This window comes from Kribbella jiaozuonensis, from assembly GCF_005233875.1.
Lineage (GTDB): Bacteria > Actinomycetota > Actinomycetes > Propionibacteriales > Kribbellaceae > Kribbella > Kribbella jiaozuonensis.
The window spans coordinates 732,860-789,206 of sequence record NZ_SZPZ01000003.1; the positions used below are offsets into that span (position 1 = coordinate 732,860).

Here is a 56,347-nt window from a genome sequence, read left to right on the forward strand (position 1 = left end):
TCCTTGGACGACGAGCCGCCGCCGCTCCCGCCGCCGCCACCACAGGCGGCCAGCGCGGCGGCAAGCGCCGTACCGCCCGTCACCTGGAGGAAGTTTCGCCGACTCAACAGGGACTGATCCATGTCCGGACCTCCAGGCAGGGAAATCGATTTCTCGAAGGTTCCCGGCAGCATAGCCCCGGCTGTCCAAACCGTGTCAAGACTCGGGCGCCGGGAAACTCAGGGGGAAACCTTCACCGCTTTGCGCACCCTGTGTAAGCCCGCGATTACGCGGAATTTCCGGTCCGATCGGGGCGGGTGTCATGGGTTCACCCATGACATTTGTCAGCGGTCCGATCGCTGGCATCGGCTTGCCCGGCCGACGGACGATGCGAATACCCCCCAATTAATGCTGGCCTCCGCCCCGGCCATCAGGGTTTTGTGAGCGGAGGCCTGCCCAACTCGAGGAGTCCAGTTGAGGCAACGGATTCTCGTGTCCGCCCTGGGCGTCGGCGCACTGGCCGTCGCAGGTCTGACCGTCCAAGCACTGTCCGCATCGGGCGCCGACGCGGCGACCCCCTACACCGCCGGGAAGCACGCCGCCCGGGTGTGCTCGACCGCCAAGGCGAAGCACACCGCAAGCTGCGACGCGGTGAAACTCGTGAACCCGGACGGGTTCGCGCCGGCAGCCAGCGCGCCGCCGTCGACCGGCCTGACCCCAACCGGTCTGCGGGACGCGTACAAGCTCAACGGCCTCAGCGCCGGCGGCCGCACGGTCGCCATCGTCGACGCCTACGGCTACCCGAACCTGGAGCGCGACCTCGGCGTCTACCGCTCGCAGTTCGGCCTGTCCGCCTGCACCAAGGCGAACGGCTGCCTGAAGATCATCAACCAGACCGGCGGTACGTCGCTGCCGACGTTCAACGTGGGCTGGGCCGGCGAGCAGGCGCTCGACGTCGACGCGGTGTCGGCCGCGGCGCCGGACGCGAAGATCGTCGTCGTACAGGCCAACTCGGCCAGCTTCGCCGACCTCGGTACTGCGGTCCAGACCGCAGCCAAGCAGGCCGGTGTGGTCGCGATCTCGAACAGTTACGGCGGCGGCGACGCCTCCGACTCCAGCTATGGCAAGTACTACAACCACCCGGGTATCGCAGTCACCGCCTCCACCGGTGACGACGGCTACCAGGGCGGCAGCTACCCGGCGTCCTCGTCGTACACGACGGCTGTCGGCGGTACGTCGTTGGTTGCCGCGAGCAACTCTCGGGGCTGGAGCGAGTCGGTGTGGAGCGGTGCGGGCTCGGGCTGCTCGACGTACAACACCGCACTGCCGGGTGCAGCGTCGTTCAGCACCGGCTGCTCGAAGCGGGCGATGGCGGACGTCTCCGCCGCGGCCGACCCGGGCAAGGGCGGTATGGCGATCTACTACCCGACGAGCAAGACCGCGTCGACCTGGGCGCAGTTCGGCGGGACCAGTGAGGCGGCTCCGATCATCGCCGCGGTCTACGCGCTGTCCGGCAACACCAGCGGCTACGCGAACTCGTTCCCGTACGCCCACCCGGGCTCGCTGTTCGACGTGACCAGCGGCAGCAACGGTTCGTGCCCGACGACACAGTGGTGCAACGCCCGTACCGGTTGGGACGGCCCGACCGGCCTCGGTACGCCGAACGGCGCCGGCGCTTTCTGAGCGGTTGTAACACTCTGGGTGACCGGACAATGGCTGCGTGCAACCATTGTCCGGTCGCTTTTAGTACTGTTCCGAGCACGAAGGACAACCCTCAACTCCACGACATTCCGGGGATTTCTCTTCCCCGGAGCCCTCGGCAGGCTTAAGGTCAGCCCCCGGGACGGGTCGTGGAGGGCGACCCGCTAATTCGAACTCCATGGAGATTTGCTGTGACAACATCACGCAGAGGGCGGGGGCTCCTGGCAGTCTCAGCCGTCTCCGCGGCCGCCGTCGTGCTGGCCATGACCGCCGGTGGCGCGGACGCCGCGCAGAAGCCGGGCGGCGCCGACGCCAAGAAGCCTGCCCAGGCCGACAAGCAGACGTCGGGCAAGGAGCGCAAGGGCAACTACGACGCCCGGACGCCGAACGCCAAGACCACCTACGCCCGCTCCGCCAAGGTGCAGGGCAAGGAGACGGCCGCGGCGAAGAAGTTCCGCGACTCGCTCGGCACCCAGGGCGTCGTCCAGGTCGACCCGAACACCGGCACCCCGGCGCAGGTCACCAAGCTGAACGGCTTCCTGACCGGCAAGAGCGGCAAGAAGGCCACCGACGTCGCGCTCGGGTACGTGAAGGCCCACCCTGAGATCTTCAAGCTCTCCGACGCGGACCTCGGCACGCTGAAGCTGCGCAAGGACTACGTCGACGATCTCGGTACCCACCACATCTTCTGGACCCAGGTGGTCGACGGTGTCGAGGTCTTCGGCAACGGCCTGAAGGCCAACGTCACCAAGAACGGCCAGCTGATCTCCGTGATGGGTTCGCCCGTCTCCGGTCTCACCGCGGCCGCGCAGGCGCGCTCCGCCGAGGCCGCGCCGAAGGTCTCCGCGGCCGACGCCCGCAGCACCGCGATCAAGGACGTCGGCGGTACGGCGAAGTCCGCGACCGCGACCACGTCCGGTGTGAACACCAAGTGGAGCAACGGCGACACCGCCAAGCAGGTGTGGTTCCACACCGCCGACGGGCTGCAGAAGGGCTGGCTGACCTACACCAACTCCGGTGGCCAGAACATCTACAGCCACGTCGTCGACGCCCAGACCGGCGCCACGCTCTACCGCAAGGACCTGGTCAGCGAGGGCAACGGCGACGCGCTGGTGCAGGACTACTACCCGGGCGCGGCCAAGGGCGGTACGCAGCGCACCGAGAACCTGATCTACAACAAGTGGCTGCCGAAGAACGCGAAGACCCTCCTCGACGGTACGTCGGTCGCCGCGTTCGCCGACGTGAACGACGACAACACGCCGAACCCGGGCGAGACCGTCAAGGTGCCGGGCACCAAGACCGGCTCGGAGTACAAGCTGACGACGTTCCAGAACGCCTCGTCGTTCTGCTCGGCCGCGTTCATCTGCACCTGGGACCCGGCGAAGCCGGACTCCTGGAAGACCAACATGAACCAGGACGTCACCAACGCGTTCTACCTGGCCAGCAACTACCACGACTGGCTGGCGAAGCCGCCGATCAGCTTCACCCCGGCGGCCGGTTCGTTCGACGCCGCGGGCGGCGACCCGGTCATGCTGAACGCGCTGGACGGTGCCGCCACCGCCGCGAACGGCGGCCCGGACGCCAACCACATCGACAACGCGAACATGTCCACCCCGCCGGACGGCCAGTCGCCGACCATGCAGATGTACCTGTGGCACTTCCCGGGTACGACGGATGCGCAGGAGGGCTACGTCCCGTCCAGCGGCGCGAACGACGCCAGCATCCTGTACCACGAGTACACCCACGGTCTGTCGAACCGCCTGGTCGTCGACGCCACCGGCAACTCGACGCTGAACAGCATCCAGGCCGGCTCGATGGGTGAGGCGTGGAGCGACTTCTACGCGATGGACTACCTGGTCTCGCACGGCCTGGAGAAGGACACCACCGCTCCGGGTGAGGTCCTCGAGGGCCGGTACGTCTCGCACGGCGAGCTGTTCCGGACCCAGGCGATCGACTGCCGCGTGAAGGCGGTCAGCGCGAACTGCATCCAGCCCGACGGTTCGAAGGGCGGCTACACGTACGCCGACTTCCCGACCATCGGTGGTTCGCCCGAGGTCCACGCCTCCGGCGAGGTCTGGGCGCAGACCCTCTGGGACCTGCGTGAGCGCTTCGGCCGTAGCTACGCGATGAGCATCATCACCCGCGCGATGGAGCTGTCGCCGGCCGACCCGACGATGCTCGACATGCGTAACGCGATCGTCCAGGCCGACCTGGTCGCCAGCGGCGGCAAGAACGCCGACATCATCTGGACCGTCTTCGCCAACCGCGGCATGGGCTGGTACGCCGGTGTCGTCGACGGCGGCGACGCGTTCCCGGCCGAGGACTTCCACAAGCCGCCGACGGGTGCGACCACGACCCTGACCGGCACGGTGAAGGACAAGGACACCGGTGCTCCGGTGGCCGGCGCGCTGGTCTACGTCGGCGGCCACTCCTCCGGGTACGCCGGTGACTACGCCGGTACGACCGATGCCAACGGCAACTACTCGATCACCGGTGTCGCACCGGGTACGTACCCGAAGCTCGTGATGTCCGCTCCGGGGTACGAACTGCTGGTCCAGCCGGCCACGGTCAAGGCCGGCGCCAAGGCGAACTTCACCCCGCGTCGCAACTGGGCCGCCTCCTCCGGCGGTGGCACGGTGACCGACTTCAACGGTCCGGACTTCACGCCGCAGTGTGGCCCGGCGTTCGCCATCGACAACGCCCAGGGCACCGGCTGGGGCAGCACGACCGGCGACGACAACGGCACGCCGACCAACAAGATGGTCGAGAAGCACATCGACATCAAGCTGCCGTCGAAGGTCAACGTCAGCGGCTTCAACATCGACCCGTCCAACACCTGTGGTGACCCGGGCAGCTCTTCGACCGGTGGCTACCGGGTGGAGACCTCGGCCGACGGCACCACCTGGGCAGTCGCGGCGTCCGGCACCTTCGACGCCACGAACCGGGGCAAATACAACCTGGTCGCCCCGACCGGCAACGCAACCGGCATCCAGTACGTCCGGTTCGTGATGACCAGCCCGCAGGTCCCGGACTTCGAAACGAACTGCCCGGCCGGCGCCTTCGGCGGCTGCCAGTTCACCGACATGACCGAAATCCAGGTCTTCGGCAAGAAGTAAAGCTCTAGAGCTGAACGAAGGGCCGGCCGAGCATCTTGCTCGGCCGGCCTTTCTGTTGTCTGCCCCGCGCGCTTGCCTGCCCCCGCACGCTCCGCAGGCGCTGCCTTCGTCGCTGCGCTTCTCAGCGCACCCACTCCGCGCGCCCCCACCCACCCCCCCGCTCATCGCGGTGCATCCCCTTCCGGCTACCGCCGGTTCTTCCGGCTACCGCCGGACCGTGCGCGCTGCCGCGCGAGTGACTACAGCGGGGTCAGCGGCGACCGCATCCGTCGAGTCGAGCCTGACGCGGTGCTACGCACGGCTCCTCCGTCGCCGCGCTACGCGCCGCTCCCATCCGGAATAGGTCGCAGGCCGCAGATCTGATTCGTACCTACTGCTCGGAGCACATGCCGTGAGGAGCGCAGCGACGAAGGAAGCATCTGCGTAGCACGCGAGGGCTGGATGCGTTTACAGCTTGATGCTGTTCAGGCCGACGGCGGTGGTTAGGGCGCGGTCTCTCAGGCCTGGTGGGAGTTTCGGGAGGATCGCGCCGAGGGTGCGGGCTTCGGCGATGGCGTATCGGCGGCGTGGACGGCGGGACTCGACTGCGCGGACGATGACCTCCGCAACCTTCTCCACCGGGCCCGGTTTGAAGCGGCCCATTGCCTTTTCGTAGGCGGCCAAGTGCGCCTGATACAACCCGACCCGGTCGCGATCGGCCTGCTGCATCGCGGCGTCCGCGGCCGCGCCCGCTCGCGCGAAGATCTCGGTCTCGGTCGTGCCCGGCTCGATCACCACCACCGGGATCTTCCAGGCGGCCAGTTCCAACCGCAGCGCGTTCGACAGCGCCTCGAGCCCAGCCTTGCTCGCGGACAGCGCGCCCAGCAAAGGCATCGCAACGCGTCCTGTAGCCGCACTCACATTCACGATCCGCCCATGGCCAGCACGCACCAACGGCAGAAACTCTCGTACTACGGACGCCGGGCCCAGCGTGTTCACCTCGAGCTGGCGGCGCCACTCGTCGGCGGGGACCAGCTCCAGCGGCCCTTGCACGATCACGCCCGCGTTGTTGATCACCGCCCACAGACCGTCCACCTCACCCGCGACCCGCTTGGCCGCCGCGGCGACGCTCTCCGGGTCGGCTACATCCAACGGCACCATCCGCACACCCGGTTCGAACTCGGCTGGTCCGCGCGCTCCGGCATACACGGTGAAACCCCGGCTCCGCAGCAGCCGGACCGTCGCCGTACCGATGCCGCCGGTTGATCCGGTGACGAGAACCGCCCGTGTCTCAGTCATATGAACTCCTCGGAGATGTTCTCTAGGACATGTCCCTAGGGACATATCTGAGCATGCACATGTCCGTGGGGACATGTCAAGATGGCTGGACAACGAAGGAGGGTGGACATGTCACTGCGGCACGGGTTGCTCGGACTGCTCGCCGAAGGGCCGGCGAGTGGGTACGACCTGGCCGGACGGTTCACCGAGGTGCTCGGCTCGATCTGGCCGGCGCAGCACCCGAAGATCTACGCCGAGCTGAACAAGCTCGCGGCCGAGGGCCTGGTCGAGGTCGAGAGCGAGGGGCCGCGGCGGCGGAAGGCGTACCGGATCACCGATGCGGGCGTGGCGGAGGTGAAGCGCTGGCTGACCGAGGTCGACGTCGACCACACGATGCGGCTGCAGCCGCTGCTGCGCTCACTGTTCTTCTGGATGATGGAGACCGACGAGCTGCAGAGGCATCTGGAGGCGGAGGCCAGCTACTACCGCGAGCTCGCTGAGCAGTACCGCGACTATGCCGCCCGGAAGGATCGCGGGGAGTTCGGCTACAGCGAGCAGACGCAGTCGATGCGCGTGACCATCGAAGCCGGGGTCCGCCTGTACTCCGCCCTCGCCGACTGGGCCGAGTGGGCGCAAACCGTTCCGCCTGCCAAGCAGTCGAAGCAGCATGGCGAGGGCACGGGTAGGAGCGGCACGTAGCTTGCCAACGGACGGACTCGGGCGTACCTGCGCGAGCCGAGCTCCCAGTCGGCGGAGGAGCTGGGGCCGCACGGCGGCGGGGGAGCTGGGGCCGCACGGCGGCGGGGGAGCTGGGGCCGCACGGCGGCGGGGGAGCTGGGGCCGCACGGCGGCGGGGGAGCCGCGGGCCGGATCCGCGCGACGGGTGCGGTCCTGCCTGACCCCGGTGTGGTCACACGCGCGGCAGCGCGCACGGTCCGGCGGTAGCCGGAAGAACCGGCGGTAGCCGGAAGGGGATGCACCGCGATGAGCGGGGGGTGGGTGGGTGCGCGCGGAGTGGGTGCGCTGAGGAGCGGAGCGACGAAGGAAGCGCCTGCGGAGCGTGCGGGGGATGCCCACATACCATCACGCTCGTCCCGGATCGTGGACAACGGATAGTAAGTGTAGTGAGTTAGTCTAGTTTCGAGCGCGTGGATGCTGTCGCGTATCGGTGGCCGGCTCGCCTAGGTGGTCGGCGGGGCGGCTACCGAGCCGCGTTCTATCAGGGTTGGCGTGAGGGTGGTGCGGCGGACTCGGCGGTTGGTGTCAACAGCCGACGTGACGCGGGTGACGACGTGGGTGACCAGGTCGTCGAGGGGCCAGTGGAACGTCGACAGGGGTGGCGTGAGCAGCTGGGACAGCGGCTGGTCGTCGTAGCCGAGCAGGGACAGGTCGTCGGGGATGCGGAGGCCGAGCTCGCGGCTGGCGGCGTACACGCCGAAGGCCATCGAGTCGGCGAGCGCGAGGATGCCGGTCGGGCGGTTTGCGGTGGTCAGCAGCGTGCGGGCGACGTCGGTCGCGCCGGCCAGGTCGTGCGGGCATTGCAGCAGACGGATCTCCAGCCCGAGGTCGGCCGCCACCCGCTGGGCGATCTCCTCGGCGGGCCGCTCGACCTCGAAGCGCCGGGTCGGGCTCAGTACGGCGACGTTGCGGTGACCCGCATCGGCGAGCCGGCGCAGCGCCGTACTCACGCCGGTTTCGTTGTCGAAGATCACCTCGGACTTGGCCTTCGCGCCGGGCAGGGCGTCGCCGATCGCGATCACCGGCGCCTGCTTGGCGATCTCGGCCCAGGCCTTGGCGGCCGGGTCGATCGGGATCACCACGATCGCGTCGGCGCGGTGGTCGACCAGGTGCTGGGCGAGCTCGAGCTGCCGGTCCGCGTCGCCGGCCGAGTCGATGATCCAGGCGTTCCGGTCCGGGGCGAGGAGCTCGCGGCCGAGCGCGGCTGCGACGCGCTGCTGCCAGAGGTCCTCGAGGGATGCGCAGAGTACGCCGATCGAGCCGCTCCGGCCCGAGGCGAGCGCGCGGGCGACCGGATCAGCCTGGTACCCGAGGCGGTCGGCCGCGTCCTGGACCCGCTGCCGGGTCTCGGGCGTGCCGTGCAGACCGCGCAGCGCGTACGACACAGCGGCCATCGAGAGCCCGGTCTCGGCGGCAATGTCCTTGAGGGTTGGCCTCCGGCCGGTTCCGGACATGCCCACGACCCTAGCCGCAGCCGTGGACAAAAACTTGACAAGCACGGCATTGAAGCGCTTCACTCTAACCATCCTGAAGCGCTTCAATCTGATCAAACCCCAGTGAGGAGGAGCCGATGATCGACGTCCACCAGCACCTGTGGCCGGAAGCGTTCGTCGACCGGCTCCGGGCGCGCCGCGAGCCGCCGTACCTCGACGGCTGGACGCTGCACACCGCGACCGAGGCGCCGTACGACGTGGATCCCGCGGCGCACGAGATCGGCAAGCGGGTGGCGCTGGAACAGGACGCCGGTACGACGCTCGCCGTCGTCTCGCTGTCGAGTCCGCTCGGTATCGAGGAACTCGGCGACGCGGAGCTGCTGGCCGCCTGGCATGAAGGCGCCGCGCTCTTCCCGCAACCGTTCAGGTCCTGGGCGTCTGTCGATCTCCTCGAGCCTGACGTCGACGAGCTGAAAGCCCTTCTGAACAAGGGATTCCTCGGTCTGCAGCTGCCCGCGCACGTGCTCGGCTCGCCGTCGTCCTGGGAAGCGCTGGGCGAGTTGCTGGAGACCGCCGAGCGGTTGAACAAGCCGATCCTCGTACACCCCGGCTCGGCCCGATCCAATGAAGCACAGTGCTGGTGGGCGCCTGTCGTCGACTACACCAGTCAGCTGCAAGCGGCCTGGTGGGCGTGGCACGCGTTCGGCGGACGGCGTACGTACCCGGGCCTGCGGTTGTGTTTCGCCGCCGCGGCTGGTCTCGCGCCGGTGCACCACGAGCGGCTGGCTGCTCGCGGCGGGCGGCTCGGCACCATCGATCCCAATCTGTACGTCGACACCTCGAGCTACGGCCCGCAGGGGATCGACGCGGTCGCCCGGATCCTCGGCATCGACCAGGTCGTGCACGGCACCGACCGGCCGTACGCCGGAACCACCGACCTCCGCCAGGGCGACGCCGCGACCGCGGTGATCCGCCACGACAATCCACACCGGATGCTGTTCGGCGCCGGTGCTTCTACTCCTGAGAGGGGAGTGCAGTGACTGCCCAGCCGATCGACGTACCGAACGTCCCAGCTCGCCAGGCCAGCCGGCTCGTGGAGCTCAACAACTGTCTGTCGCTGGATGACCTTCCAGGCCGGGATCTCAACCCCGACGAGCTGTCGGAGCTGGCCGCGTCGATTGCCGCGCAGCCGCACCTGTGGGAGGACCAGGTCGCGTACTCCGACGAGGAGCGCGTCTTCGCGTCCCTGCACCGTGACGCGAACGTCGACGTCTGGCTGATCTGCTGGACCCCTGTGAACGACACCGGCTGGCACGACCACGACATCTCGTCCGGCGCGGTCGCGGTTGCTCGCGGCAAGCTCGTCGAACACAACCTCGCGATCGGCGTCGAGTCGATCGAGACCGAGGTCGAGGCCGGCGATGTGTACGGCTTCGGCCCGGACCACATCCACCGCCTGACCGGTCTCGACAAGGGCAGCGTCACCGTCCACGCGTACAGCCCGCCGCTGTGGCGCATGGGCCAGTACTCGGTGAAGGAAGGCGTACTCCGCCGGGTCTCGGTCTCGTACGCCGACGAGCTCCGCCCGATCGACTGAGGTGAACCGGGGCATCCCGGGGCAGATCGATCTGCCCCGGGATCTGGCCTGCCTGGGGGCGGGTTCTGTGCTCAGACTCGGGTGTCATGACGATGCACTTGGAGCTCGAAGAGCACTACAGCGAGCGGTACGACGAAGCGAGCCGGCTGGGGTCGACCGTCAAAGGGCGGTTGGAGCTGGCGCGGGTCCAGGATCTGCTCAACAGGTACCTGCCGGCGCCTCCCGCGGCGGTTGCGGATATCGGTGGCGGGCCCGGGGTTCACGCGGGCTGGTTGAAACATCGCGGGTACGACGTCGAGCTGCTCGATCCGGTCGAGCGGCACGTGCGGCAGGCGACCGAGGCCGGGATCAGCGCAGTACAAGGGGATGCGCGGGAGCTGCCGTGGGAGGACGAGGAGTTCGACGCGGCGTTCGTGGCCGGGCCGATGTATCACCTGCGGGAGCCGGAGGAGCGGCAGCTCGCGCTGCGTGAGGCGATCCGGGTGACGAAGCTCGGTGGGTTCGTCGCGGTGGTCGCGATCAACCGGGCGGCGAATCTGATCGGGTCTACGCTGGCCAACACATTGATCCAGCGGCAGGCGGTGGTGACGGACATCCTGCGCGACGGGTACAGCCCGCGGAATGATCGAATGGCGCATACGACGTACCACACCGTCGCGCAGCTACGAGCCGAGCTCACCCACGCCGGCCTCCGCGGCGTCATGATCCACGGCCTGACCGGTCCCGGCGGCTGGCTCACCGTGATGATCGACGCCCACTACGGCGACCGTCCCCTCCCCGACACCCTCCAAGAGCCGGATCCACTCCGCACAGCCCTCGAATGCGCCCGCCTCGCCGACTCCTTCCCGGAGATGGTCCAGTCGAGTTCTCTCCTCTTCGGAGTAGGCCAACGAGCAGATCTCTGACTAAAGTCAGAGGATGGGTGTTGTGGAGGTGCGGCGGTTCAATCGGATGGTTACTCAGCGGGTGGGGGCGTTGCAGGAGGACTATTTGGCGCGCGGTCGTCCGCTGGGGGAGGACCGGGTGTTGTGGGAGATCGGGGTGGAGGGGTGTGACGTGCGCACCCTGCGTGCGCGGCTTGATCTCGACTCTGGGTACATGAGTCGGCTGCTGCGGTCGCTGACGAAAGCTGGACTCGTGGAGGTTGAGCCGAGCGCGGCGGATGCGCGGGTGCGGATCGCGCGGCTGACCAACACAGGGCTCGACGAGCGGCGCGTGCTTGATGAGAGGTCGGACGAGTTGGCGAGTTCGATCCTCGAGCCGCTGGACGAGCGGCAGCGGGCGCGGTTGACGGCGGCGATGGATGAGGTGACCCGGTTGCTGACGGCGTCGATGGTGCAGGTCGAGATCGTCGACCCGCGGCTGCCGGTGGCGCGGTACTGCTTGAACTCGTACTTCGAGGAGCTCGGCCGGCGGTTCGAGACTGGGTTCGACCCGGCGCGGAGTATCTCGGCGGACCATGCCGAGTTGACGCTCCCCGGCGGGTTGTTGCTCGTGGCAACGTTGCGGTCGGAGCCGGTCGGGTGTGGTGCGCTCAAGCTGCACGGCACCGGGCCGGCCGAGATCAAGCGGATGTGGGTGTCACCGGATGCGCGGGGGCTCGGGCTGGGCCGTCGACTGCTGGCAGAGCTCGAGCGTACGGCGGCCGCGAACGGCGCCACCGCCGTACGGCTCGAGACCAACCGCAACCTGACGGAGGCGATCGCCCTCTACCGCTCCTCGGGCTTCGAGGAGGTGCCGGCGTTCAACACCGAGCCCTACGCGCATCACTGGTTCGAGAAACCGCTCTGATACCTACGGCATCCGGAGCTGGCCGAGGAGACCATGTGTCTCCTTGGCCGGCCCGGCGGAGAACCACAGCGCGTCGGTCCCGCCGGTGGTGGCAGTGCCTGGCAGCAGCGCCCAGAGGCCGTCGATCACCAGGGTCTTGCCATGGCTGTTGCGGACCTGCCCGGCGAAGTCGAACCTGCCGTGCGACTTCGGCCGCAGGATGTTGATCCGGCCGTCGCCGAAGTTGCCGACGAGGACCGTACCGGTCGGCTCACCCCAGGACGCGGGAGCAAGCGTCAGACCCCACGGCGCGTTCAGCGTGCCGCGAGACGCAACCCGGGTGACGAACTTGCCGTCGACGGTGTACTCGTCGACGTACCCGAGTCCGCGCCCGGCCAGGCTGCGACCGGTCTTCGGGTCGGGCTTCGCGTACGTCACGAAGATGTGGTCGTTCAGCGTCTGCACGTTGAACGGCGCGTACCCGCGCGGCAGCGAGAAGTCCCGGAACGCCCACTTCGACAGCTTCACCGGCATGAACGCGTTGTCGAACACGTCCACCTTGCCCTGCGCGAAGTTCGCCGCGAACAGTCGGTCGGACGCCGGCGAGATCGCCAGCCCGGTGTACGCCGCGCCCTTGACGGTCGCCTTGATGTCGGCCGGACCCATCACCGGGTTGATCGTCGGGTTCCAGGCCGCGATCTGCCCGGTCAGAGTGGCGAAGATGAACCGTGCCGGTGCAGACGCCGTCGCGTTGCTGACCAGGAAGCCGGTGCCCGGGTTGGACACCTGCCCGGTCGGCAGCGGCACCGTCACCCGGACGGTCGGCACCTTGGTCACGGTGTTCGAGCCGGGCGCGGACGAGTACAGCGTGGACGTCGACGTACCTTGGTTGGACACCCAGAGCGGGGTGGTCGCGCCGAGCGACAGACCCCACGGGTTCACCAGGTCCGGGTCCGTCAGGACGGCTTTGCCGGCCTGGTCAGAGACCAGGTTGACCTGTTGTACGGCGAGTGCGTGATGCGACCCGTGTGCGCTGGCGGTCACCGGGGTGACAAGTGCGAGGCCGCTGACCAGTGCGGTGGCAACCGCGAGTGGCCGGCCCTTCGAGCGGAGTGACATGTCACTTTCCTGTCGGTAGGGATGCGGAACACCATCGATACGACCGGGTGGGCTAGGCGGTTCAATCGCCGCAAGGTAGACATGGCGGAGAACTCGGGTGGGGAAGCATTGATGAAGTAGAAGGGGGAATCCATGTCCGATCTAGCAATCGAGCCGCTGAATCCGTCGATCCTGCCGATGTCGGGTAAGTACAGCCACGGCGTCCAGGTCGACGGCGCGCAGCGGATGGTGTTCGTCAGCGGTCAGGTGCCGTGGGGCAACGAGCACGGACGGGTGCCGGAGACGTTCGAGGCGCAGTGCCGGATGGTCTGGCGGAACGTGCTCGCCGTACTGTCCGAAGCGGGGATGGGGATCCGGAACCTGGTGAAGGTGACGACGTACCTGTCCGACCGCCAGTACCGCGCGCTGAATGCGAAGATCCGCGAGGAGGTCCTCGGTGATCACGCCCCGGCGCTCACGGTCGTCATCGCCGACATCTACGCGGAGAACTGGCTCCTCGAGATCGAGGCCGTCGCAATGGCCTGAGCGGTCCACCTCGTGCCGAATGGCTATGGATACCCACAGCGGTCCTGTTTAGCGTCGAGCTATGAGGATCAGGGTTGTCGACGCGTTCGCCGATCGTCCGTTCAGCGGTAATCCTGCCGGAGTGTGTCTCCTCGAGGCCGGGGCATGGCCCGACGAGGCCTGGATGCGGTCCGTCGCGGCCGAGCTGAAGCACGCCGAGACCGCGTTCGCGCGACCGTCGGAGCGGCCCGACGCGGACTGGGATCTGCGCTGGTTCACGCCGACGAAGGAGGTCGTGCTCTGCGGGCACGCGACGCTGGCGACCACCCATGCGCTGGCCGCGGACGGAAAGGTGTCCGGCAAGGTCGCGTTCGCGAGCCTGAGCGGCATCCTCGTCGCGACTGTCGAGGACGACGGGATCACGCTGGACTTCCCGGTCAACCGGCCGTTCGAGGTGCCGGTGCCGGTCGGGCTGGCGGCGGCCTTGTCGGTCGAGCCGGTCGAGGTCTACGTCACCGGCGAGCTCCGCGATCTCCTGGTCGTCGTACGTGACGAGGCAGCCGTGCACGCGGTGATCCCGCAGTACGACGCGATCGCGGCGATCACCGAGCGGGAGAAGCTGCGCGGGGTGATCGTGACGGCGGAGGGTTCGGAGTACGACTTCGTCTCGCGGTTCTTCGCGCCGGGCAGCGGGATCCCGGAGGATCCGGTGACCGGCAGCGCGCACACCAGCCTGACGCCGTACTGGGGCGAACGCCTCGGACGGAACGAGCTGGTCGGGTACCAGGCGTCCGCCCGAGGCGGGGTCGTCCAGGTCAGCTCATCCGGCGACCGCGTCTACCTGAAGGGCCAGGCGATCACGGTCCTGGACGGTGAGCTGCTGGTCTAGGCCCAGGTCTCGGCGTGGGTCGCCACGCCGTTCGGGGCGATGAGTTCGGTGACGACGTCCTCCGCGTCGGCATCCAGCGGCTCGAACGGCGGCTCCGGTACGACGTACGCCCGCGCGCCGGCGACCATCTCGATCCCGGGCAGCTCGAACCAGGCCTCGCCGACCTCGCGGCTGATCTCGTAGATCGCCTGCTCGGCGGAGTCGACCGGCTCCCGCTCGCCGGACTCGTCCAGCTCGGCCGGGTGCCGCTCCTGCGCGGCCCGGCCGGCCTCCAGCAGCGCGTCCAGGTCGACCACCCGCAGGTCGAACCGGGACACCACGCTGATCACCTGGTCCGGCTCGACGTCTTCCTCGTCCTCGTCGTCGTCGGAGTCGTCCAGCAGCAGCGGCGTCGTACCGGTGTGCTCGAAGACGGCCTCGTTCCAGTCCTCGACCACACCCTCGAGGGCGGCGTTGTGCTCGAACAGCTCGGCGTTGTCCTCGTCGCCGGTCATCGCGAGCAGCGCGTCGGTGTGGGCCAGCAGGCGCTCGGCCAGCTTCTGGCTGGCCTCGGCCAGCGCGGCCCGGGTCTCCGCGGAGAAGAACTGCTCGGCGGGGGCGGGGGTGTCCAGTTCAGTCACGTGCGGGATCTTCCCTGTCTGTCGGTGGGCATGCCAGCCGTAAGTATGTGAGAAGCCTGTGAGAGCTCTGTCAGCGGGTGTGAGAGGCCTGCGAGAACCCTCCTGAGCAGGCAGCTAGCGGTGTGCAGTTGAACCCATGAGCACATTTGTCGCGAGGTGGAGCCGTCATGGGTGACGTCATCTACATCGCAGTCACCGTCGTCGTGTTCGCGGCCATCTGGTTCGCGCTGCGTGGAGTGGAGAAGTTGTGAGCGCCGAGAACATTGCCGGCCTGGTGGTGGCCGCTGCTCTGGTCCTCTACCTGATCGCCGCCCTGATCTTCCCCGAGAGGTTCTGATGTCAGACACCGCGGCCGGCCTGTTGCAGGTCGGCTTCCTCCTCCTGTGCCTGGCGGCCGTCTACCGGCCGCTGGGTGGGTACATGGCTCGGGTCTTCACGTCCGACAAGGACCTGGCCGTCGAGCGCGTGACCTACAAGCTCTTCGGCGTCGACTCGAAGGCCGACCAGACCTGGGGCGTCTACGCCCGGTCGCTGATCGCCTTCTCGGCCCTGAGCCTGGTACTGCTCTATCTGTTGCAGCGGATCCAGCACTGGCTGCCGCTGTCGCTGGGCCTGCCGAACGTCGAGTCCGGGCTGGCGTTCAACACCGCCGCCTCGTTCGTCGCGAACACCAACTGGCAGTCGTACTCGCCCGAGGTGACGATGGGCCACCTGGTCCAGTTCGCCGGCCTCGCGGTGCAGAACTTCCTGTCCGCGGCCGTCGGCATCGTGGTCGCGGTCGCGCTGATCCGCGGCTTCGCCCGGGCCAAGACCGACCGGCTCGGCAACTTCTGGGTCGACCTGACCCGGACCACGCTGCGGATCCTGCTGCCGATCGCGGTTCTCGGCACCCTCGCGCTGGTCGCGATGGGCGTCGTACAGAACTTCTCCGGCGGGCACGAGGTCGCGTCGGTCGTCGGCCAGAGCCAGACCATCCCCGGCGGCCCGGTGGCCAGCCAGGAGGTCATCAAGGAGCTCGGCACCAACGGCGGCGGCTTCTACAACGCCAACTCCGCGCACCCGTTCGAGAACCCGAACGGTCTGTCGAACCTGTTCGAGATCTTCCTCGAGCTCGTCATCCCGGTCGCGCTGACCCGCACCTTCGGCCTGATGGTCAAGGACAAGCGGCAGGGCTACGCGATCCTCGGCGTGATGGGCACGCTCTGGGCGGCCTTCACCTTCGCCGCGACCTTCTTCGAGAACCAGGGCGCCGGTACGGCGACCCAGGCCGCGGGCGCTGCGATGGAGGGCAAGGAGACCCGCTTCGGCGAATGGGCCTCGGCGCTGTTCGCGACCTCGACGACGGGTACGTCGACCGGTGCCGTGAACTCGGCGCACGACTCGTTCACCCCGCTCGGCGGCGGTACGACGCTGTTCCACATGATGCTCGGAGAAGTCTCGCCGGGCGGAACCGGAACGGGTCTCTACGGCATGCTGATCCTCGCCGTGTTGGCGGTGTTCGTCGCGGGCCTGATGGTCGGACGCACCCCGGAGTACCTGAAGAAGAAGATCACCGCGCGCGAGATGAAGCTGGTCTCGTTGTACATCCTGGCGACGCCGACCGTCGTACTGATCGGTGCTTCGCTGGCGATGGGGCTCGCGGTGGCCCGGGCGTCGATCTTCAACACCGACAGCCCGCACGGGTTCTCCGAAGTGCTGTACGCGTTCACCTCGGCCGGTAACAACAACGGCAGCGCGTTCGGCGGTCTGAGCGCGAACATCCCGTTCTACAACACCGCTCTCGGGCTGGTGATGTTGCTCGGCCGGTTCGTCCCGATCGTATTCGCGCTGGCGCTGGCCGGTTCGCTCGCCCAGCAGCAGCCGGTACCGGTGACCCAGGGCACGCTGCCCACCCACAAGGCCCTGTTCGTGACGCTGCTCGTCGGCACCGTCCTGATCGTGACCGGCCTGACCTACTTCCCTGCACTGACTCTTGGACCCCTCGCGGAGGGACTGTGACCACGCTCGTAAAGCCGCCCGCGTCCACGCCGGCGGTACCCCCGAAGAGAGCAGCTTCGGGTCTGTTCGACCCGAAGATGCTGCTCACCGCCCTGCCCGACGCGGTCCGCAAACTCGACCCGCGGGTGATGGTGAAGAACCCGGTCATGTTCGTGGTCGAGGTGGGCGCGGTCGCGTCGACGATCTTCGCCTTCACCGACTCGAGCGTGTTCGTCTGGTGGATCGTGGTCTGGCTCTGGCTGACCGTGATCTTCGCCAACCTGGCCGAGGCCGTCGCGGAAGGCCGGGGCAAGGCCCAGGCCGAGACGCTGCGCCGGGCCAAGACCGAGACCACCGCGCGCCGGCTGGTCGGCGACCGCGAGGAAGAGGTCCCCGCGACCCAGCTCAAGCTCGGCGACCTCGTGGTCGTCGAGGCCGGGCAGATCATCCCCGGCGACGGTGACGTCGTCGAGGGTGTCGCGAGCGTCGACGAGTCGGCGATCACCGGCGAGTCGGCCCCGGTCATCCGCGAGTCCGGCGGTGACCGGAGCGCGGTCACCGGTGGCACCAAGGTGCTGTCGGACCGGATCGTCGTGAAGATCACCACCAAACCCGGTGAGAGCTTCATCGACCGGATGATCGCGCTGGTCGAGGGTGCGTCACGGCAGAAGACGCCGAACGAGATCGCGCTGAACATCCTGCTGGCCAGCCTGACGATCGTGTTCCTGATCGCGACCGTGACGCTGCCGACGTTCGCGAACTACGCACACGTCGATCTGAACATCGTGATCCTGGTGGCCCTGCTGGTCTGCCTGATCCCGACCACGATCGGCGCGCTGCTGTCCGCGATCGGTATCGCCGGTATGGACCGGCTGGTGCAGCGCAACGTGCTGGCGATGTCCGGACGGGCCGTCGAGGCCGCCGGCGACGTGAACACGCTGCTGCTGGACAAGACCGGCACCATTACGCTGGGCAACCGGCAGGCCGCGGAGTTCATCCCGGTCAAGGGTGTGAGCGACACCGAGCTCGCCGACGCGGCGCAGCTGTCCAGCCTCGCCGACGAGACGCCGGAGGGCCGGTCGATCGTCGTACTGGCGAAGACCGGGTACGGACTGCGTGAGCGCCACACCGGAGAGTTGCCGCACGCAACCTTCGTGGAGTTCACCGCGCAGACCCGGATGAGTGGTGTCGACCTGGACGACCGGCAGGTCCGCAAGGGCGCGGCCGGCGCGGTCAACGCCTGGATCAACCAGCACGGCGGGCAGATCGACGTACAGCTCGGCGAGATCGTCGACGGCATCTCGGCCTCCGGCGGTACGCCGCTGGTCGTTGCCGAGAGCATCAACGGCAAGGCGCGTCCGCTCGGCGTCATCCACCTCAAGGACGTGGTCAAGGAAGGCATGCGGGAGCGGTTCGACCAGATGCGTGCGATGGGCATCCGGACCGTGATGATCACCGGTGACAACCAGCTGACCGCGAAGGCGATCGCCGAGGAGGCCGGGGTCGACGACTTCCTGGCCGAGGCGACGCCCGAGGACAAGATGGCGCTGATCAAGAAGGAGCAGGAGGGCGGCCGGCTGGTCGCGATGACCGGTGACGGTACCAACGATGCGCCGGCGCTGGCCCAGGCCGATGTCGGCGTGGCGATGAACTCCGGTACGTCGGCCGCGAAGGAGGCCGGCAACATGGTCGACCTCGACTCGAACCCGACCAAGCTGATCGAGATCGTCGAGATCGGCAAGCAGTTGCTGATCACCCGCGGATCGCTGACCACGTTCTCGATCGCGAACGACGTGGCCAAGTACTTCGCGATCCTGCCGGCGCTGTTCGCCTCGGCGTACCCGGGGCTGGACAAGCTGAACATCATGGGGCTGCACTCGCCGGAGTCGGCGATCGTGTCCGCCATCGTGTTCAACGCGCTGGTGATCGTGGCCCTGGTGCCGCTGGCGCTGCGCGGGGTCCGGTACAAGCCGTCGTCGGCCTCGGCGATGCTGCGCCGCAACCTGCTGATCTACGGCATCGGCGGTCTGATCAGCCCGTTCGTCGGAATCAAACTCCTCGACCTGGTGATCTCCTTGATCCCGGGTCTGCGGTGAAAGGCTAGTTGTTCATGGCAAGCAATCTGCCCGGCTCGGTCCGGCAGTTCGGAGTGGCGCTACGGGCGCTGCTCGTGTTCACGGCGATCCTCGGGATCGTCTACCCGCTGGTGATGACCGGGGTCGCGCAGGCCGTCTTCCACAGCAACGCGAACGGGTCGGTCGTCAAGGTCGACGGCAAGGACGTCGCCTCCGACCTGATCGGCCAGGCGTACACGATGGACTCCGGGAAGAAGGATGCCGACGGCAACGCGATCATGGTCGCGGACCCGAAGTGGTTCCAGACCCGGCCGTCCGCGGTCGACTACGACGGGATGGGTAGCGCTGCCTCGCAGTACGGGCCGAACAACCCCGACCTGGTCAAGCTGATCGAACAGCGCCGGCAGGACGTCGCCAAGCTCGAGGGCGTCGACCCGTCGCAGGTCCCGCCGGACGCGGTCACCGCGAGCGGTAGCGGCCTCGACCCGGCCATCAGCCCGGCGTACGCCGCTCTGCAGGTCAACCGCGTCGCTCGCGAGCGGGGACTGCCGGTGGAGAAGGTCCAGCAGCTGGTGAAGGACAACACGAAGGGCCGCACGCTCGGGTTCCTCGGGGAGCCGACGGTCAATGTGGTGACGTTGAACGCCGCCTTGGCTGCCAGCTGAGAGTATGAAGGTATGAAGCGCGGGCATCTGCGGGTCTATCTCGGGGCCGCGCCTGGTGTCGGGAAGACGTACAAGATGCTGGGCGAGGGGCAACGGCGCCTCGCCCGGGGGACCGACGTGGTGGTCGGGTTCGTCGAGACCCACGGCCGGGAACACACCGCGGAGATGCTCGCCGGGCTCGAGGTGATCCCGCGGCGGATCATCGACTACCGCGGCGCGAGTTTCACCGAGCTCGACATCGACGCGGTACTGGCGCGGCGCCCGGAGGTGGCGCTGGTCGACGAACTGGCGCACACCAACGTCCCGGGCAGCCGGAACGAGAAGCGCTGGCAGGACATCGAGGAGTTGCTGGCCGCCGGGATCGACGTGATCTCGGCGGTCAACATCCAGCACCTCGAGTCGATCAACGACGTGGTCGAGAAGATCACCGGCGTACCCCAGCAGGAGACGGTCCCGGACCGGGTGGTCCGGGCCGCGGACCAGATCGAGCTGGTCGACATGACCCCGGAGGCGCTGCGCCGGCGGATGGCCCACGGCAACGTGTACGCCGCGGACAAGATCGACGCTGCCCTGGGCAACTACTTCCGGGTCGGCAACCTGTCCGCCCTGCGCGAGCTGGCGCTGCTCTGGCTGGCCGACCGGGTGGACGCGGGGCTGCAGCAGTACCGCCAGGAGCACGACATCGACTCGACCTGGGAGGCCCGGGAGCGGGTTGTGGTCGCGCTCACAGGTGGTCCCGAGGGCGAGACGCTGATCCGGCGGGCCGCCCGGATCGCCGCGCGGTCGTCCGGCGGGGATCTGCTCGCCGTACATGTCGCGCGCTCCGACGGCCTGACCGGGGCGAACCCGAGCAAGTTGGCCGAGCAGCGCAACCTGGTCGAGAAGCTCGGCGGGACCTATCACCAGGTGGTCGGCGACGACATCCCGTCCGCCCTGCTCACCTTCGCGAAGGCCGAGAACGCCACCCAGTTGGTGCTCGGCGGCAGTCGCCGTTCGCGGATCGGGTCCCTGTTCACCGGACCGGGGATCGGCGCGACCACAATCCGCGATTCGGGCGATATCGACGTACATATCGTCACGCACTCATTGATGGGTCGCGGGCGGTTGCCTCGGTTGCGGGGCAGTCTGTCCCGGCGCCGGAAGATCCAGGGATTCGTCCTGTCGATCGTGCTGCCGCCGGTGCTCGCGCTGGTGCTCGGGCTGGGTGGCGACACGCTCAACCTGACCAGCAACGTGCTGGCGTTCCTGCTGGCGGTGGTCGTGGTGGCGCTGGTCGGCGGGATGTGGCCGGCGATGGTGACCGCGGTCGGCGGGTCGCTGGTACTCAACTGGTTCTTCACCCCGCCGAAGCGGACGTTCACGATCGCCGAGCTGAACAACGCGTTGGCGCTGGTGATCTTCATCCTGGTCGCCGCGATGGTGAGCTCGGTCGTCGACCGGGCGGCACGACGTACCAGGCAGGCGGCCCGGGCGGCCGCGGAATCGGAGACGTTGGCGACCTTGGCCGGATCGGTACTGCGAGGTGAGACCGCCCTGCCCGCGCTGCTCGAACGGGTGCGCGAGGCCTTCGGGATGACCGGGGCGTGTCTGATGGAACGTGTGGACGACGACGAGCTGACCGAGGTCTGGCGACCGCTGGCCTCGGCCGGTTCCCTGACCTGCACCCGTCCGGAGGAGGCCGACGCGGAGATCCCGGCGCGGGACGACCTCGTTCTGGTGCTGCAAGGTCATCAGCTGGAGGCGGACGAGCGCCGGCTGGTCGGGGCCTTTGCGGCCCACGCCGCCGCGCTGGTTGACCGGGCCCGGTTGAGCGAGGCGGCCGCGGAGGCCAAGCCGCTCGCCGAGGCCGACAAGCTGCGTACGGCGTTGCTCCGGGCAGTCGGCCACGACCTGCGTTCCCCGTTGGCGTCGGCGAAGGCGTCGGTGACTTCGCTGCGCAGCGATGATGTGGAGTGGAGCGAGTCCGAGCGGGCCGAGCTGCTGGAGACCGCGGACGAGTCGCTGGACCGGTTGTCGCGGTTGGTGGACAACCTGCTCGACCTGAGTCGGCTGCAGGCCGGCGTACTGCCGGTGTTCACGCGGCCGATGGCGCTGGACGAGATCATGCCCGGCGTACTGGCCGAGCTGGGTGACGAAGCCGACCAGGTGACCGTCGACATCCCGCACACGCTGCCGCTGGTCGAGGCGGACCCGGCGCTGCTGGAGCGCGTGGTGGCGAACCTGCTGGCGAACGCGATCCGCTACTCGCCGCCCGGACGTCCGCCGCTGATCACCGGGAGCGCTCTGGGCGAAATCGTCGAGATCCGGGTGATCGACCGCGGGCCGGGGATCCCGCGCGAGGACCGGGACCGGATGTTCGCGCCGTTCCAGCGCCTCGGCGACACCGACAACACGGTCGGCGTCGGGCTGGGGCTGGCGCTCGCCCGCGGCCTCGCCGAGGCGATGCACGGTGCGCTGCTGCCCGAGGACACCCCCGGCGGTGGCCTGACCATGGTGGTCACGATCCCGACCGCCAGCCTCCGCCCGACCGACGCCCCGGTCCCGGGAGCACGCGAACGATCGGAGCAGGAGTGACGAGAGTATTGGTGGTCGACGACGAGCCGCAGATCGTGCGGGCGTTGCAGATCAACCTGAAGGCGCGTGGGTACGAGGTGCATCTGGCCGGCACCGGTACGTCGGCGTTGAAGGTCGCCGCGCAGCATCCGCCCGAGCTGGTGATCCTCGACCTCGGGCTGCCGGACTTCGACGGCGTGGACGTGATCCGCGGGCTCCGCGGCTGGACCGACGCGCCGATCCTGGTGCTGTCCGGGCGGACCGACCAGACCGACAAGGTCGAGGCGCTGGACGCGGGCGCGGACGACTACGTGACGAAGCCGTTCGGCATCGATGAGCTGCTGGCCCGGATGCGCGCCGTACTCCGACGCAGCAACATCGCCCAGGACCAGCCCGTGGTGACCGTCGGCGGCTCCGTCGTCGACCTGGCGGCCAAGCGCGTCACACTGGAGAACGGCGAAGACATCCGCCTCACCCCGACCGAGTGGCACCTGCTCGAGGTCCTGGTCCGCAACCCCGGCAAGCTGATGTCCCAACGCCAGCTCCTGACCGAGGTCTGGGGCCCCGGCTACGAAACCGCCAGCGGCAACCTCCGCTTCTACATGGGCCAGCTCCGCCGCAAACTGGAGCCCGATCCGGCCCGCCCGAAGCACCTCCTGACCGAGCCGGGCATGGGCTACCGCTTCGAGCCCTGACGGTGTCCGTTTCGTTCAAGACCTCCGGCCGGATCTGCGGGAGGGTAGGCACATGGACATCTTCACCGCAGGTCGGGACTTTGTACGGCGGGATGCTCGGCTGCTCGAGCGTCGGCTCTTCGCCACGGTTTTCGAGGGCGCTGATCCACAAGGCGTGATCGACGCGCTGCGTGGGTTCCAGAACGCCGACGGGGGCTTCGGGTGGGGGCTGGAGCCGGACAAGCGGTGTCCGGACAGCTTGCCGCTCGATGTCGAGGTCGCGTTCAGCACACTGATCGCGGCAGGCGCTCGGGACGACGAGATGGTCCGGCGCGCGGCCGACTGGCTGGCACAGCTCGCCAACGCCGACGGCGCGGTCCCGCTGTGCGGTCCGGCGGTGGAGGGCTACCCCCGGGCCGAGCACATCACCGAGTGGACGTACCAGCCCGGCATCAACCCCACCGCGGGTCTGGTCGGCCGGCTCTATCAGCTGGGCGTCGAGCACCCGTGGCGCGACCAGGCCGGCGCCTGGTGTGCGGCAGAGTTGGCGAAGGAGTTCCCCGAGGACGCCCATGGGATGCACGAGGCGCTGGAGTTCCTGGAGCACACCGACGACGTCGACGTCGATCTGGTCCGCGACTGGCTGCCCAAGCTGCAATGGTTCCGGGCCGACGCCGCGGATCCGACGTACGGCGTGACGCCGCTGCACCTCGCGCCGACGCCGGACAGCTTCTGGAACCAGCTGTTCACCGACGAGCAACTCGATGCGCACCTGGACCGGCTGATCGCCGACCAGCAGGACGACGGCGGCTGGGCCCTCACCTGGGAGCCGCCGGGACCGGCGTCCACCCTCGAGTACCGCGGCATCGTGACCGTCGGCGCACTACGAACGCTGAAGGCGTACAACCGCCTCTAGACACAACGAAGCCCCCCGCTGCGGCGGGGGGCTTCGTTGTGTTTACCGCTCTTCGCGGAAGTCGACGTGGGACCGGGTCTTCGGGTCGTACTTGCGGATGATCAGCCGATCGGGATTGTTCCGGCGGTTCTTCCGCGTTACATAGGTGAAGCCGGTGCCGGCGGTGCTGCGGAGCTTGATGATGGGGCGGAGGTCGTTGCGCTTGGCCATGGTGTCCTTTCCCGGATCACCTGGCGGGTGACCCTTACTTCAGTGAACGCCGGCCGGGTGGCGGCTATTCCGCCTCAGAGGGTACTTTGTAGTGGTTATCGTTTTCAATAAGACAGGAGAGTCGATGCTGCCGGTGACCTTGCTGACGGGCCTCGACGAGGAGCTTCGCGGCGCCGTCGCGGGGAATCTGCTGGCTGCCGCCGGCCCGACCGGCGTCCTGGTGGAGTACGACGTGAGCGGCCTGAGTGCGGGCTCCGTCGTACGGATCGCGCGTACTGCGGCCGGCGTGATCGACCGCGAGGTGATCACGATGGAGCACCCGTGCGTCTCCTGCGCGATGCGCGGCTCGCTCGTCCAACTGCTCTCCAGTATTGCGGCCATCGAGCGGTACGGCGTGGCGATCGTGAACGTCCCAGCCGCCGGTGACACCCAGGCGATCGCGGCCGAGCTCTCGGCGGCCGACGACCTCCGCATCGACGCGATCCTCACGACCGTCGACGCCGCCACCGTGGTCGCCGATCTGACCGGTGACGAGCTGATCCGTGAGCGTGGCATCCCGACGGCTTTGGAAGACGGGCGTGCGATCGCCGAGGTTGTGGTCCGGCAGTTGGAGTCGGCCGATGCTGCGGTGCTGAGTGATCTGGATGCGGAGGCGCTGGTGCGGGCGATCAACCCGCGGCTGCTGATCAAGTCCACGCCGGCGGGGCTGCTCGGCGTACGGCTGCACGCTCCTGGGAACGTCGTCGAGCCCGGCTCGATCGCGGCGCCCGCGGACGGCGAGGTGCCGACGCTGGTCTGGCAGTCCAATCGACCGTTTCATCCGGAGCGCTTGTTCGATGCCCTCGAGGATCTGGTCGCCGGGTCGGCCCGCGGCCGCGGCACGCTCTGGATCGCGACCCAGCACCGCAACCGGCTGAGCTGGGACAGCTTCGGCACGAACATCTCGATCGGCGTCCTCGGTCCGTGGCTGGCCGACCTCCCGGCGGACCGCTGGCCCGCGGTCGGGCAGCAGCACCAGGCCCGGTCCGCCCTCGAGTGGCACCCGGAGTACGGCGACCGCGCGTCGTACCTGTCGATCACCGGACCCGGTGTGGAGCTGCGGGAATTAACCGAGCGCCTCGACGGTTGTGTGATGCGTGCGGATGAAGCGGTCCATCCCCTGACCGACCCGTTCGCCCCTTATCTGGAAGGAAGTACGGCAGCATGAAGAAAGACATTCACCCCGACTACCGCCGGGTTGTCTTCCGGGACAAGTCCGGTAACTTCAGCTTCCTCACCGGTTCGACCCGCGAGAGCAACGAGACGGTCGTCTGGCACGACGGGAACACCTACCCGGTCGTCGACGTCGAGATCTCGTCCGCGAGTCACCCGTTCTACACGGGCCAGCAGCGCGTGATGGACACCCAGGGCCGGGTGGAGAAGTTCAAGAAGCGCTACGGCCAGAAGTAATCCCTGGTCTTTCCACAGCCCGTCGCCTCTTTGGCGACGGGCTGTTTCTATGTTGTCGCCTTGTGGCAGAACGCCTGCAGCCAGCGTCCGTCGGAGCGCACGTAGACCTGGCTGATCCATTCTTCGACCTCGTACGGCGTCCCGTCCCAGCTGCCGGAACTCGCCTTCCGGGCGGTCAGGACGACCGTGTCGCCGACCCGGGCGATCCGCTCGCCGCCGACTGTCGTCATGCTGTGGTGCTGCAGCCGGCCCGACGCGATCCAGCCGATGATGTCCGCCTTGGGTGTGATTCCGGTGGCGTCGACGGCGACCCAGTCATCGGTCCAGCAGTTCGCGATCAGCTCGGCGTCGTTGCCGATCAGCACCGCGTCCGCCTCGGCCGCCTCCGCGCGTACTTCTTCCTCGACTGTCATGGGTCGATTTTGCGCGTCTCGGGTTCGAGACGTTTGGGTGGGCGCGGCGCTTACCTCGCGGGCCGGGGCGGTTCCACACTGTGGGGATGGAGCCGGTTGAGCTGACGGGTGCCGGGCTGAGCCCGCTCGAGGCGGTCGCGCTCGGGCAGCGACGCACTGCGGTTCGGCTGAGTGACGACGCCCGGAAGCGGATGGAGGAGTCAGCCGCGGTGGTCGCCGAGGTCGCTGGACGGCGGCCGGTGTACGGGCGGACGACGGGCGTCGGGGCGAACCGCGACGTACTCACGTCCGACCCGGAGCACGGCGCGCGATTGCTCGGGTCGCACAGTACGACGGGTACGACGTCGTACCCGAAGGATGTCGTCCGGCTCGGGCTGCTGATCCGGGTCAACCAGCTCGCCGCGGGCGGGTCCGGGCTCCACCCGGCGGTGGCCGATGCGATCGTTGGGCTGCTCAACGATGACGACCTGCCGGACCTGCACCGGGGTGGTGCGATCGGGACCGGCGACCTCGGGCCGCTCGCGGAGCTCGGGCTCGCGCTGGGCGATGTCATCGACGGGACCAGCGCTCTCCCGCTGCTGTCCAGCAATGCGCTCACGCTCGCCGAGTGCTGCCTCGCGTATGTCGAGGCGGGCACGCTGATCAACGTCGTACCGTTGGTCGGGGCGCTCTCCCATGTGGCGCTGCGCGGCAACGCCGAGGTGTACGACGTCCGTGTACACGAGGCCCGTCCACAGCCGGGGCAGGTGCGGGTCGCCCGCAGGATGCGTGGACTGCTCGACGGCCTGCCGCTCTTGCCTGCGCGTGTCCAGGATCCCTTCGGGTTAAGGGCTTTCGCGCAGGTGCTCGGTCCTGCCGTCGATCATGCCGATGCCTTGGGCAACAGTGTGCGGATCGATATCAACGCGGCCGCGGAGAACCCGCTGGTGGCCGGCGACACCGTGCTGCACAACGGCAACTGGCACGCGATGCCGATCGCACTCGCCCTCGACTCGCTCCGACTCAGCCTGCACAGCGTCGCGACCCTGTCCACCACCCGCGTCGCGAATCTGGTTGACCCGGATTACACCGGCCTCAGCCGCTTCCTGGCCAGCGGCGCGGAGGCAAGCTCAGGCGTGATGATGATCGAGTACGTCGCGCATGACGCACTCGCGGCGGTCCGCTCTGCTGCCCAGCCCGCCACACTAGGCACGGCGACGCTGTCCCGAGGCGCCGAACTCCACGCCAGCTTCGCGCCACAAGCCGCAGTCCTAACTGCCCAGCTCCTAGACGCTCTCCGCGAGGTCCTAGCCAGCGAGCTGGTCACCGCCGTACGCGCCATCCGCCTGGCCGGCCTGACCCCCGACGACCTGTCCCCTGCAGCCGTCGGCCCCTGGCTCGCCGACGCCCTGGCCGTCCTACCAGACAGCCTGGCCGACCGCTCCCTCCGCGAGGACCTGGAAATAGCCCGCGGCGTCCTAACCCAATGGGGCGACCGCCAAGTCGAACACCCAGCCGAGTCAGGCTAGCCGTGGAGGCGGCGGGATAGGGCGGTGGCGGCTTGGCGGATTCGGTGGGCTAGGTGGGGGCGGTCGGGTGGGGGGACGGCGTCTGTGCGGAAGGTGACGCTGATGGCGGCGGCTGGGTGGCCGGCGTGGTCGACGGCGGCGCTGGCTACGGAGGCCATGCCGGGGGTGATGAAGGAGTCCTCGACGGCGTAGCCCTGGCGTTTCTCGTCGGCCAGTAGGCGGCGGAGTTGGGTGAGGGTCTGCGGGCCGAGGTCTGTGCGGCGGACGAAAGACTCGGGAGTGGGGAAGAGAGCCCGCACCTGGGCAGGTGGGAGCTCGGCGAGGAGCGCGCGCCCGGATGCGGTGAGGGTGGCAGGCAGGCGCACCCCGACATCGGTCACCAAAGTCACCGGCCGCGGCGGCTGCTCCTTCAGCAGGTAGACCAGCTCCCGACCATGCAACACCCCGAGATGCGCCGTCTGCCCCACCTCGTGCACCAGCTGCACCAGCAACGGCCGAGCCAGGCGCTCCAACGGATCGTGCCGCAAGTACGCCGACCCGATCTCGAACGCAGCAACCCCGAGCCCGTACCGCTTCTCCTCAGGCAGATGCACGACGAAACCCTCGTCGATCATTGCCCGCAGCAAGTGGTACGTCGACGAGCGCGGCAGGCCGACCGCGGAGGCGATGCGCTCCATCGGTACCGGACCGGGCTGGGTGGCCAGGAACGTCAGCACCCGCAGCGTACGGGTCGAGGCGGGAACGTTGCCGCTCACAACGGCAGGGTAACCCGGCCCCGCCTTAGATCCCTGACGATTGGCGTTTCTTCGCGCGGCTCCGTCGCAACCAGAACCGCAGCCCCTCACCCGCCACCGCGATCGCGAACAGCCCGCCGGCGACACCCCAGTCCAGGAACTCCGACCCCGAGACCAGCAACCCGACCACGACCGACACGACCAAGAAGAACAGCAACGAGACAACGAGTCGCTTCACAGAGCCTTCTCCGCAGTCCACGCGCCGGACGTCGTCCGGTAACCGAGCCACTTGTTGACCGCGAGCATCGGAAGATTCCCCGCGTCGTTCCCGGTCGATGCCGTCACGAACCCGGCGTCCCGGGCCGCAGCCAGCGCGTGCGACTTCACCACCTTCGCCAGCCCGCGCCCGCGCGCCGACGGGATCGTCCCGGTCAGGTTCGACCAGATCACCCCGCGGTCCGCATCAGCAGTCGTGGTCACGAACGACAGCACCCGATCACCGTCCAGTACGGCGAAGCTCAGGTCCCGCCGGATGTCTGGGTTGTTCCACGACACCTTCACCCATTCGTCGTACGCCGGTCCGCCGGAGAACCCGCTCGGATCGTCGTCCCGCACCTGGACCTCGGCGTCGAACACCTGCCGCGGCTCCAACTCGGCGTACGTGGTCAGACGCAGTCCGGCCGGCGGCGCGACCGGCTCGCGGGCCTCACGCAGATCGGCGGCGGCATGACTCATCCGCCGCCCCAGCTCGAACCCGCGCTTCTCCGCGAACGCCTTGGAATCCTCAGCCACAGCGGCCAGCAGCCGACCGGCCCCGGCCGTGACAGCCTCCGCGGAGATCGCGGTCAGCAACGCAGTGCCGATCCCACGCTCGCGGTACGACGGTGGCACCTGGACAGTGATCCGCACCCGGGCCCCGGCCACGCCCGCCTCGGGTAGGTAAAGGTTCGAGTACCCGACCACGTCCGGACCGTCCACCGCGATCAGGATCACCCGGCTCCGGCCACCTCGCAGTTCGGTCTCGATGGCCCGCGCCGACTTCACCAGATGCGGCATCACGGCTGCCCAGACCTGCGCGACGCCGACCGCGTCCGCCGGCCGCGCCGGCCGGATCTCGAACACCATGGCTTGACTCTATGTGTTCGCGGGTCCACAGCTGACGTCTCAAATTCGAGACAGAAACTGGTATGCCGCTCCTGTCGAGGAGCATCCCGGCGCGGTCCAATGATCGGGTGGAAGACACGGTGATTGTCGGTATTGGACCGCTGACCCCGGCCGAGGTGGTCGCGGTCGCGCGGTACGGCGCGCAGGTACGGATCGACGACCAGGCTCTGGAGGAGATCGCGAAGTCACGCGCCGCGATCGAGGCGCTGGCCCACGCGGACACCCCGCACTACGGCGTCTCGACCGGGTTCGGCGCACTCGCGACGCGGCACATCGCGCCGGAGTTGCGGGCCCAGCTGCAGCGCAGCCTGATCCGCTCGCACGCGGCCGGGTCCGGCCCGGAGGTGGAGACCGAGGTCGTACGGGCGCTTGCCCTGCTGCGACTCTCGACCCTCGCGACGGGCCGTACGGGCGTCAAGGTCGAGACGGCCCAGGCGTACGCCGGTCTCCTCAACGCGCACCTGACCCCGGTCGTGCACGAGTACGGCAGCCTCGGCTGCTCCGGCGATCTCGCACCGCTGTCCCACGTCGCCCTCGCGATCCTCGGCGAGGGCAAGGTCCGTGATGCCGACGGCAACCTTCTCGACGCCGGCGAAGCCCTGCAGCAGAACGGTCTGACGCCGATCGTGCTCGCGGAGAAGGAAGGTCTCGCGCTGATCAACGGGACCGACGGCATGCTAGGCATGCTGGTCCTCGCGCTCGCCGACCTCGACCGGCTCTTCAAGACCGCCGACCTCGCCGCCGCGATGAGCGTCGAGGCCCAACTCGCCACCGACCGCGTGTTCGCCGAGGACCTGCAGGCTCTCCGTCCGCACCCCGGCCAGGCCGCGTCCGCCGCCAACCTCCGCACGATCCTCAAGGACAGCGCGATCGTCGCGAGCCACCGCGGCCCGGACTGCAACCGCGTCCAGGACGCGTACTCGCTCCGCTGCTCCCCACAGGTCCACGGCGCAGCCCGCGACACCGCCGCCCACGCAGCGAGTGTTGCCGACCGCGAGCTCGCCGCCGCGATCGACAACCCCGTAGTACTGAAGGACGGCCGCGTCGAGTCCAACGGCAACTTCCACGGCGCCCCGGTCGGGTACGTGCTCGACTTCCTCGCCATTGCCGTCGCGGACCTCGCCAGCATCAGCGAACGTCGTACCGACCGTTTCCTCGACGTGGCCCGCAACCACGGGCTGAACGCCTTCCTGGCCGACGATCCCGGGGTCGACAGCGGCCACATGATCGCGCAGTACACGCAGGCCGCGATCGTGTCCGAGCTCAAGCGTCTCGCCGTACCCGCCAGCGTCGACTCGATCCCGAGCAGCGCGATGCAGGAGGACCACGTCTCGATGGGCTGGTCCGCCGCACGCAAACTGCGCAAGTCGGTCGACGGCCTCCAGCGCGTCCTGGCGATCGAGATCCTCACCGCCGCGCGGGCGCTGGACCTGCGCGCGCCGCTCACCCCGGCCCCGGCAACCGAAGCCGCCAAGGCCGTACTACGGGAGCACGTCGAGGGCCCCGGCACGGACCGCCACCTGGCGCCCGAGCTCGAGCACTCCGTCCAACTCGTTGCCAACGGCACCTACATCGAAGCCACCGAGGCCGTCACCGGCCCGCTCAACTGAGAAAGGCTGGATCACCCATGTCCGGACCCCGTCCTGTACGCGCACCCCGCGGCACCACCCTCACCGCTCGCGGCTGGCAGCAGGAAGCCGCGCTGCGGATGCTGCAGAACAACCTCGACCCCGAGGTCGCCGAGCACCCCGACGAGCTCGTCGTGTACGGCGGTTCCGGCAAGGCCGCCCGCGACTGGAACGCGTTCGACGCGATGGTCCGCACCCTGACCACGCTCAAGGACGACGAGACCATGCTCGTGCAGTCCGGCAAGCCGGTCGGCGTGATGCAGACGCACGAGTGGGCGCCGCGCGTCCTGATCGCGAACTCGAACCTGGTCGGCGACTGGGCCACCTGGGAGGAGTTCCGCAAGCTCGAGGCAATGGGGCTCACGATGTACGGCCAGATGACGGCCGGCTCGTGGATCTACATCGGCACCCAGGGCATCCTGCAGGGCACGTACGAGACGTTCGGCGCGGTGGCCGAGAAGCGCTTCGGCGGCACGCTGGCCGGCACCATCACGCTGACCGCGGGTCTCGGCGGTATGGGTGGCGCGCAGCCGCTGGCCGTCACGATGAACGACGGCGTCGCGATCTGCATCGACGTCGACTCGTCGCGGATCGACCGCCGGATCGAGCACCGCTACCTCGACGTACGGGCGAAGGACCTGGACGACGCGCTGCGGTTGGCGGAGGAGGCGAAGAAGGCCCGCCGGCCGTTGTCGATCGGTGTCCTGGGCAACGCCGCGGTGATCGTGCCGGAGCTGCTGGAGCTGGGCGCGCCGATCGACATCGTCACCGACCAGACCTCGGCGCACGACCCGCTGATGTACCTGCCGGTCGGTATCGAGTTCGACGACTGGGCGACCGCCCGCGAGAAGGACCCGGCCGGGTTCACCGAGCGCGCGCAGGCCTCGATGGCGCGACACGTTGCCGCGATGGTCGGGTTCCAGGATGCCGGCGCCGAGGTGTTCGACTACGGCAACTCGATCCGGGACGAGGCGCGCAAGGCGGGTTACTCCCGCGCGTTCGAGTTCCCCGGCTTCGTACCGGCGTACATCCGGCCGTTGTTCTGTGAGGGAAAGGGCCCGTTCCGGTGGGCCGCGCTGTCCGGCAACCCCGCCGACATCGCGAAGACGGACCAGGCGATCCTTGACCTGTTCCCGGACAACGAACATCTGACCCGGTGGATCAAGCTGGCCGGTGAGCGGGTCGCGTTCCAGGGTCTGCCGGCGCGGATCTGCTGGCTCGGACAGGGCGAGCGGGACAAGGCCGGCGTGCGGTTCAACGAGATGGTTGCCTCCGGCGAGCTCGAGGCGCCGATCGTGATCGGTCGCGACCACCTGGACACCGGCAGCGTGGCATCGCCGTACCGGGAGACCGAAGGCATGCTCGACGGTTCGGACGCGATCGCGGACTGGCCGTTGCTGAACGCGATGGTGAACGTGGCCAGCGGTGCTTCCTGGGTGTCGATCCACCACGGCGGCGGCGTCGGTATCGGCCGGTCCATCCACGCCGGTCAGGTATCTGTTGCCGATGGCACCGATCTGGCCCGGCAGAAGCTGGAACGGGTGCTCAGCAACGACCCGGCGATGGGTGTGATCCGTCACGTCGACGCAGGCTACGAGAAGGCTGTCGAGGTCGCCGACCAGCGGGGTGTGCGCATCCCGATGCGGGAAGGCTAACTGTGTGCGACCGTGGCAATCTGTAGTGCTACGGTGCACTTTTCCAAGGGGCGAGAAACCATGCGATCGCGTGGTTTCGGTCTTTCGTTCCGCTAGGGTCTTTCGGGCGACCGATGACCAGCGCGAAGGGGCGCCATGATCGAGTTCGAGGACGTCACCAAGCAGTACCCGGACGGCACCGTCGCCGTCGACAAACTGTCCCTGCGGATCCCGAGCAACCAGATCACGGTGTTCGTCGGGCCCTCCGGGTGCGGCAAGACCACGTCGCTGCGGATGATCAATCGCACCATCGAGCGGACCAGCGGGACGATCTCGATCGACGGCGAGGACATCAACGGCAAGGATGCGGTCACCCTGCGCCGGGGCATCGGGTACGTGATCCAGAACGCCGGCCTGTTCCCGCACAAGACCGTTGTCGACAACGTCGCGACCGTCCCGAAGCTGCTCGGCTGGGACAAACGCAAAGCACACAGTACGGCGATGGAGCTGCTCGAACGCGTCGGCCTGGATCTCAAGCTGGCCGAGCGGTATCCGGCCCAGCTGTCCGGTGGCCAGCAGCAACGAGTCGGCGTCGCCCGTGCGCTGGCGGCCGATCCGGCGATCATGCTGATGGACGAGCCGTTCAGCGCGGTCGACCCGATCGTGCGGCACCAGTTGCAGGAAGAGCTGCTCCGGCTGCAGCGCGATATCGGCAAGACGATCGTGTTCGTCACCCACGACATCGACGAGGCGATCAAGCTCGGCGACAACGTCGCAGTACTGCAGGTCGGCGGGAAGCTGGCCCAGTTCGCTCCGCCGGCCGAGCTGCTCGGTGAGCCGGCCGACGACTTCGTTCGCGGCTTCGTCGGTCAGGATCGCGGTTACCGGGCTCTTACGTTCGTGCATCCCGAGTCGATGGCCGTGCAGCCGGTTCCGGACGAGCTCGCGCTGAAGGACGGCGTACCGGTCGGCTGGAAGAACGGGTCCGGTGAGCTGTTGCCGCTCGGCGCGGTGTTCAAGCGCGGCGATTCGTTGCGCGCGGCACTGGACGCAGTACTGACGTCGCCCACCGGTTGCGGCGTCTGCGTCGACGACGACGGGAAGGCCGTCGGCGTCATCGATCAAGCCGCGGTTGCAGAGGCCTTGCGGTCATGACGTGGATCGGTGACAACCTCGGGCTGATCTGGGACCAACTGCGCGAACACATCTACCTGGCGATCATTCCGGTGATCCTCGGGCTGATCATCTCGGTGCCGTTGGGGTACGTCGCCACCCGGTACTCCTGGCTGGCGAATCCGCTGATCGCGCTCGGCGGCGTGCTGTACTCGGTACCGTCGATCGCGTTGTTCATCGTGATCCCGGCGATCATCGGCACGAAGGTGCTGTCGACGATCAACATCATCGTCGCGCTGACCATCTATACGGTCTCGCTGCTGATCCGGAACGTGATCGACGGACTGCGCTCCGTGCCACCCGACGTCCGGCAGTCGGCGATCGCGGTCGGGTACGGGTCGATGCACCGGCTGATCGCGGTCGACCTGCCCATCGCCGTACCGGTGATCTTCACCGGGTTGCGCGTGGTCACGGTCGCGAACATCTCGATGGTGAGCGTCGGCGCCGTGATCGGGATCGGCGGCCTGGGGGAGCTGTTCACGCTGGGCTTCCAGAAGGACTTCCTCACGCCGGTCGTGGTCGGGGTCGTGCTCTCCCTGGCGCTGGCGCTGGTCGCGGACCTGATCCTGGTGTCATTGCAGCGGGTACTGACTCCCTGGGCGCGGATTTCTACACCCGTGGCGGAGGTGGCGTGACATGTGGCAGTACCTGACCGACTCGTACAACTGGTCCGGCAACGAGGGGATCTGGGCGCGGATCCTGCAGCACCTCTGGTACACGTTTGCCGCGCTCGGACTCTCCGTGCTGATCGCGCTACCGATCGGATTGCGGATCGGGCACACCCGGCGCGGGGCGTTCCTGGCGATCAACCTCGGCAACGCGGCACGGGCTCTGCCGAGCCTCGGTCTGCTGATGATCGCCGTACTGCTGACCAACCAGATCGGCTTCCTGCCGGTGCTGATCGCGCTGGTCGCACTGGGTGTCCCGCCGATCCTGGCCTCGACGTACGCCGGTCTGTCCGGTGTCGATCCGGCCACGATCGACGCGGCGCGGGGGATGGGGATGACCGGACGCGAGATCCTGACCAAGGTGGAGATCCCGATCGGGCTGCCGCTGATCATCTCCGGCATCCGGAGCGCCACCCTGCAGGTCGTCTCGACCGCGACGATCGCCGCACTGGTGTCGCTCGGCGGCCTCGGCCGCTACGTGGTCGACGGACTGAAGCTCCGGGACTTCCCGCAGATGTTCACCGGCGCGTTGCTGGTGGCGTTGCTCGCGCTGCTGCTGGACGCGGTCTTCGCGCTGATCGGGCGGATCACGGTCTCCGAAGGGCTGAAGATCGGCTGAATTGTCCGTCGTACCTGCTGAACTTGAGATGCATCCATCGGCACCGGTCGATGGCTGAACGAGAACACTGGAGGCTCTCGTGTTGAGATCCACACTCATCCGTACTGCGATCGCCGGGGTGGCGGTGCTCGGCCTGGCTGGTTGTGGGGGTGGGGGCGACCAGCTCGGCAGTGACAACGCCGGCAGCTCGCCGGCGCCCTCGAAGGTGAGCAGCATCACCGTCGGGTCCGCCGACTTCTCCGAGAGCCAGTTGATCGCGGAGATCTACGGCCAGGCGCTGGCCGCCAAGGGCATCGAGGTGAAGAAGAAGCCGAACATCGGCAACCGCGAGACCTACATGGCCGCGATCAAGGACGGGTCCGTCGACCTGGTCCCGGAGTACACCGGCGCCTCGCTGGCGTACTTCGACAAGAACTCCACCGAGACCGACCCGCAGAAGGCGTACGACGCGCTGAAGAAGGCGCTGACGCCGGGGCTGGAGATCCTGGAGATGTCGCCGGCCACCGACGAGGACACCATCGTGGTGACCAAGGCGACCGCGGACAAGTACAGCCTGAAGTCGATCGGTGACCTGAAGGGCAAGAACCTGGTCGCCGGCGGTAGCTCCGAGTTCAAGGTCCGGACCGCCGGGCTGAAGGGTATGAAGGAGAAGTACGACGTCGACTTCAAGGAGTACAAGACGCTCGACGCGGGTGGTCCGCTGAGCATCAAGGCGCTGGAGACGAACCAGATCCAGGTGACGGACCTGTTCACCACCCAGGCCGTGATCAAGGACAAGGGCTGGGTGCAGCTGGACGACCCGGAGCACATCCTGCCGCCGAACAACATCGTTCCGTTGATCCGGACCGACCACAAGTCCGACGACGTCGTCTCCACGCTGAACGCGGTCGACGCCAAGCTGACCACGGACGCGCTGACCGACCTGGTCAAGCGGATCGACGTCGGCAAGGAGAGCGCGGACGCGGTCGCCAAGGACTGGCTGTCGAAGAACCCCTTGTCGTGAGCCGGTCTTGAGTTTCGAATCCCTTTGGGCCGACCAGTCCGCCATCGGCCGCAACCCCGAAACCGGCGGTTACACCCGAGGCGGCTGGACCCCCACCGAACGCGAGGCGACGCACTGGTTCCTGAACCAGTGCGCCGCCCGCGGCCTATCCGTCGAGTCCGACGGAATCGGCAACCTGATCGCCTGGTGGGAACCGCGCGAGAAGCCGGCCCACCGGCCGGCTCCCCGCGCGGGCGGGTCGTCGGAGACCTCGCCTGTGGGCACCGGTGCTGCTTCGTCTGTAAGCCCGGGCGGGGAGCCGGCCGGAGGGCCGGCTTCCCGCCCGGGCACCCGGCGGGCGGGCTCCTCCCTCGTCCCTGGTGTTGTGACGGGCAGCCACCTTGACTCGGTGATCGATGGCGGGGCGTTTGATGGGCCGTTGGGGGTTGTCTCGGCTCTGGCGGCGGTTGATCAGTTGCGGGCGGAGGGGTTTGAGCCGGGCGTGCCTATTGGGGTGGGTGCGTTTGTGGAGGAAGAAGGGTCTCGGTTCGGGATGCCCTGTCTAGGGTCCCGGGTGGCGGCTGGTGTGTTGTCCGCTGAGAAGGCGCTGGCTTTGCAGGACCGGGCTGGGGTGCCTTTGGCGGCTGCGTTGGAGCAGGCGGGGATCGACCCGGCTGGGGTTGGGCCTTCGCCGTTGTTGCAGCGGATGGGGACGTTTGTCGAGTTGCATGTGGAGCAGGGGCGAGGGCTGACGGCGCCGGTGGGCGTGGCTAGCTCGATCTGGCCGCATGGGCGGTTTCGGTTCACGTTCGGGGGTGAGGCCAACCATGCCGGCACCACGCTGATGGAGGACCGCCACGACCCGATGCTCACCTACGCGATGACCGCACTGGCCGCCAACAAGCAAGCCCGTCTGGCCGGCGCCCGCGCCACCTTCGGCCGGGTATCGGTCGAGCCCAACGGCACCAACGCCGTACCCTCCCAGGTCACCGCCTGGCTGGACGCGCGCGCCGCCGACACCGAAACCCTCGAACTGTTGCTCGCGGCAATCACCAAGCAAGCCACCGAACGCGCCGAACGCGACGGCACCACGCTCGAGGTCACCGCGGAATCCGTCTCCCCGATCGTCAACTTCCCGACCGGCCTACGGGATCGACTGGTGGGTGTGCTCGACGGCGCCCCGGTCCTCCCGACCGGCGCCGGTCACGACGCGGGCGTGTTCTCGGACGCCGCCATCCCGACCGCCATGCTGTTCGTCCGCAACCCGACCGGCATCTCACATTCGCCCGCCGAGTACGCCGAGCAGGACGACTGCCTCGCCGGCGTCGACGCGCTGGCCGCAGTACTGAAGGATCTCGCGAAGTGACGTCGTACTGGTGTGAGACCGCCCTCCTCCCGACCGGCCTAGCGCGCAACCTCCTGGTGACGACCGCCGATGGCCGCATCACCTCGATCGAGCCCGACGCGGCCCCCGGCGACGCGCAGATCCTCAACGGACTCGTCCTCCCAGGTCTGGCCAACTGTCACAGCCACGCATTCCACCGCGCCCTCCGCGGCCGGACACAGACCGGGCGCGGCACCTTCTGGACCTGGCGCGAGCAGATGTACGCCGTCGCCGCCGCCCTCACCCCCGACACGTACTACGACCTCGCAAAGGCTGTGTACGGCGAAATGCTCCTCGCCGGAATCACTGCCGTCGGCGAGTTCCATTACCTCCACCACGCCCCCGGCGGCCAGCGGTACGACGACCCGAACGCGATGGGCCTGGCGCTGATCGCCGCCGCGCGCGACGTCGGCATCCGGATCACGCTGCTCGACACCTGCTACATCGCCGGCGGGATCGACGAGCCAGTCAACGAGGTCCAGCAACGCTTCAGCGACGGCGACGCGACCGCCTGGGCTGCCCGGGTCGCGCAGCTGAGCGGCAACGATGACGTCGTGATCGGCGCGGCCGCCCATTCGGTCCGAGGCGTGCCGCAGGATCAACTCGGTGCGGTGGCGTCGGCGTTTCCCGACGTACCGCTGCATATTCATCTGTCCGAGCAGGTCGCGGAGAACGCGGCTTGTCTCAAGGCGTACGGGCGGACGCCGGCGCAGGTGCTCGACGAGGCCGGGTTCCTGAGCGGGCGGACGAGCGCGGTCCACGCCACGCACCTCACCGAGGTCGACGTCGGGCTGCTCGGCAGCTCCGCGACGTACTCCTGCTTCTGCCCGACGACGGAGCGCGACCTCGCCGACGGCATCGGCCCGTCGGTGCAGCTGCGCGACGCGGGTTCGCCGCTGACGCTCGGCTCCGACAGCCACGCGGTGGTCGACCTCTTCGAGGAGATGCGAGCCGTCGAGCTGAACGAGCGCCTCGCGTCCCAGGAACGCGGCCACTGGTCGGCTCCGGAACTCCTCAAGGCGGCCACCACCGACGGCCATCGCTCGATCGGCTTCACCGACGCGGGCGCGATCGAGGTAGGTGCCCGCGCCGACCTGGTAGCCGTCCACCTGGACACGGTCCGCACCGCCGGCACCGGCGGCGGTCTGGAGACCGCAGTCTTCGCGGCATCAGCTGCAGACGTCTCCGACGTAGTCGTCTCCGGAAGCCATCTGGTTGCCAACGGCAAACACATACGCCTGGATGTCCCGGCCCAGCTGACGAAATCGATCGAGGCAGTGACCCGATGACCTCACTCCTGCTGACCAACATCAGCTCGCTGGTGACCAACGACCCCGCGTACGGCGGTCTCCTCGGCGAGCTCCACGACGCAGCCCTGGTCATCGACGGCACCAAGGTCGCCTGGGTCGGCCCCCGCCGCGACGCACCCGCGGCCGACGGAGCGCTGGACCTCGGCGGCCGGGCCGTCATCCCAGGCTTCGTCGACTCACACTCACACCTGGTCTTCGCCGGCGACCGCGCCGAGGAGTTCGCCGCCCGCATGACAGGTACGCCGTACTCCGCCGGCGGCATCCGCACCACCGTCGCCGCGACCCGCGAAGCCACCGACGAACACCTGACCGCGAACGTGTCCCGCCTCGTCACCGAGATGCGGCGGCAGGGGACCACCACGGTCGAGATCAAGTCCGGCTACGGGCTGACCGTCGCGGACGAGGCCCGTGCGCTCGAGATCGCGGGCCAGTTCACCGACGAGACGACGTACCTCGGGGCGCATGTCGTGCCGGCCGAGTACGCCGACGATCCGGCCGGCTACGTGGAGCTGGTGACCGGCCCGATGCTCGATGCATCCGCCAAGCACTCGAAGTGGATCGACGTCTTCGTCGAACGCGGCGCCTTCGACGCCGATCAGGGCCGAGCGATCCTGCAGGCCGGTATCGCCCGCGGTCTCCAGCCCCGGGTCCACGCGAACCAGCTCGGCGAGGGCCCCGGCGTACAACTGGCGTGCGAGGTCGGCGCAGCCTCGGCAGACCACTGCACGTATCTGACCGACGCCGACGTCGACGCCCTGGCCTCGGCAGGTGTCGTCGCCGGCCTCCTGCCCGCGATCGAGTTCTCGACCCGCTCGCCGTACCCGGACGCCCGCCGCCTCCTCGACGCCGGCGTCACCGTAGCCCTCGCCACCGACTGCAACCCCGGCTCCGGCTACTCCTCGTCCATGCCCTTCTGCATCGCCCTCGCCGTCCGCGACATGCACATGACCCCGGCCGAAGCGCTCTGGTCCGCCACCGCCGGTGGCGCCGCCTCGCTTCGCCGTCCAGACCGAGGCCGCCTGACTCCAGGCGCCCAGGCCGACCTGGCTGTGCTGGACGCGCCCTCCCATCTGCACCTCTCCTACCGCCCCGGCGTCCCCCTGATCAAGCAGACCTTCATCGCCGGCCGTCCGGTGTAGCTGCAGATTCCAGGTGCGCTCCCGCCCGGATGCCGTCACTCTGGGGGCATGACGACTGAGCTGACCAGGCGACTCCGCGATGGCTTCCGCTGGCGGACGGATCGTGGCGCCTGAAGCAGCTATGCCGATGTGACCGACTGGTGGCGGGACGCCGACCTGCTCCGCGAGCTCGGACCGGCCCTGGCCGGGCTGTACGGCGAGGTGCCCACGCTCGTCCTCGGGGCCGGTGTCGCGCGGGTCGTCGGCACGTCGTGTTCGGCTACCGGCGCGACCTGGTCCGGTCCGGTGACAGGGTGTTGATGGTCGACGACTGGGTGGATACGGGCGTACGGCGCCTCTAGTCGGCCAGCTCCTTGGTGAGGAGGATGGCCGGGGTGCCGTCGGGGAGGCGTTGTTTGTCTATCTGGACGTAGCCGCGGGCGGTGTGGAAGGTGAGGCCGCCGTCGTCGAGGGGGTGGGTGCGGACGCGGACGACGGCGCGGTCGAACGGCTTGGCGGCGCGTTCGATCGCGCGGTAGACCTGCGATCCGATGCCCTCCCGGCGGTGCTCGGTCGCGACCACGATCCGCTCGATCAGCAGGAACCGGTTCGCGTACGTCTGGGTGAACCAGTCGAACTCGAGACCGTCGTACGCCGATCCCGGGGTGAAGGTCAGGACGAAGCCGGCCGGCTTACCGTCCAGGTCGATGATCGCGGCGTGCGCGGCGATCAGGCGGAGCCAGTCGAGGCGGTCGGCGCCCAGTGGATCGACCAGGCCTACGGCGGCGTTGTTGAGCGCGAGCACCGCGCCGTAGTCGGCGGGGCTCATTGCGCGGAGTTTCACAGGGACAGGGTCGCACGGTAAACCTTTCCCCGGGAGGGGTCTCCCTGGCCGCACCCTGGCCCGGACCCCGAAATTCGGGCCTGCCCTTGGGAATGACCTGGGCCATGTGCAATGTTGAGCCTAGTGAACTCAAGTTTGTTGCGTCACGGATTTGAACCGAGGCGGACGAACGTGCAACATTGAGTCTGCATCACTCAACTTCGTGGAGGTATCAGAATGGCCCGCGCGGTCGGAATCGATCTCGGTACGACGAACTCCGTCATCGCCGTACTCGAAGGTGGCGAGCCCACCGTCATCCCCAACGCCGAGGGAGCGCGCACGACGCCCTCGGTGGTGGCTTTCGCCAAGAACGGCGAGGTCCTGGTCGGCGAGGTGGCGAAGCGCCAGGCCACCACGAACGTCGACCGCACCATCCGCTCCGTCAAGCGTCACATGGGCGAGAGCTGGAGCGTCGACATCGACGGCAAGAAGTTCACCCCCCAGCAGATCAGCGCGTTCGTGCTGCAGAAGCTGAAGCGGGACGCCGAGGCGTACCTCGGGGAGCAGGTCACCGACGCGGTCATCACCGTGCCGGCGTACTTCTCCGACGCGCAGCGCCAGGCGACCAAGGAGGCCGGCGAGATCGCGGGCCTGAAGGTGCACCGGATCGTCAACGAGCCGACCGCGGCCGCGCTCGCGTACGGCCTGGACAAGGGCACCGAGCAGACCATCCTGGTCTTCGACCTCGGTGGTGGCACGTTCGACGTGTCGCTGCTGGAGATCGGCGACGGCGTCTTCGAGGTGAAGGCGACCAGCGGTGACAACCACCTCGGTGGTGACGACTGGGACGCGCGCATCGTGCAGTGGCTGGTGACCCAGTTCAAGAACAAGAACGGCACCGACCTGTCCGGCGACAAGATGGCCATGCAGCGCCTCACCGAGGCCGCCGAGAAGGCCAAGATCGAGCTGTCCGCCGCGGCCGAGACCACGATCCACCTGCCGTACCTGAGCCTGACCGAGTCCGGCCCGCTGCACCTGGAGGAGAAGCTCTCCCGGGCAGAGTTCCAGAAGATGACCAACGACCTGCTCGAGCGCGCCCGCGCGCCGTTCAAGGCCGTCATCAAGGACGCCGGTATCGACGTGTCGAAGATCGACCACGTGATCCTGGTCGGCGGTTCGACCCGGATGCCCGCGGTGGCCGACCTGGTCAAGGAGCTGACCGGCGGCAAGGACCCGAACAAGGGCGTGAACCCGGACGAGGTCGTCGCGGTCGGCGCCTCCCTGCAGGCCGGTGTGCTGAAGGGTGAGGTCAAGGACGTCCTGCTGCTCGACGTGACCCCGCTGAGCCTGGGTATCGAGACCAAGGGTGGCGTGTTCACCAAGATCATCGAGCGCAACACCACGATCCCGACCAAGGGTTCGGAGATCTTCACCACGGCCGAGGACAACCAGCCGTCGGTGATGATCCAGGTCTACCAGGGCGAGCGCGAGATGGCCCGCGACAACAAGTCGCTCGGCAACTTCGAGCTGACCGGCCTGCCGCCGGCGCCGCGGAACGTGCCGCAGATCGAGGTCACCTTCGACATCGACGCGAACGGCATCGTGCACGTGAACGCCAAGGACCTTGCCACCGGCAAGGAGCAGCGGATGACGGTCACGGGTGGCTCCGCGCTGCCGAAGACCGACATCGACCAGATGGTCCGCGACGCCGAGCAGTACGCCGAGGAGGACCGCCAGCGCCGCGAGGCGGTGGAGAACCGGAACCAGGCCGAGAGCCTGGTCTACCAGACCGAGAAGTTCCTGCAGGAGAACGAGGACAAGGTCCCCGACGACGTCAAGACCGAGGTCAAGGACGCTGTCGCGGAGCTGAAGAAGGCCCTCGAGGGTGACGACGCCGAGGCGATCAAGACCTCCTCGGAGAAGCTCGCCCAGTCCAGCCAGAAGATGGGTGCCGCGATGTACGCGAACGCCCAGGCCGCCGGCGGCTCCTCGGACGAGACCAGCTCCGACGAGAGCTCGACCGGCAACGACGACGATGTCGTCGACGCCGAGATCGTGGACGAGGACCGGCCGCAGGACAAGACGGAGGACAAGTGACGGATCGACCCACTGGCAGCGAGTTCGGCGACGGCGAGCCCGTCGTCCGGGACAAGCGCCGGATCGACCCGGACACCGGCGCGGCGCGGGACACTGCGGATACGTCCGCGGCTCCCGCGCCCGGCGCCCAGCCGGGTACGCCGGGCACCCCGGGCGCACAGCCGCCCCGGGACCCGTCCGACCTGGTCGGTCCGTCCGCCCAGGAGGCCCTGCTGACCGAAGCGCTGAAGGAGCGTACGGCGGACCTGCAGCGACTGCAGGCCGAGTACGTGAACTACAAGCGCCGCGTCGACCGGGACCGGGAGGCGTCACGGGAGCTCGTGATCGGCTCGGTACTGACCGAGCTGCTCGGGACCCTCGACGACGTCGGCCGGGCCCGCGAAGCAGGTGAGCTCGAGGGCGCGTTCAAGGCGGTCGCGGAATCGCTGGAGCGCGTCACCGAGAAGCTCGGCCTGGTGAAGTTCGGCGAGAAGGGTGACACCTTCGACCCGCGGATCCACGAGGCCCTGCTGCACAACTACTCCGACGAGGTCGACGGTCCGACCGCGACGATGATCATGCAACCGGGCTACCGGCTCGGCGAGCGGGTCCTGCGCGCGGCCCGGGTGGCCGTGTCGGAGCCGACCGAACAACTGCCGGCCGACGCGAAGGCCGACGTACCGGCGGAGAGCACAGATGATGACGCGGACAGGTCCGCGGAGTAGTAACGACCACGACGGGAGGGGAGGCGTCAGATGAGCACGAAGGACTGGCTCGAGAAGGACTTCTACAAGGTTCTCGGCGTCTCCAAGACCGCCGAGGCCGACGAGATCAAGAAGTCCTACCGCAAGCTGGCGCGCAAGTACCACCCCGACTCCAACGCCGGTGACGCGTCCGCGGAGGCCAAGTTCAAGGAGGTCTCCGAGGCGTACGACGTCGTCGGCGACCCGAAGAAGCGCAAGGAGTACGACGAGGCGCGCCGGCTGTTCGGCAGCGGCGGCTTCCGGATGCCGGGCGGCAACAGCCAGGGCGGCGGCGGGTTCAACTTCGACGTCGGCGACCTGTTCAACCGCGGCGGCTCCGGCGGCAGCAGCGGTGGCGGGCTCGGCGACATCCTGGGCGGCATGTTCGGCGGTGGTGGCCAGCGCACGACCACCTCGACGACGGCCCGTCCGCGGCGCGGCCAGGACATCGAGACCGAGGCGACGATCGAGTTCGCCGAGGCCGTGAACGGTGTCACGGTCGGGCTCCGGATGACCAGCGACGAGCCCTGCCCGACCTGTCACGGGACGGGTGCGAAGTACGGCACGGTGCCGAAGGTCTGCCTGAAGTGCGAAGGCACGGGGATGCAGACCTCGGTGCAGGGCGGCGTGTTCGCCATGACCGAGCCGTGCACCGAGTGCAAGGGTCGTGGCCTGGTCGTCGACCAGCCGTGCGAGACATGCCACGGCTCCGGCCGCGGCCAGTCGAGCAAGACCATGCAGGTCCGCATCCCCGCGGGCGTGCAGGACAACCAGCGGATCCGGCTCAAGGGCAAGGGCGCGGCCGGCGAACGGGGTGGCCCCGCGGGCGACCTCTACGTCACCGTGCACGTCAAGTCGCACCGGATCTTCGGCCGGCAGGGCGAGCACCTGACGCTGAACGTCCCGGTGAGCTTCACCGAGGCGGCGCTGGGCGCGGAGATCAAGGTTCCGACCCTGGACGGGCTGCCCGTCACGGTCCGGATCCCGGCCGGTACGGCGAACGGCAGCAAGCTGCGCGTCCGCGGCAAGGGATCGGTCCGGCGGGACGGGACCAATGGAGACCTGCTGCTCACCCTCGAGGTGCAGGTGCCGCACGAGTTGACCGACGAGCAGAAGGAAAAGCTGCAGGAGTTCAACTCCGCGTCGGAGCATCCTGATCTGCGGGCCGGGTTGTTCGGGAGCTCGTGATGGGTATCCCGTTCAGCCAGGTGCCGACCTGGGACGACCGCACCCCGATCTACGTGATCTCGGTGGCGGCCCAGCTGGCCGGCATGCATCCGCAGACGTTGCGCCAGTACGACCGGCTCGGCCTTGTGGTGCCGAGCCGGGCGTCCGGCCGCGGCCGGCGGTACTCGGCGTACGACGTGGCGAGGCTGCGCTATGTGCAGCACCTGTCCCAGGAAGAGGGCATCAACCTCGCGGGAATTCGCCACATCCTCGCGCTACAGTCGGAAGTGGAGGACCTGCGTCAGCGGGTCAACCAGCTTCTGGCCGAGGTTCAACGTGGTGTCGGCGCCTCCCGGCGCACCGCCACCAGCCGGGTCTTCTCGGCCGGCCCAGCAGGCGACGTGATCGCCATGGGCCGGCAGCAGACCACGACACGCTGGATCCGCACCCAGCCCCTGGAACTCGGCTCGCGCTGATCCTTCACCCCGGGTGATTCCCATACCACCGGAGGTACTCCGAAACCCACCCTCGGAGGCCTCCGGCTCCGGTGGAGGCCGTCGTTCCCCCGCGACGCCTCCACAGTCGAAGGCGCGTCATTCCCCCCGGCGCCCTTCGACCCCGCGGGGTGGTCCGTCCTGGACCGCCCTGCGGCCTCTTCACCAGAGCCTCCGGCCGACCCGGCCGGGGGCTCTGCGTGCGTTCATCTGCCGGTCACCCTTGAACCTGTTGTCTGCGGCAGGCGACCGCATACCCTGGCGAGGTGACGCTGAAGCTGGAGACGGACCGGCTGCTGATCCGGGACTGGGAGGAAGACGACGCCGACGCCGCGCTGGAGATCTTTGGCTCCGCCGACGTGGCGCCCTGGCTGTCACCTGCGATCGACAAGGTGCCGGATGCCGCGACCATGCGGATGATCCTGCAGTCCTGGATCGAGGCCCAGCCGAACTTCGTGGTCCCGGCCGGCCGCTGGGCGGTCGCGCGCCGCGACGACGGCGAGATCGTCGGCGCCTTGCTGATCCGGCTGCTCCCACCGTACGAGGAGGATCTGGAGATCGGCTGGCAGCTGCGGCCGAGTGCCTGGGGCAACGGGTACGCGACGGAGGCGAGCCGAGGGCTGATGCGCTGGGCGTTCAAGGAGGGCGACGTCGACGAGCTGTTCGCGGTCGCCCGCCCGAACAACAAGCGCGCGATCGCGACTGCGAAGCGTCTCGGCATGCAGTGGGTCGGCGAGACCGACAAGTACTACGACCTGAATCTGCAGGTCTACCGGATGCGCGCCTCCGAGTTCAGCACCTAAGGCCCTCACCAGCCACGCATCGCCGGCTCCGGCTGGAGCCCGCGATCGGTGACGCCTGTCGACTACCCGGAGTGCTGCCCACCCTGAAAGATCCCTGGGATTTTTCAGAGTTGAGTGGAATGGACTCAAGTTTCGGTAGGTTGTGTCTGGTGAGACTTGTTGGTTGAGCTGGAAAGGCTGGATATAGATGGACGTTCAGCGGTTGACGACGCTGGCCCGGGAAACCCTGTCGGTCGCGATCCGTCAGACGTCCGCGGCGGGCAACCCGACCGTGGAACCGATTCACCTGCTCTCCGCGCTGCTCGCGCAGCCCGAGGGGACGACGATCGGTCTGCTCGAGGCGGCCGGCGGCGACATCGACGCCGTACGCCAGAAGACTGCGGCGCAGCTGAGCCGGCTGCCGAAAGCGAGCGGTGGCAGCGTGCAGGCGCCGAGCCTGTCGCCGAAGACCGGCGAGGTGCTGAACCAGGCAGAGCAGCGGGCCCTCGGGCTCGGGGACGAGTACGTCTCCACCGAGCACCTGCTGATCGCGCTCGCGACCGTCGAGGGTGCGGCCAAGACCGCGCTCGGCGTGACGGCGGACGCGCTGCTGCAGGCGTTCGACCAGATGCGGGGCAATCGCCGGATCACCTCCCCGGAGGCTGAAGGCACCACCAAGACGTTGGAGAAGTACGGCGTCGACCTGACCGAGCGGGCCAAGGAGGGCAAGCTCGACCCGGTGATCGGCCGTGACTCCGAGATCCGGCGGGTGGTCCAGGTGCTGTCCCGTCGTACGAAGAACAACCCGGTGCTGATCGGTGAGCCCGGCGTCGGTAAGACCGCCGTCGTCGAGGGGCTGGCCCAGCGGATCGTGGCCGGTGACGTGCCCGAATCGCTGCGTGGCCGCCGGCTGATCAGCCTGGACCTCGGTGCGATGGTTGCGGGTGCGAAGTACCGCGGTGAGTTCGAGGAGCGGCTGAAGGCCGTGCTGACCGAGATCAAGGAGTCCGACGGTCAGATCATCACGTTCATCGACGAGCTGCACACCGTCGTCGGCGCCGGTGCGTCCGGCGAAGGCGCGATGGACGCCGGCAACATGCTGAAGCCGATGCTGGCCCGCGGCGAGCTGCGGATGATCGGTGCGACGACCCTGGACGAGTACCGGACCCGGATCGAGAAGGATCCGGCGCTGGAGCGCCGTTTCCAGCAGGTGTTCGTGGGCGAGCCGTCGGTCGAGGACTCGATCGCGATCCTGCGCGGTCTGAAGGAGCGGTACGAGGCGCACCACAAGGTCGCCATCTCCGACTCGGCCCTGGTCGCCGCGGCCACGCTGTCGCACCGGTACATCTCCGGCCGGCAGCTGCCCGACAAGGCGATCGACCTGGTCGACGAGGCGGCGTCCCGGCTGCGGATGGAGATCGACTCGTCCCCGGTCGAGATCGACTCACTGCGTCGTACCGTCGACCGGCTGAAGATGGAGGAGCTCGCGCTGTCCCGCGAGGAGGACCCGTCGTCGCAGGAGCGGCTGGAGCGGCTGCGTGCCGACCTCGCCGACCGCGAGGAGGAGCTGCGCGCGCTCGAGGCCCGTTGGGACCGGGAGAAGTCCGGCCTGAACCGGGTCGGTGAGGTCAAGGAGCGGATCGACGAGCTGCGCGGCCAGGCCGAGCGCGCCCAGCGCGACGGCGACCTGGAGACCGCGTCCCGGCTGCTGTACGGCGAGATCCCGCAGCTCACCAAGGAGCTCGAGGAGGCCGGTGCCGAGGAAGAGGTTGCCGAAGGCCCCGAGGCCATGGTCAACGAGGAGGTCGGTCCGACCGAGATCGCCGAGGTGATCGCGATGTGGACCGGGATCCCGACCGGGCGGCTGCTCGAGGGCGAGACCGGCAAGCTGCTCCGGATGGAGGACGAGCTGGGTCACCGGCTGATCGGTCAGCGCGAGGCGGTCAAGGCCGTGAGCGACGCCGTACGGCGGGCGCGGGCCGGCATCTCCGACCCGGACCGGCCGACCGGTTCGTTCCTGTTCCTCGGTCCGACCGGTGTCGGTAAGACCGAGCTGGCGAAGGCGCTCGCGGACTTCCTGTTCGACGACGAGCGGGCGATGGTCCGGATCGACATGTCGGAGTACGGCGAGAAGCACAGCGTCTCGCGGCTGGTCGGCGCCCCGCCCGGCTACGTCGGGTACGAAGAGGGCGGCCAGCTCACCGAGGCGGTGCGGCGACGTCCGTACTCGGTGATCCTGCTGGACGAGGTGGAGAAGGCGCACCCCGAGGTCTTCGACATCCTGCTGCAGGTGCTGGACGACGGCCGGCTGACCGACGGCCAGGGTCGTACGGTCGACTTCCGCAACGTGATCCTGATCCTGACCAGCAACCTGGGTTCGGCGTACCTGGCCGACATGTCGCTGGACGAGAAGGCCAAGCGGGACCAGGTGATGGCGGTCGTGCGGCAGTCGTTCAAGCCGGAGTTCATCAACCGGCTGGACGAGATCGTGCTGTTCGACGCGCTCGGCAGCGAGGAGCTGACGCAGATCGTGGCGCTGCAGATCGCCGCGCTGCAGCGGCGGCTGACCGACCGGCGGATCACCCTCGAGGTGGACGAAGGCGCGATGGAGTGGCTGGCGATGACCGGGTACGACCCGGTGTACGGCGCCCGCCCGCTGCGCCGGCTGGTCCAGTCCGCGATCGGTGACGAGCTGGCTCGCGGGTTGCTCGACGGCTCGGTTCGCGACGGCGAGACCGTCAAGGTGACCCTCAACGAGTCCAAGGACGCCCTCGAGGTGTCCTGACAGCATCCGGGGCCCGGTCCTTCGTGGACCGGGCCCCGGTCTGTTCAGATCCGGTAGCTCAGGATCGTGACGCCGTTGTCCAAGGCGGTCTGGTTGTTCAGCGCGAGTTTCGTCTGCGGAGTGTCATCCGCGAACAGCTTCTGCCCGGTCCCCAGCAGCACCGGGTGCAGCATCAGGTCGAGCTCGTCGACCAGGTCGTTGGCGAGCAGGCTACGGAGCAGGGTCGGGTTGCCGTACATGATAATGTCGCCGCCATCCTGCTTCTTCAGTTGCTTCAGGGCGGCGATCGTGTCGCCCTCCAGGAGCTCGGCGTTCCAGGTCAGGTCGCCCTTGAGGGTGCTCGAGGCAACCAACTTCCGCAGGCTGCGGAGGCGATCGCCGTACGGCCCTTCGGCGTTGCCCCAGGCGGCGGCGAACATCTCGTACGTACGACGTCCGCAGAGGAAGTAGTCGCATCCGGCCAGGGCCTCGATGGAGAGTCGCACCGACTCCTCCCCGAAGTACGGCAACGCCCACCCGCCGAACGACGTACCGCCGTAACCACCCGGATCCTCGGCGACGCCGTCGAGGGTGACGAGGGCCGAGGTGATGATCTTGCGCATATCTCTTCCTTTCGAGTGTTTGCTGTGTAGACCGGGCTCGGCGCCGAAAGGAATCGGAGAGAATGGGGAAGTGACGCACTGGGTCAACACCACGCACGACTGGGCAGCCTCCGTCGACCGGGATCATCTGAACGCGATCCGTGCAGACACCGATCGCTATGCGCCCGGGGGCGTGCTGCACCTGGTGCTCGAGGTACTCGCCTACGCGGACGACGAGGCCGAGTCTGCCGGGGAGCGCGGGCTGTGCTCGGTGACGTTGTACGACGACGGGTCGATCGCGATCGCCGACAACGGCCGCGGGACCGACACCCGCGTCGACGAGCACGGGAACGTGGTGAAGAAGCCGGTCATGGCGACGAAGGACCTCCGGTTCTTCGACGATCCGTCAGCCCCGTTGCTCCCTGACGGGCATCCGCGGCGCGGCATGTCCGTCGTCGCCGCGCTCAGCGACTGGCTGGTCCACACCAACCGCCGTACGAACGGCTCCTGGACCCAGCGCTACGAGCACGGCATCCCGGTCACCTCATTGGACCCGATCGACTCCGACGGCAGCACGGGCACGACGGTGCACTTCCGGCCGTCGTACGGCGAGGTCGTGGACCTCACGCCGTACCTGCGCTTTCCTCACCTCGACATCAGGTCTTTGCGGAAGAAGTAGTTCGTGTGCCCGGGCGGGTAGTCGTGCTTCACGCCGTACTCGAGGTAGCCCGCTTTGCGGTAGAAGTCGGGCGCCTGGAAATCGAAGGTGGTGACGTCTGACCAGAGGCACCCGCGGCGGCGGCCTTCGTCCTCGATCGACCGGAGCAGGGCGCTGCCCAGACCCTGGCCCCGCGTGGTCTCGTCGACCCACATCGTGTCGATGGTGAGCCAGTGCCAGACCCGCTCGACGCGCCCGACGCATCCGCCACGGAGGGCGCCGTCCGGACCGAGTGCGAACACCTGCACCGGCTCCGACTTCAGATTCGCCGGCTCGAACCGCTCCTGGACTGCCGTCGAGCGGGCCTTGTTGTACGCGACCAGTTGGTCGACCAGTTGGTCCTCGAGACCCGCGTCCGGCTCGGTCCGGAGTTCGAACTCGTCCACGTGGTCACTGTCGTGCTTGCTTGCCTTGCGAGCAACACATTTCCCGGCCCGGCTTGGGCGATCTGGCAGGATCAGGGGAGGGGGCAGCTGGAAGGAACTTCGGAGCGAATGAGCGAGCAGCGCGGCGACCTGCCGGGCGAGGAACAACCAGGGCCGTACAGCGGTCTGTTCGGTGCGGCTCCGGACACCTACAGCTACCAGTCGACTCCGCCCAAGCAGGTGACGATCGCCTCGGTGATCGCGATCGGCCTGGGCGTGATGTGCCTACTGCTAGCGATCCTCACCCTCACCTCCGCCGGCGACCAGATCTCCGAAGTACTCACCGGCTCCCGCGGGAACGCTCCGGTCGCGGTCGCCGCGGCGATGATCTGCGCCTTCATCTACCTCGTCCCCGCCCTCTACCTCCGCAAACGCCGCCCCTGGTCCCGCTACATGCTGATCGCCGTATCCGCCCTAGGCATAGCCGGCGGCGCCATGGCCCTCCCCGCCAGCATCCTCGGCCTCGCAATCCACCTAACCCTCCTAACCCTCATGCTCCAACGCCCCACCAAACTCTGGTTCCACCGCTGAGATCTGTCGGCTCAGAGTTTCTGGAGGCGGTTGAGGGCTTCTTGGAGGACTTCGGGTTGTTTGCAGAAGGCCCAGCGGACCAGGGGGCGGCCGATCTCGGTGTTGTCGTAGAACACTTGGTGGGGGATGGCTACTACGCCGGTTTTTTCGGGGAGTTGGCGGCAGAAGGTGATGCCGTCGGTGTGGCCGAGGGGGCGGATGTCGGTGGTGATGAAGTAGGTGCCGGCGGGGCGGTGGACCTCGAAGCCGAGGTCGGTGAGGCCGTTGGCGAGGAGGTCGCGGCGGGACTGGAGGTCGGCGCGGAGGGTGTCGAAGTAGTCGTTGCCTAGGGCAAGGGCGTTGGCGACGGCGGGCTGGAACGGGGCGCCGGAGGTGAAGGTGAGGAACTGCTTGGCGGTGGTCACGGCGGTGACGACCTCGGCCGAGCCGGTGACCCAGCCGATCTTCCAGCCGGTGACGGCGAAGGTCTTGCCGGCGCTGCTGATCGAGACGGTCCGGTCCGCCATCCCGTCGTACGACGCCAGCGGCAGGTGCTGGAGCCCGTCGTACACCAGGTGTTCGTAGACCTCGTCGGTGATGACGACCAGGTCGTGCTCGACGGCGACATCCCGAATCCCCTGGAGCTCGTCATCGGTCAGCACGGTGCCGGTCGGGTTGTGCGGCGAGTTGATCAGCAGGACCTTCGTCCGCGGCGTGACCGCGGCCCGCAGTTCATCCAGATCCAGCCGGTACGACGGTGCCCGCAGCGTCACCGGGACGCGCCGCCCGCCGGCGAAGGCGATCCCGGCGGCGTACGAGTCGTAGTACGGCTCGAGCGCGATCACCTCATCGCCCGGCTCCACGAACGCGAGCAGCGCAGCCGCGACCGCCTCGGTAGCGCCGGTGGTGACTAGGACCTGCGTATCCGGGTCGTATGACAGGTCGTAGAACCGCTTCTGATGGTCCGCAATCGCCTGCCGCAACGCCGGTACGCCGCGAGCCGGCGGATACTGGTTCGCCCCCGCGCGGATCGCCGCGATCGCGTCCTCGAGCAACGAGTCCGGCCCGTCGCGATCCGGGAACCCTTGACCCAGGTTGACCGATCCCGTCGCCACCGCGAGCGCGGACATTTCGGCGAAGATCGTCGTACCCAGTCCGTCCAACCGCTCAGCGTGTGCGCGCATTGCTCAACCCTCGACGGCCGTGACCATGTGCGCAAGCCAGGCGCGCGCGACCGAGCGGTCGGCTGCGGTGAACGACGCCTCGAGCTCGTCCTCGACCTTGCGGATCGCCGGGGTCGCCTCGTCGAGTCGCCGGGCTCCGGCGTCGGTCAGGTGGACCTGCTGGGTACGGCGGTCCTTCGGGTTCGGCCTGCGTTCGACCAGGCCGGCCCGCTCCATCCCGGTGATCAGCTCGTTGGCCGACTGCCGCGTCGTACCGACCACGCGGCCGACGTCGGCGATGGTCAGGCCCGGATCCTTCCGCACGCAGAGCAGCGTCCCGTACTGCTGCACCGACAGCCCGTGCTCGGCGAGCGCCTCGGCGAGCACGGAGCGCATGCTCAGCCACGCATGCCGGACGAGGAACGTCACGCAGCCGTCGTCGGCGTAGGAGTCCATGCTCCCCATTCTGCCCGGGTCCGGGAGAGGACACGAAAAGGAGATTGACAGGTTCCTGTCAATCGAGGATGATCGAGATCTCGTCAGGGTCCTGACAATTATAGGAGACTTCGTGTCCTCGATCGACCTCATCCCTGAGCGGCGCCAACGCCGCATTCTCGCCATCCTGGTCGTCTCGGCCGTCCTGATCTGGATCGACTCGACCGTTCTCGGTATCGCTCTCGAACGCCTGGCCGACCCCGTCGACGGCCTCGGCGCCACGCCCGGCCAGCTGCAGTGGGCCGTCGGCATCTATTCGCTGCTCTTCGCCACCGCGCTGTTCCTGGCCGGTGCGCTCGGTGACCGCTACGGCCACCGGACCATCCTGATGCTCGGTCTGCTGATCTTCGGCGGTGCATCCGCCTGGGCCGCCTGGGCCGGCGATCCCGTGTCCCTCATCCTCGCCCGCGCCTTGATGGGCCTCGGCGGCGCGCTGATCATGCCGCCGTCGATGGCGATCATCGGCTGGACCTTCCCGGCGGAGCGCCGGGCCGGCGCGATCGCGATCTGGGGGTCGTCGGCCGGTGTCGGCGTCGCCGTCGGACCGGTGCTCGGCGGTCTGCTGATCGACCACTTCTGGTGGGGTTCGGTCTTCACCATCAACCTGCCGATCGTCGCGTTCGGCCTGATCGGCGCCGCGCTCGTCCTGCCGAACCCGCGCAGCCCGCAGCGTCGCCGGCTCGACCCGCTCGGCCTCGGCCTGTCCACCCTCGGTCTGCTCGGCCTCTCGTACGGGCTGATCGAAGGCGGTCACCAGGGCGGCTGGGACCGCTGGCAGGTCTGGGTGAGTATCGCGGCCGGCCTCGTCCTGCTCGCCGGATTCATCGTCTCCGAGTGGCGGGAACGCGAGCCGAGCTTCGACCCGCGCCTGTTCCGCAACCGCCGGTTCGCGGCCGGCAACTTCACGCTGGCGGTCGTGTTCCTCCTGCTGACCGGCCAGAGCTTCTACCTCGCCTTCTACTTGCAGGGCGCCCGCGGCATGAGCGCGCTGTCAGCAGGTCTGATGTCGTTGCCTGCAGCAAGCGGCGTCATCGTCGGCTCGCAGCTGGGCTCCCGGCTGGCGGCCCGGTTCGGCGTGGCCAAGGTCTCCGGTACGGCGGTCCTCGTGCTCGCAGCCAGCTCCTCGATGAACCTGCTCTACGACGTCGACACCTCGCTCGTCTGGGTCGGTGTCGTCGGCGCACTCGTCGGCCTGTCCATCGGCATGACCACAGCCCCGACGACCACCGCAGTACTGGCGACGCTCCCGCTGGATCGCATGGGGGCCGGATCGGCCGTCAACAACGTCCTTCGCCAGGTCGGCCAGCGTGCTCGGGGTCGCCATCCTCGGCACGATCGTCTCCTCGACGTACCAGCATCGGATCGCGCCGTCGCTCGTCGGCCTACCCGATGAAGCCGGTACGTCGGCCGAGGCGACCCGGCACGTCGCGGCCACGCTCGGCCGCCCGGAGCTGGTGAAGGCCGCGAACGACGCGTTCATCCACGCCATGCACACCGCGGCCCTCGTCGGTGCCGGCATCGTCCTGGTCGGCGCCATCGTCCTGATGCTCGCATTCCGGCAAACCAGCCGGCCTGCAAAGGTTCAGGAAGAGGCGCCGACGCAGACGGTCGAGGTCTAGTTCCAAGGTGACGGCGGCGGGGGCGGTACGACGGCGGGGCGGTCCTCGCACCACGTCGCGCCGGTCCAGCCGCCGTCGTTGCCACCCAGGTCCCGGACCTCGAACTCCGGCGGGCCGTTGAAGTGGAACGTCCCGCAGTTGTTGACGAACGGCGCGCCGACGTTGCGTGCGTCGACGTTCTCGAACGTCGCCCACCCGCCGACCCGGGCGTTCACCACGTTGGTCCCGGTGCCATCGACCTTGATGTTGCGGACGGCGACGTTCGTGATCCCGTAGTCGTCCTTCACCGGCCAGTCGACGACGAACATCATCGCGTTGTATGTCGAGTCCAGGAACGAGCTGTCGGTGATCTCGATCGTCCCGGACATCGTCGACTGCAACGCGTACAGCCAGATCGCACCGAGCCCGATGTCCCAGTTCAGATCCCGCGGACCGCCGCGGACCGTGGTGTTGCGGGCGAACGTCAGCTTGCCCTCGAACGGCGTCGCGTTGAACCGTGAACCGGCATGCAGCGTGCTGCCCTCGCGGATCGGGTCCGCGACCAGGTTGTCGGTGACCGCGTTGTCGCGACCGCCGTAGATCGCGATGTCGTTCGCGAGCACCGGCGTCTGCACGGTGTTGTGGTCGTACACGTTGTTGTGGTTCACCAGGCCGTCGGCGTTCGACTCCGACCACATCGCCAGCCCGTCGTCACCGCTGTTGCGGACGAAGTTGTTGGTCGCCCGAACGTTGGAGACACCAAGGTGCAGGTTCATGCCGTCGGCAACGGCATCGGTGACGATGTTGTTGCGGATCAGCAGCCCGTCCATCGGGCCGTCGAGCCAGATGCCGACCTTGGTGTGGTGCAGGTACAGGTTCTCGATCGTCGAGCCGCCGCCGATCGCGCCGCCGATCCCGTTCACCTGGTCGGTGTCGATGCGTTCGCGGACATCGCTCTCGATCGCGAAGTCCGACAGATGTACGCCGGTGCTCCCGCCGTCGGCGGCGTACTTGCCGTAGAAGCCGGGCGCGCTGTGCACGGACTTGTCCGGCGCGGGCTCGGCGAGCGGGAGGACCTTGCCCTTGATGATCGTCCACCAGTTGCCCGCGCCGCGGACCGTCACCTTGTCGACGACGATGTGCCGGTTGACCTGGAACGTCCCGGCCGGGATGAACACCGACCAGCCGAGCTTCTTAGCGGCTGCGATCGTGTGCTCGATCGCGGGTGCGGCGTCATGTCGCCCGGTCGGGTCAGCGCCGAACAGCCGCACATCCAAAGAGCGAGCGGGTTGCCGGAGCGGCGCCTTCACCAGCTCGAAGTCCGCGACGTCGAGCACGGTCCACGCCGCCGCGGTCGCCCGAGGTACGGCGAACCGGACCCGCGAGCCGGCCTGGTACGTCCGGTCGAGCATCACCCGCTGCTCGTCGTAGAAGTGGTTCGGCCGGAACGGCTTCGCGACCGGGTCCGGTTCGGGCTTCCACCAGCCCGGGATCGGGTCCACGTTCGGGTCGTTCGAGAACGGATACATCCCGTACAGCCAGGCGTACTGCGACGTCAGTGTCATCGTCTGCTTGTGCTTCCCGTTGACCGAGACGTCCAGCGGCGCGGTGATCCCGCCGCCACCCGGCGCGTCCGGGATGCTGTACCGCAACGTCAGCGCGTTGGCCGCACGGGTCAGCGTGAACTCGACGTACTGCTTGGGCTGGAGCCGTACGGCGGTCCGACCGGAGGCCTCGGCCGGGAGCGTGTACGCGTCTCGCCCGGGGCCGATCTTCTCGCCGGTGTAGACGGCGTTCTCCGCCTCCTGCTCGACGAACGGTACGTCGGCGCCGCGGCCGGCGACCAAGGCGGGATCGAGCCCGGCCCGGGTTGTCCGCGGCGCTGCATGCGCGGCGGCTGACTGAGATGTGAGGACTGCTCCGAGGAGTGCGGTCGCACAGGCGACCGTGAGCAAGCGTGAACGGGACATTGGCGGATCCCCTCCGGACGAATTGTCTGGAGGTTATGCACTCGACCATCCTTGCGCAAGATCTCGACAGGTCAGAGAAATTTCCGGACCATGAAGACGTCGACCGGGTCCTCGCTGTCCACGACGAAGCCGTGGCGCTCGTACAACTTGCGGGCCGGACTGCCCTGCAGAACGTTCAGCCAGACGGTCCCGTCAATGCTGCCCAGAACGGTCTGCAGTACCTGGGTGCCGAGGCCCTGTCCCTGGTGCTGCGGAGCCAGATAGAAGTGCTCCAGCCATCGGCGGTCCTCGGCCGGCCGGACGGCGATCGAGCCGGCCAGCTCGCCGCCGACCTCGATGATCTGGGTGTGCTCGGGCGAGAATCCGTCGCGCAGTCGTTGCCGGACGCGATGCGCGTCGTACCGGCCGAGGCGCTCCAGGTCCGGGCGCATGACGACGGC

General features: G+C 68.4%; 56 protein-coding genes (2 of these 56 cut by a window edge). 39 read left to right on the forward strand and 17 right to left on the reverse strand.

The annotated features are described in order from the left end of the window. Positions 1-122 carry the start of an ABC transporter substrate-binding protein gene (locus tag FDA38_RS23265; RefSeq protein ID WP_137256188.1) on the reverse strand. It extends 1,177 nt beyond the left edge of the window, so 122 of the gene's 1,299 nt are visible here — the first part of the coding sequence; its start codon is at positions 120-122; its stop codon lies off the left edge, out of view. 331 nt (positions 123-453) lie between these two features. On the opposite strand from FDA38_RS23265, the gene FDA38_RS23270 reads away from it, so the two are divergent. After that, the gene (locus FDA38_RS23270) at positions 454-1,662 is read left to right on the forward strand and encodes a S53 family peptidase (protein WP_137256189.1); all 1,209 of its coding nucleotides are present in this window, start codon (positions 454-456) and stop codon (positions 1,660-1,662) included. A 209-nt stretch (positions 1,663-1,871) separates the two neighbouring features. Further along, on the forward strand, positions 1,872-4,796 hold the full coding sequence (locus tag FDA38_RS23275; RefSeq protein ID WP_137256190.1) for a M36 family metallopeptidase: 2,925 nt from the start codon (positions 1,872-1,874) through the stop codon (positions 4,794-4,796). 447 nt (positions 4,797-5,243) lie between these two features. Here the strand turns inward: FDA38_RS23275 and FDA38_RS23280 are convergent, their stop codons facing one another. Continuing rightward, entirely contained in the window at positions 5,244-6,074 is an 831-nt protein-coding gene (locus FDA38_RS23280) for an SDR family NAD(P)-dependent oxidoreductase (RefSeq protein WP_137256191.1), read from the reverse strand. Between the two features lie 108 nt (positions 6,075-6,182). On the opposite strand from FDA38_RS23280, the gene FDA38_RS23285 reads away from it, so the two are divergent. Then, the gene (locus FDA38_RS23285) at positions 6,183-6,752 is read left to right on the forward strand and encodes a PadR family transcriptional regulator (protein WP_137256192.1); all 570 of its coding nucleotides are present in this window, start codon (positions 6,183-6,185) and stop codon (positions 6,750-6,752) included. A gap of 482 nt (positions 6,753-7,234) precedes the next feature. Here FDA38_RS23285 and FDA38_RS23290 read toward each other — a convergent pair whose 3' ends face one another. Then, positions 7,235-8,245 carry a LacI family DNA-binding transcriptional regulator gene (locus FDA38_RS23290; protein ID WP_137256193.1) on the reverse strand — a complete coding sequence of 337 codons (1,011 nt, stop codon included), beginning with the start codon at positions 8,243-8,245 and terminating at the stop codon, positions 7,235-7,237. A 116-nt stretch (positions 8,246-8,361) separates the two neighbouring features. Here FDA38_RS23290 and FDA38_RS23295 point away from each other — a divergent pair, with 116 nt between their 5' ends. The 4 genes from FDA38_RS23295 to FDA38_RS23310 all read left to right on the forward strand — a co-directional run bounded on the left by FDA38_RS23295 (position 8,362) and on the right by FDA38_RS23310 (position 11,612). Further along, positions 8,362-9,264 carry an amidohydrolase family protein gene (locus FDA38_RS23295; protein ID WP_137256194.1) on the forward strand — a complete coding sequence of 301 codons (903 nt, stop codon included), beginning with the start codon at positions 8,362-8,364 and terminating at the stop codon, positions 9,262-9,264. Continuing rightward, a complete protein-coding gene (locus FDA38_RS23300) occupies positions 9,261-9,821 on the forward strand; it encodes a cysteine dioxygenase (RefSeq protein WP_137256195.1) in 561 nt (186 codons plus the stop codon). Before FDA38_RS23295 ends, FDA38_RS23300 begins: the two co-directional genes overlap by 4 nt. 86 nt (positions 9,822-9,907) lie before the next feature. Then, entirely contained in the window at positions 9,908-10,726 is an 819-nt protein-coding gene (locus tag FDA38_RS23305) for a class I SAM-dependent methyltransferase (RefSeq protein ID WP_137256196.1), read from the forward strand. A gap of 13 nt (positions 10,727-10,739) precedes the next feature. Continuing rightward, complete coding sequence (locus tag FDA38_RS23310) at positions 10,740-11,612, forward strand: bifunctional helix-turn-helix transcriptional regulator/GNAT family N-acetyltransferase (protein WP_137256197.1); 873 nt, start codon at positions 10,740-10,742, stop codon at positions 11,610-11,612. 3 nt (positions 11,613-11,615) lie between these two features. On the opposite strand, the gene FDA38_RS23315 is transcribed toward FDA38_RS23310, so the two are convergent. Continuing rightward, complete coding sequence (locus FDA38_RS23315; RefSeq protein ID WP_137256198.1) at positions 11,616-12,710, reverse strand: TIGR03118 family protein; 1,095 nt, start codon at positions 12,708-12,710, stop codon at positions 11,616-11,618. 132 nt (positions 12,711-12,842) lie between these two features. Between FDA38_RS23315 and FDA38_RS23320 the strand changes: the two genes are divergently transcribed. Next, positions 12,843-13,235, forward strand: a complete 393-nt coding sequence (locus FDA38_RS23320) for a RidA family protein (RefSeq protein WP_137256199.1) — start codon at positions 12,843-12,845, stop codon at positions 13,233-13,235. 61 nt (positions 13,236-13,296) lie between these two features. After that, a complete protein-coding gene (locus tag FDA38_RS23325; protein WP_137256200.1) occupies positions 13,297-14,103 on the forward strand; it encodes a PhzF family phenazine biosynthesis protein in 807 nt (268 codons plus the stop codon). Here the strand turns inward: FDA38_RS23325 and FDA38_RS23330 are convergent. After that, positions 14,100-14,723, reverse strand: a complete 624-nt coding sequence (locus FDA38_RS23330; RefSeq protein ID WP_137256201.1) for a hypothetical protein — start codon at positions 14,721-14,723, stop codon at positions 14,100-14,102. The genes FDA38_RS23325 and FDA38_RS23330 overlap by 4 nt on opposite strands. A gap of 247 nt (positions 14,724-14,970) precedes the next feature. Here FDA38_RS23330 and kdpF point away from each other — a divergent pair, with 247 nt between their 5' ends. The 7 genes from kdpF (at position 14,971) to FDA38_RS23365 (ending at position 23,583) form a co-directional block, all read left to right on the forward strand. Continuing rightward, positions 14,971-15,060, forward strand: coding sequence for a K(+)-transporting ATPase subunit F (gene kdpF, locus FDA38_RS23335; protein ID WP_137256202.1), 90 nt, complete (start codon positions 14,971-14,973; stop codon positions 15,058-15,060). Beyond that, complete coding sequence (kdpA, locus tag FDA38_RS23340) at positions 15,060-16,721, forward strand: potassium-transporting ATPase subunit KdpA (RefSeq protein ID WP_137256203.1); 1,662 nt, start codon at positions 15,060-15,062, stop codon at positions 16,719-16,721. Before kdpF ends, kdpA begins: the two co-directional genes overlap by 1 nt. A 62-nt stretch (positions 16,722-16,783) precedes the next feature. Further along, on the forward strand, positions 16,784-18,796 hold the full coding sequence (gene kdpB, locus FDA38_RS23345; RefSeq protein WP_267901765.1) for a potassium-transporting ATPase subunit KdpB: 2,013 nt from the start codon (positions 16,784-16,786) through the stop codon (positions 18,794-18,796). Between the two features lie 14 nt (positions 18,797-18,810). Then, the gene (gene kdpC / locus FDA38_RS23350) at positions 18,811-19,440 is read left to right on the forward strand and encodes a K(+)-transporting ATPase subunit C (RefSeq protein ID WP_137256205.1); all 630 of its coding nucleotides are present in this window, start codon (positions 18,811-18,813) and stop codon (positions 19,438-19,440) included. Between the two features lie 12 nt (positions 19,441-19,452). Next, positions 19,453-22,014: a sensor histidine kinase gene (locus FDA38_RS23355; protein WP_137256206.1), complete on the forward strand. Its 2,562-nt coding sequence runs from the start codon at positions 19,453-19,455 to the stop codon at positions 22,012-22,014. Further along, positions 22,011-22,688: a response regulator gene (locus tag FDA38_RS23360; RefSeq protein WP_137256207.1), complete on the forward strand. Its 678-nt coding sequence runs from the start codon at positions 22,011-22,013 to the stop codon at positions 22,686-22,688. The genes FDA38_RS23355 and FDA38_RS23360 overlap by 4 nt, the downstream gene beginning before the upstream one ends. Positions 22,689-22,740: 52 nt before the next feature. Further along, positions 22,741-23,583, forward strand: a complete 843-nt coding sequence (locus FDA38_RS23365; RefSeq protein WP_137256208.1) for a prenyltransferase/squalene oxidase repeat-containing protein — start codon at positions 22,741-22,743, stop codon at positions 23,581-23,583. Positions 23,584-23,625: 42 nt separating this feature from the next. On the opposite strand, the gene rpmG is transcribed toward FDA38_RS23365, so the two are convergent. Continuing rightward, a complete protein-coding gene (gene rpmG, locus FDA38_RS23370) occupies positions 23,626-23,793 on the reverse strand; it encodes a 50S ribosomal protein L33 (protein WP_137256209.1) in 168 nt (55 codons plus the stop codon). 124 nt (positions 23,794-23,917) lie between these two features. Here rpmG and FDA38_RS23375 point away from each other — a divergent pair, with 124 nt between their 5' ends. Together FDA38_RS23375 and FDA38_RS23380 are read left to right on the forward strand one after the other, a co-directional pair. After that, entirely contained in the window at positions 23,918-25,000 is a 1,083-nt protein-coding gene (locus FDA38_RS23375; RefSeq protein ID WP_137256210.1) for a GTP-binding protein, read from the forward strand. Beyond that, positions 24,997-25,242: a type B 50S ribosomal protein L31 gene (locus tag FDA38_RS23380; protein WP_134110539.1), complete on the forward strand. Its 246-nt coding sequence runs from the start codon at positions 24,997-24,999 to the stop codon at positions 25,240-25,242. Before FDA38_RS23375 ends, FDA38_RS23380 begins: the two co-directional genes overlap by 4 nt. 47 nt (positions 25,243-25,289) lie before the next feature. On the opposite strand, the gene FDA38_RS23385 is transcribed toward FDA38_RS23380, so the two are convergent. Next, positions 25,290-25,655: a nuclear transport factor 2 family protein gene (locus FDA38_RS23385; RefSeq protein ID WP_137256211.1), complete on the reverse strand. Its 366-nt coding sequence runs from the start codon at positions 25,653-25,655 to the stop codon at positions 25,290-25,292. 86 nt (positions 25,656-25,741) lie between these two features. Between FDA38_RS23385 and FDA38_RS23390 the strand changes: the two genes are divergently transcribed. Then, positions 25,742-27,163 (forward strand): aromatic amino acid lyase, encoded by a 1,422-nt coding sequence (locus FDA38_RS23390; RefSeq protein WP_137256212.1) that lies wholly within the window; start codon positions 25,742-25,744, stop codon positions 27,161-27,163. On the opposite strand, the gene FDA38_RS23395 is transcribed toward FDA38_RS23390, so the two are convergent. The 3 genes from FDA38_RS23395 to FDA38_RS23405 are packed head-to-tail and all read right to left on the reverse strand — an operon-like array spanning position 27,160 to position 29,022. Beyond that, positions 27,160-27,918: an IclR family transcriptional regulator gene (locus FDA38_RS23395; RefSeq protein ID WP_137256213.1), complete on the reverse strand. Its 759-nt coding sequence runs from the start codon at positions 27,916-27,918 to the stop codon at positions 27,160-27,162. The genes FDA38_RS23390 and FDA38_RS23395 overlap by 4 nt on opposite strands. 25 nt (positions 27,919-27,943) lie before the next feature. Then, complete coding sequence (locus tag FDA38_RS23400; protein ID WP_137256214.1) at positions 27,944-28,135, reverse strand: hypothetical protein; 192 nt, start codon at positions 28,133-28,135, stop codon at positions 27,944-27,946. After that, positions 28,132-29,022, reverse strand: coding sequence for a GNAT family N-acetyltransferase (locus FDA38_RS23405; protein WP_233714877.1), 891 nt, complete (start codon positions 29,020-29,022; stop codon positions 28,132-28,134). The genes FDA38_RS23400 and FDA38_RS23405 overlap by 4 nt, the downstream gene beginning before the upstream one ends. Positions 29,023-29,084: 62 nt before the next feature. Here FDA38_RS23405 and hutH point away from each other — a divergent pair, with 62 nt between their 5' ends. The 10 genes from hutH to FDA38_RS42340 all read left to right on the forward strand — a co-directional run bounded on the left by hutH (position 29,085) and on the right by FDA38_RS42340 (position 39,898). Then, positions 29,085-30,671: a histidine ammonia-lyase gene (gene hutH / locus FDA38_RS23410; RefSeq protein WP_137256215.1), complete on the forward strand. Its 1,587-nt coding sequence runs from the start codon at positions 29,085-29,087 to the stop codon at positions 30,669-30,671. Between the two features lie 17 nt (positions 30,672-30,688). After that, the gene (gene hutU, locus FDA38_RS23415; protein WP_137256216.1) at positions 30,689-32,344 is read left to right on the forward strand and encodes a urocanate hydratase; all 1,656 of its coding nucleotides are present in this window, start codon (positions 30,689-30,691) and stop codon (positions 32,342-32,344) included. Positions 32,345-32,479: 135 nt separating this feature from the next. Next, positions 32,480-33,478 (forward strand): ABC transporter ATP-binding protein, encoded by a 999-nt coding sequence (locus tag FDA38_RS23420; protein WP_137256217.1) that lies wholly within the window; start codon positions 32,480-32,482, stop codon positions 33,476-33,478. Further along, positions 33,475-34,131, forward strand: coding sequence for an ABC transporter permease (locus tag FDA38_RS23425; protein ID WP_137256218.1), 657 nt, complete (start codon positions 33,475-33,477; stop codon positions 34,129-34,131). Before FDA38_RS23420 ends, FDA38_RS23425 begins: the two co-directional genes overlap by 4 nt. Position 34,132: 1 nt before the next feature. Then, a complete protein-coding gene (locus FDA38_RS23430) occupies positions 34,133-34,783 on the forward strand; it encodes an ABC transporter permease (RefSeq protein ID WP_137256219.1) in 651 nt (216 codons plus the stop codon). 79 nt (positions 34,784-34,862) lie between these two features. Further along, positions 34,863-35,786: an ABC transporter substrate-binding protein gene (locus FDA38_RS23435; RefSeq protein WP_137256220.1), complete on the forward strand. Its 924-nt coding sequence runs from the start codon at positions 34,863-34,865 to the stop codon at positions 35,784-35,786. Positions 35,787-36,150: 364 nt separating this feature from the next. Next, positions 36,151-37,131 carry an allantoate amidohydrolase gene (locus tag FDA38_RS23440; protein WP_380090974.1) on the forward strand — a complete coding sequence of 327 codons (981 nt, stop codon included), beginning with the start codon at positions 36,151-36,153 and terminating at the stop codon, positions 37,129-37,131. Further along, a complete protein-coding gene (locus FDA38_RS23445; RefSeq protein ID WP_137256221.1) occupies positions 37,128-38,438 on the forward strand; it encodes a formimidoylglutamate deiminase in 1,311 nt (436 codons plus the stop codon). Before FDA38_RS23440 ends, FDA38_RS23445 begins: the two co-directional genes overlap by 4 nt. Next, complete coding sequence (hutI, locus tag FDA38_RS23450) at positions 38,435-39,598, forward strand: imidazolonepropionase (RefSeq protein WP_137256222.1); 1,164 nt, start codon at positions 38,435-38,437, stop codon at positions 39,596-39,598. The genes FDA38_RS23445 and hutI overlap by 4 nt, the downstream gene beginning before the upstream one ends. Before the next feature lie 129 nt (positions 39,599-39,727). After that, positions 39,728-39,898 (forward strand): hypothetical protein, encoded by a 171-nt coding sequence (locus tag FDA38_RS42340; RefSeq protein ID WP_170989843.1) that lies wholly within the window; start codon positions 39,728-39,730, stop codon positions 39,896-39,898. Positions 39,899-39,935: 37 nt separating this feature from the next. On the opposite strand, the gene FDA38_RS23460 is transcribed toward FDA38_RS42340, so the two are convergent. Further along, the gene (locus tag FDA38_RS23460; RefSeq protein WP_137256223.1) at positions 39,936-40,406 is read right to left on the reverse strand and encodes a GNAT family N-acetyltransferase; all 471 of its coding nucleotides are present in this window, start codon (positions 40,404-40,406) and stop codon (positions 39,936-39,938) included. A gap of 231 nt (positions 40,407-40,637) precedes the next feature. On the opposite strand from FDA38_RS23460, the gene dnaK reads away from it, so the two are divergent. The 6 genes from dnaK (at position 40,638) to clpB (ending at position 48,447) form a co-directional block, all read left to right on the forward strand. Next, complete coding sequence (gene dnaK / locus FDA38_RS23465; protein ID WP_137256224.1) at positions 40,638-42,497, forward strand: molecular chaperone DnaK; 1,860 nt, start codon at positions 40,638-40,640, stop codon at positions 42,495-42,497. Then, positions 42,494-43,201: a nucleotide exchange factor GrpE gene (gene grpE, locus FDA38_RS23470; RefSeq protein WP_137256225.1), complete on the forward strand. Its 708-nt coding sequence runs from the start codon at positions 42,494-42,496 to the stop codon at positions 43,199-43,201. The genes dnaK and grpE overlap by 4 nt, the downstream gene beginning before the upstream one ends. A gap of 30 nt (positions 43,202-43,231) precedes the next feature. Then, on the forward strand, positions 43,232-44,407 hold the full coding sequence (gene dnaJ / locus FDA38_RS23475) for a molecular chaperone DnaJ (protein ID WP_137256226.1): 1,176 nt from the start codon (positions 43,232-43,234) through the stop codon (positions 44,405-44,407). Further along, a complete protein-coding gene (locus tag FDA38_RS23480) occupies positions 44,407-44,862 on the forward strand; it encodes a heat shock protein transcriptional repressor HspR (protein ID WP_130442662.1) in 456 nt (151 codons plus the stop codon). Before dnaJ ends, FDA38_RS23480 begins: the two co-directional genes overlap by 1 nt. A 284-nt stretch (positions 44,863-45,146) precedes the next feature. After that, positions 45,147-45,683 (forward strand): GNAT family N-acetyltransferase, encoded by a 537-nt coding sequence (locus tag FDA38_RS23485; RefSeq protein ID WP_137256227.1) that lies wholly within the window; start codon positions 45,147-45,149, stop codon positions 45,681-45,683. Between the two features lie 187 nt (positions 45,684-45,870). Then, positions 45,871-48,447 (forward strand): ATP-dependent chaperone ClpB, encoded by a 2,577-nt coding sequence (clpB, locus tag FDA38_RS23490; protein ID WP_137256228.1) that lies wholly within the window; start codon positions 45,871-45,873, stop codon positions 48,445-48,447. A gap of 44 nt (positions 48,448-48,491) precedes the next feature. On the opposite strand, the gene FDA38_RS23495 is transcribed toward clpB, so the two are convergent. Continuing rightward, positions 48,492-49,049, reverse strand: coding sequence for a dihydrofolate reductase family protein (locus tag FDA38_RS23495; RefSeq protein WP_137256229.1), 558 nt, complete (start codon positions 49,047-49,049; stop codon positions 48,492-48,494). Positions 49,050-49,119: 70 nt separating this feature from the next. Between FDA38_RS23495 and FDA38_RS23500 the strand changes: the two genes are divergently transcribed. Beyond that, a complete protein-coding gene (locus FDA38_RS23500) occupies positions 49,120-49,707 on the forward strand; it encodes an ATP-binding protein (protein WP_137256230.1) in 588 nt (195 codons plus the stop codon). On the opposite strand, the gene FDA38_RS23505 is transcribed toward FDA38_RS23500, so the two are convergent. Beyond that, positions 49,674-50,132: a GNAT family N-acetyltransferase gene (locus FDA38_RS23505; RefSeq protein WP_202877792.1), complete on the reverse strand. Its 459-nt coding sequence runs from the start codon at positions 50,130-50,132 to the stop codon at positions 49,674-49,676. The genes FDA38_RS23500 and FDA38_RS23505 overlap by 34 nt on opposite strands. Before the next feature lie 108 nt (positions 50,133-50,240). Here FDA38_RS23505 and FDA38_RS23510 point away from each other — a divergent pair, with 108 nt between their 5' ends. Further along, positions 50,241-50,702, forward strand: coding sequence for a hypothetical protein (locus FDA38_RS23510; protein ID WP_137256231.1), 462 nt, complete (start codon positions 50,241-50,243; stop codon positions 50,700-50,702). Between the two features lie 11 nt (positions 50,703-50,713). On the opposite strand, the gene FDA38_RS23515 is transcribed toward FDA38_RS23510, so the two are convergent. Together FDA38_RS23515 and FDA38_RS23520 are read right to left on the reverse strand one after the other, a co-directional pair. After that, the gene (locus FDA38_RS23515; RefSeq protein WP_137256232.1) at positions 50,714-51,865 is read right to left on the reverse strand and encodes a pyridoxal phosphate-dependent aminotransferase; all 1,152 of its coding nucleotides are present in this window, start codon (positions 51,863-51,865) and stop codon (positions 50,714-50,716) included. A 3-nt stretch (positions 51,866-51,868) separates the two neighbouring features. Continuing rightward, complete coding sequence (locus tag FDA38_RS23520) at positions 51,869-52,300, reverse strand: MarR family winged helix-turn-helix transcriptional regulator (protein ID WP_137256233.1); 432 nt, start codon at positions 52,298-52,300, stop codon at positions 51,869-51,871. Between the two features lie 112 nt (positions 52,301-52,412). On the opposite strand from FDA38_RS23520, the gene FDA38_RS23525 reads away from it, so the two are divergent. Further along, positions 52,413-53,732 carry an MFS transporter gene (locus FDA38_RS23525; RefSeq protein WP_202877793.1) on the forward strand — a complete coding sequence of 440 codons (1,320 nt, stop codon included), beginning with the start codon at positions 52,413-52,415 and terminating at the stop codon, positions 53,730-53,732. Continuing rightward, the gene (locus FDA38_RS42700; protein ID WP_202877794.1) at positions 53,647-53,958 is read left to right on the forward strand and encodes a hypothetical protein; all 312 of its coding nucleotides are present in this window, start codon (positions 53,647-53,649) and stop codon (positions 53,956-53,958) included. The genes FDA38_RS23525 and FDA38_RS42700 overlap by 86 nt, the downstream gene beginning before the upstream one ends. On the opposite strand, the gene FDA38_RS23530 is transcribed toward FDA38_RS42700, so the two are convergent. Both FDA38_RS23530 and FDA38_RS23535 read right to left on the reverse strand, forming a co-directional pair. Next, positions 53,955-55,907 carry a glycosyl hydrolase family 28-related protein gene (locus tag FDA38_RS23530; protein WP_137256234.1) on the reverse strand — a complete coding sequence of 651 codons (1,953 nt, stop codon included), beginning with the start codon at positions 55,905-55,907 and terminating at the stop codon, positions 53,955-53,957. The genes FDA38_RS42700 and FDA38_RS23530 overlap by 4 nt on opposite strands. A gap of 71 nt (positions 55,908-55,978) precedes the next feature. Continuing rightward, positions 55,979-56,347: the 3' portion of a GNAT family N-acetyltransferase gene (locus FDA38_RS23535; RefSeq protein ID WP_137256235.1), read on the reverse strand. It continues 60 nt past the right edge of the window; only the last 369 of its 429 coding nucleotides appear in the window; its start codon lies off the right edge, out of view; the stop codon is at positions 55,979-55,981.

Bases quoted from the DNA above. Each gene is read 5' to 3' on its own strand.
- FDA38_RS23280 (WP_137256191.1), bottom strand. From the start codon at position 6,074: ATGACTGAGACACGGGCGGTTCTCGTCACCGGATCAACCGGCGGCATC.
- FDA38_RS23285 (WP_137256192.1), top strand. From the start codon at position 6,183: ATGTCACTGCGGCACGGGTTGCTCGGACTGCTCGCCGAAGGGCCGGCG.
- FDA38_RS23290 (WP_137256193.1), bottom strand. From the start codon at position 8,245: ATGTCCGGAACCGGCCGGAGGCCAACCCTCAAGGACATTGCCGCCGAG.
- FDA38_RS23295 (WP_137256194.1), top strand. From the start codon at position 8,362: ATGATCGACGTCCACCAGCACCTGTGGCCGGAAGCGTTCGTCGACCGG.
- FDA38_RS23305 (WP_137256196.1), top strand. From the start codon at position 9,908: ATGACGATGCACTTGGAGCTCGAAGAGCACTACAGCGAGCGGTACGAC.
- FDA38_RS23310 (WP_137256197.1), top strand. From the start codon at position 10,740: ATGGGTGTTGTGGAGGTGCGGCGGTTCAATCGGATGGTTACTCAGCGG.
- FDA38_RS23315 (WP_137256198.1), bottom strand. From the start codon at position 12,710: ATGTCACTCCGCTCGAAGGGCCGGCCACTCGCGGTTGCCACCGCACTG.
- FDA38_RS23320 (WP_137256199.1), top strand. From the start codon at position 12,843: ATGTCCGATCTAGCAATCGAGCCGCTGAATCCGTCGATCCTGCCGATG.
- FDA38_RS23325 (WP_137256200.1), top strand. From the start codon at position 13,297: ATGAGGATCAGGGTTGTCGACGCGTTCGCCGATCGTCCGTTCAGCGGT.
- kdpA (WP_137256203.1), top strand. From the start codon at position 15,060: ATGTCAGACACCGCGGCCGGCCTGTTGCAGGTCGGCTTCCTCCTCCTG.
- kdpC (WP_137256205.1), top strand. From the start codon at position 18,811: ATGGCAAGCAATCTGCCCGGCTCGGTCCGGCAGTTCGGAGTGGCGCTA.
- FDA38_RS23355 (WP_137256206.1), top strand. From the start codon at position 19,453: ATGAAGCGCGGGCATCTGCGGGTCTATCTCGGGGCCGCGCCTGGTGTC.
- FDA38_RS23365 (WP_137256208.1), top strand. From the start codon at position 22,741: ATGGACATCTTCACCGCAGGTCGGGACTTTGTACGGCGGGATGCTCGG.
- rpmG (WP_137256209.1), bottom strand. From the start codon at position 23,793: ATGGCCAAGCGCAACGACCTCCGCCCCATCATCAAGCTCCGCAGCACC.
- FDA38_RS23375 (WP_137256210.1), top strand. From the start codon at position 23,918: ATGCTGCCGGTGACCTTGCTGACGGGCCTCGACGAGGAGCTTCGCGGC.
- FDA38_RS23380 (WP_134110539.1), top strand. From the start codon at position 24,997: ATGAAGAAAGACATTCACCCCGACTACCGCCGGGTTGTCTTCCGGGAC.
- FDA38_RS23385 (WP_137256211.1), bottom strand. From the start codon at position 25,655: ATGACAGTCGAGGAAGAAGTACGCGCGGAGGCGGCCGAGGCGGACGCG.
- FDA38_RS23390 (WP_137256212.1), top strand. From the start codon at position 25,742: ATGGAGCCGGTTGAGCTGACGGGTGCCGGGCTGAGCCCGCTCGAGGCG.
- FDA38_RS23405 (WP_233714877.1), bottom strand. From the start codon at position 29,022: ATGGTGTTCGAGATCCGGCCGGCGCGGCCGGCGGACGCGGTCGGCGTC.
- hutH (WP_137256215.1), top strand. From the start codon at position 29,085: ATGCCGCTCCTGTCGAGGAGCATCCCGGCGCGGTCCAATGATCGGGTG.
- hutU (WP_137256216.1), top strand. From the start codon at position 30,689: ATGTCCGGACCCCGTCCTGTACGCGCACCCCGCGGCACCACCCTCACC.
- FDA38_RS23420 (WP_137256217.1), top strand. From the start codon at position 32,480: ATGATCGAGTTCGAGGACGTCACCAAGCAGTACCCGGACGGCACCGTC.
- FDA38_RS23425 (WP_137256218.1), top strand. From the start codon at position 33,475: ATGACGTGGATCGGTGACAACCTCGGGCTGATCTGGGACCAACTGCGC.
- FDA38_RS23430 (WP_137256219.1), top strand. From the start codon at position 34,133: ATGTGGCAGTACCTGACCGACTCGTACAACTGGTCCGGCAACGAGGGG.
- hutI (WP_137256222.1), top strand. From the start codon at position 38,435: ATGACCTCACTCCTGCTGACCAACATCAGCTCGCTGGTGACCAACGAC.
- FDA38_RS23460 (WP_137256223.1), bottom strand. From the start codon at position 40,406: ATGAGCCCCGCCGACTACGGCGCGGTGCTCGCGCTCAACAACGCCGCC.
- dnaK (WP_137256224.1), top strand. From the start codon at position 40,638: ATGGCCCGCGCGGTCGGAATCGATCTCGGTACGACGAACTCCGTCATC.
- dnaJ (WP_137256226.1), top strand. From the start codon at position 43,232: ATGAGCACGAAGGACTGGCTCGAGAAGGACTTCTACAAGGTTCTCGGC.
- FDA38_RS23480 (WP_130442662.1), top strand. From the start codon at position 44,407: ATGGGTATCCCGTTCAGCCAGGTGCCGACCTGGGACGACCGCACCCCG.
- clpB (WP_137256228.1), top strand. From the start codon at position 45,871: ATGGACGTTCAGCGGTTGACGACGCTGGCCCGGGAAACCCTGTCGGTC.
- FDA38_RS23495 (WP_137256229.1), bottom strand. From the start codon at position 49,049: ATGCGCAAGATCATCACCTCGGCCCTCGTCACCCTCGACGGCGTCGCC.
- FDA38_RS23510 (WP_137256231.1), top strand. From the start codon at position 50,241: ATGAGCGAGCAGCGCGGCGACCTGCCGGGCGAGGAACAACCAGGGCCG.
- FDA38_RS23515 (WP_137256232.1), bottom strand. From the start codon at position 51,865: ATGCGCGCACACGCTGAGCGGTTGGACGGACTGGGTACGACGATCTTC.
- FDA38_RS23520 (WP_137256233.1), bottom strand. From the start codon at position 52,300: ATGGACTCCTACGCCGACGACGGCTGCGTGACGTTCCTCGTCCGGCAT.
- FDA38_RS23530 (WP_137256234.1), bottom strand. From the start codon at position 55,907: ATGTCCCGTTCACGCTTGCTCACGGTCGCCTGTGCGACCGCACTCCTC.